This is a genomic window from Falsiroseomonas sp. (genome assembly GCF_030695085.1).
Classification (GTDB): Bacteria; Pseudomonadota; Alphaproteobacteria; order Acetobacterales; family Acetobacteraceae; genus Falsiroseomonas.
The window spans coordinates 1-56,209 of the sequence record NZ_JAUYTS010000039.1 but is presented as its reverse complement, the minus strand read 5'-3'; the positions used below and the strand labels follow the sequence as shown (position 1 = coordinate 56,209).

At 68.5% G+C, this 56,209-nt stretch carries 50 protein-coding genes and 1 tRNA gene (1 of these 51 cut by a window edge); 32 read left to right on the top strand and 19 right to left on the bottom strand.

Annotated elements, in window-relative coordinates:
• On the top strand, positions 1 to 84 hold the 3' portion of the coding sequence (locus tag Q8S40_RS04150) for an aspartate dehydrogenase (RefSeq protein ID WP_304808950.1). The gene continues 726 nt to the left of window position 1, outside the view; 84 of the gene's 810 nt are visible here — the last part of the coding sequence; its start codon lies off the left edge, out of view; it ends in the stop codon at positions 82 to 84.
• Positions 85 to 203: 119 nt separating this feature from the next.
• Here the strand turns inward: Q8S40_RS04150 and Q8S40_RS04145 are convergent, their stop codons facing one another.
• The 5 genes from Q8S40_RS04145 to Q8S40_RS04125 form a co-directional block, all read right to left on the bottom strand.
• Positions 204 to 884: a zinc metallopeptidase gene (locus tag Q8S40_RS04145; protein WP_305669393.1), complete on the bottom strand. Its 681-nt coding sequence runs from the start codon at positions 882 to 884 to the stop codon at positions 204 to 206.
• On the bottom strand, positions 884 to 1,669 hold the full coding sequence (locus tag Q8S40_RS04140) for an SDR family NAD(P)-dependent oxidoreductase (protein WP_305669392.1): 786 nt from the start codon (positions 1,667 to 1,669) through the stop codon (positions 884 to 886). The genes Q8S40_RS04145 and Q8S40_RS04140 overlap by 1 nt, the downstream gene beginning before the upstream one ends.
• A 31-nt stretch (positions 1,670 to 1,700) precedes the next feature.
• A tRNA-His gene (locus Q8S40_RS04135) sits at positions 1,701 to 1,773 on the bottom strand.
• Between the two features lie 62 nt (positions 1,774 to 1,835).
• The gene (locus tag Q8S40_RS04130; RefSeq protein WP_305669451.1) at positions 1,836 to 2,264 is read right to left on the bottom strand and encodes a cytidine deaminase; all 429 of its coding nucleotides are present in this window, start codon (positions 2,262 to 2,264) and stop codon (positions 1,836 to 1,838) included.
• A gap of 2 nt (positions 2,265 to 2,266) precedes the next feature.
• Positions 2,267 to 3,460 (bottom strand): aminotransferase, encoded by a 1,194-nt coding sequence (locus tag Q8S40_RS04125; RefSeq protein ID WP_305669391.1) that lies wholly within the window; start codon positions 3,458 to 3,460, stop codon positions 2,267 to 2,269.
• A 273-nt stretch (positions 3,461 to 3,733) separates the two neighbouring features.
• Here Q8S40_RS04125 and Q8S40_RS04120 point away from each other — a divergent pair, with 273 nt between their 5' ends.
• The 5 genes from Q8S40_RS04120 (at position 3,734) to Q8S40_RS04100 (ending at position 10,052) form a co-directional block, all read left to right on the top strand.
• Entirely contained in the window at positions 3,734 to 4,072 is a 339-nt protein-coding gene (locus Q8S40_RS04120) for a P-II family nitrogen regulator (RefSeq protein WP_305669390.1), read from the top strand.
• Positions 4,073 to 4,261: 189 nt separating this feature from the next.
• Positions 4,262 to 5,701, top strand: a complete 1,440-nt coding sequence (gene glnA / locus Q8S40_RS04115) for a type I glutamate--ammonia ligase (RefSeq protein WP_304808938.1) — start codon at positions 4,262 to 4,264, stop codon at positions 5,699 to 5,701.
• A 230-nt stretch (positions 5,702 to 5,931) separates the two neighbouring features.
• Entirely contained in the window at positions 5,932 to 8,340 is a 2,409-nt protein-coding gene (locus tag Q8S40_RS04110; protein WP_305669389.1) for an ATP-binding protein, read from the top strand.
• Between the two features lie 96 nt (positions 8,341 to 8,436).
• Positions 8,437 to 9,582, top strand: coding sequence for an Acg family FMN-binding oxidoreductase (locus Q8S40_RS04105; RefSeq protein WP_305669388.1), 1,146 nt, complete (start codon positions 8,437 to 8,439; stop codon positions 9,580 to 9,582).
• Entirely contained in the window at positions 9,579 to 10,052 is a 474-nt protein-coding gene (locus Q8S40_RS04100) for a MarR family winged helix-turn-helix transcriptional regulator (protein WP_305669387.1), read from the top strand. The genes Q8S40_RS04105 and Q8S40_RS04100 overlap by 4 nt, the downstream gene beginning before the upstream one ends.
• Here Q8S40_RS04100 and Q8S40_RS04095 read toward each other — a convergent pair.
• Positions 10,043 to 11,476, bottom strand: coding sequence for an amidohydrolase family protein (locus Q8S40_RS04095; RefSeq protein WP_304808930.1), 1,434 nt, complete (start codon positions 11,474 to 11,476; stop codon positions 10,043 to 10,045). The genes Q8S40_RS04100 and Q8S40_RS04095 overlap by 10 nt on opposite strands.
• Positions 11,477 to 11,598: 122 nt before the next feature.
• Between Q8S40_RS04095 and Q8S40_RS04090 the strand changes: the two genes are divergently transcribed.
• From Q8S40_RS04090 to Q8S40_RS04075, 4 genes are all read left to right on the top strand, one after another.
• A complete protein-coding gene (locus Q8S40_RS04090; protein WP_305669386.1) occupies positions 11,599 to 12,222 on the top strand; it encodes a glutathione S-transferase family protein in 624 nt (207 codons plus the stop codon).
• A 25-nt stretch (positions 12,223 to 12,247) separates the two neighbouring features.
• Positions 12,248 to 12,820: a histidine phosphatase family protein gene (locus Q8S40_RS04085; protein WP_305669450.1), complete on the top strand. Its 573-nt coding sequence runs from the start codon at positions 12,248 to 12,250 to the stop codon at positions 12,818 to 12,820.
• Between the two features lie 38 nt (positions 12,821 to 12,858).
• Positions 12,859 to 13,716, top strand: coding sequence for an amidohydrolase (locus Q8S40_RS04080; protein ID WP_305669385.1), 858 nt, complete (start codon positions 12,859 to 12,861; stop codon positions 13,714 to 13,716).
• 173 nt (positions 13,717 to 13,889) lie between these two features.
• Complete coding sequence (locus Q8S40_RS04075; protein WP_305669384.1) at positions 13,890 to 15,026, top strand: sensor histidine kinase; 1,137 nt, start codon at positions 13,890 to 13,892, stop codon at positions 15,024 to 15,026.
• A gap of 22 nt (positions 15,027 to 15,048) precedes the next feature.
• On the opposite strand, the gene Q8S40_RS04070 is transcribed toward Q8S40_RS04075, so the two are convergent.
• Complete coding sequence (locus Q8S40_RS04070; RefSeq protein WP_305669383.1) at positions 15,049 to 15,642, bottom strand: TetR/AcrR family transcriptional regulator; 594 nt, start codon at positions 15,640 to 15,642, stop codon at positions 15,049 to 15,051.
• Positions 15,643 to 15,752: 110 nt separating this feature from the next.
• On the opposite strand from Q8S40_RS04070, the gene Q8S40_RS04065 reads away from it, so the two are divergent.
• Together Q8S40_RS04065 and Q8S40_RS04060 are read left to right on the top strand one after the other, a co-directional pair.
• A complete protein-coding gene (locus Q8S40_RS04065) occupies positions 15,753 to 16,898 on the top strand; it encodes an efflux RND transporter periplasmic adaptor subunit (protein ID WP_305669382.1) in 1,146 nt (381 codons plus the stop codon).
• A 5-nt stretch (positions 16,899 to 16,903) separates the two neighbouring features.
• Positions 16,904 to 20,014, top strand: coding sequence for an efflux RND transporter permease subunit (locus tag Q8S40_RS04060; RefSeq protein ID WP_305669381.1), 3,111 nt, complete (start codon positions 16,904 to 16,906; stop codon positions 20,012 to 20,014).
• Positions 20,015 to 20,026: 12 nt separating this feature from the next.
• Here Q8S40_RS04060 and Q8S40_RS04055 read toward each other — a convergent pair whose 3' ends face one another.
• From Q8S40_RS04055 to Q8S40_RS04045, 3 genes are all read right to left on the bottom strand, one after another.
• Positions 20,027 to 21,508 carry a methyl-accepting chemotaxis protein gene (locus Q8S40_RS04055; protein ID WP_305669380.1) on the bottom strand — a complete coding sequence of 494 codons (1,482 nt, stop codon included), beginning with the start codon at positions 21,506 to 21,508 and terminating at the stop codon, positions 20,027 to 20,029.
• Positions 21,509 to 21,617: 109 nt separating this feature from the next.
• The gene (locus Q8S40_RS04050) at positions 21,618 to 23,561 is read right to left on the bottom strand and encodes a hydantoinase B/oxoprolinase family protein (protein WP_305669379.1); all 1,944 of its coding nucleotides are present in this window, start codon (positions 23,559 to 23,561) and stop codon (positions 21,618 to 21,620) included.
• Entirely contained in the window at positions 23,561 to 24,778 is a 1,218-nt protein-coding gene (locus tag Q8S40_RS04045; RefSeq protein WP_305669378.1) for a hydantoinase/oxoprolinase family protein, read from the bottom strand. Before Q8S40_RS04045 ends, Q8S40_RS04050 begins: the two co-directional genes overlap by 1 nt.
• Positions 24,779 to 24,835: 57 nt before the next feature.
• Between Q8S40_RS04045 and Q8S40_RS04040 the strand changes: the two genes are divergently transcribed.
• Positions 24,836 to 25,645, top strand: a complete 810-nt coding sequence (locus Q8S40_RS04040) for a Bug family tripartite tricarboxylate transporter substrate binding protein (protein ID WP_371136798.1) — start codon at positions 24,836 to 24,838, stop codon at positions 25,643 to 25,645.
• Positions 25,646 to 25,648: 3 nt separating this feature from the next.
• Here the strand turns inward: Q8S40_RS04040 and Q8S40_RS04035 are convergent, their stop codons facing one another.
• Positions 25,649 to 26,542: a LysR family transcriptional regulator gene (locus Q8S40_RS04035; RefSeq protein WP_305669377.1), complete on the bottom strand. Its 894-nt coding sequence runs from the start codon at positions 26,540 to 26,542 to the stop codon at positions 25,649 to 25,651.
• 40 nt (positions 26,543 to 26,582) lie between these two features.
• Positions 26,583 to 27,827, bottom strand: a complete 1,245-nt coding sequence (locus tag Q8S40_RS04030; protein WP_305669376.1) for a TIGR03862 family flavoprotein — start codon at positions 27,825 to 27,827, stop codon at positions 26,583 to 26,585.
• Positions 27,828 to 27,889: 62 nt separating this feature from the next.
• On the opposite strand from Q8S40_RS04030, the gene Q8S40_RS04025 reads away from it, so the two are divergent.
• Positions 27,890 to 28,918, top strand: a complete 1,029-nt coding sequence (locus tag Q8S40_RS04025; RefSeq protein WP_305669375.1) for an NAD(P)-dependent oxidoreductase — start codon at positions 27,890 to 27,892, stop codon at positions 28,916 to 28,918.
• A 72-nt stretch (positions 28,919 to 28,990) separates the two neighbouring features.
• The gene (locus Q8S40_RS04020; protein ID WP_305669374.1) at positions 28,991 to 31,363 is read left to right on the top strand and encodes a xanthine dehydrogenase family protein molybdopterin-binding subunit; all 2,373 of its coding nucleotides are present in this window, start codon (positions 28,991 to 28,993) and stop codon (positions 31,361 to 31,363) included.
• A gap of 9 nt (positions 31,364 to 31,372) precedes the next feature.
• Here the strand turns inward: Q8S40_RS04020 and Q8S40_RS04015 are convergent, their stop codons facing one another.
• Positions 31,373 to 32,413: a dipeptidase gene (locus Q8S40_RS04015; protein ID WP_305669373.1), complete on the bottom strand. Its 1,041-nt coding sequence runs from the start codon at positions 32,411 to 32,413 to the stop codon at positions 31,373 to 31,375.
• A 46-nt stretch (positions 32,414 to 32,459) separates the two neighbouring features.
• Complete coding sequence (locus Q8S40_RS04010) at positions 32,460 to 33,197, bottom strand: amino acid ABC transporter permease (protein WP_305669372.1); 738 nt, start codon at positions 33,195 to 33,197, stop codon at positions 32,460 to 32,462.
• A 296-nt stretch (positions 33,198 to 33,493) separates the two neighbouring features.
• Between Q8S40_RS04010 and Q8S40_RS04005 the strand changes: the two genes are divergently transcribed.
• On the top strand, positions 33,494 to 34,288 hold the full coding sequence (locus Q8S40_RS04005) for a transporter substrate-binding domain-containing protein (protein WP_305669371.1): 795 nt from the start codon (positions 33,494 to 33,496) through the stop codon (positions 34,286 to 34,288).
• Between the two features lie 8 nt (positions 34,289 to 34,296).
• Here the strand turns inward: Q8S40_RS04005 and Q8S40_RS04000 are convergent, their stop codons facing one another.
• From Q8S40_RS04000 to pdxA, 3 genes are all read right to left on the bottom strand, one after another.
• A complete protein-coding gene (locus Q8S40_RS04000) occupies positions 34,297 to 34,533 on the bottom strand; it encodes a hypothetical protein (RefSeq protein WP_305669370.1) in 237 nt (78 codons plus the stop codon).
• 171 nt (positions 34,534 to 34,704) lie between these two features.
• Positions 34,705 to 35,442 (bottom strand): pyridoxine 5'-phosphate synthase, encoded by a 738-nt coding sequence (locus tag Q8S40_RS03995; RefSeq protein ID WP_304808888.1) that lies wholly within the window; start codon positions 35,440 to 35,442, stop codon positions 34,705 to 34,707.
• Positions 35,439 to 36,398 carry a 4-hydroxythreonine-4-phosphate dehydrogenase PdxA gene (gene pdxA / locus Q8S40_RS03990; protein WP_371136797.1) on the bottom strand — a complete coding sequence of 320 codons (960 nt, stop codon included), beginning with the start codon at positions 36,396 to 36,398 and terminating at the stop codon, positions 35,439 to 35,441. The genes Q8S40_RS03995 and pdxA overlap by 4 nt, the downstream gene beginning before the upstream one ends.
• A 234-nt stretch (positions 36,399 to 36,632) precedes the next feature.
• On the opposite strand from pdxA, the gene Q8S40_RS03985 reads away from it, so the two are divergent.
• Both Q8S40_RS03985 and Q8S40_RS03980 read left to right on the top strand, forming a co-directional pair.
• Complete coding sequence (locus tag Q8S40_RS03985) at positions 36,633 to 37,391, top strand: sulfite exporter TauE/SafE family protein (RefSeq protein ID WP_305669368.1); 759 nt, start codon at positions 36,633 to 36,635, stop codon at positions 37,389 to 37,391.
• Positions 37,392 to 37,466: 75 nt separating this feature from the next.
• Positions 37,467 to 39,602 carry a calcium-binding protein gene (locus Q8S40_RS03980; protein WP_305669367.1) on the top strand — a complete coding sequence of 712 codons (2,136 nt, stop codon included), beginning with the start codon at positions 37,467 to 37,469 and terminating at the stop codon, positions 39,600 to 39,602.
• Here the strand turns inward: Q8S40_RS03980 and Q8S40_RS03975 are convergent, their stop codons facing one another.
• On the bottom strand, positions 39,603 to 40,277 hold the full coding sequence (locus tag Q8S40_RS03975; protein WP_305669366.1) for a DUF2189 domain-containing protein: 675 nt from the start codon (positions 40,275 to 40,277) through the stop codon (positions 39,603 to 39,605).
• 268 nt (positions 40,278 to 40,545) lie between these two features.
• On the opposite strand from Q8S40_RS03975, the gene ccoN reads away from it, so the two are divergent.
• Genes ccoN through Q8S40_RS03930 form a run of 9 tightly spaced genes read left to right on the top strand, consistent with a single transcriptional unit; the run spans position 40,546 to position 48,553 of the window.
• A complete protein-coding gene (gene ccoN, locus Q8S40_RS03970) occupies positions 40,546 to 42,051 on the top strand; it encodes a cytochrome-c oxidase, cbb3-type subunit I (protein WP_305669365.1) in 1,506 nt (501 codons plus the stop codon).
• A 12-nt stretch (positions 42,052 to 42,063) separates the two neighbouring features.
• A complete protein-coding gene (ccoO, locus tag Q8S40_RS03965; RefSeq protein ID WP_305669364.1) occupies positions 42,064 to 42,792 on the top strand; it encodes a cytochrome-c oxidase, cbb3-type subunit II in 729 nt (242 codons plus the stop codon).
• 13 nt (positions 42,793 to 42,805) lie between these two features.
• Entirely contained in the window at positions 42,806 to 42,973 is a 168-nt protein-coding gene (locus Q8S40_RS03960; RefSeq protein WP_304808875.1) for a cbb3-type cytochrome c oxidase subunit 3, read from the top strand.
• Between the two features lie 13 nt (positions 42,974 to 42,986).
• Complete coding sequence (ccoP, locus tag Q8S40_RS03955; protein ID WP_305669363.1) at positions 42,987 to 43,859, top strand: cytochrome-c oxidase, cbb3-type subunit III; 873 nt, start codon at positions 42,987 to 42,989, stop codon at positions 43,857 to 43,859.
• A gap of 24 nt (positions 43,860 to 43,883) precedes the next feature.
• Positions 43,884 to 45,386, top strand: a complete 1,503-nt coding sequence (gene ccoG, locus Q8S40_RS03950) for a cytochrome c oxidase accessory protein CcoG (protein ID WP_304808871.1) — start codon at positions 43,884 to 43,886, stop codon at positions 45,384 to 45,386.
• Positions 45,383 to 45,859 (top strand): FixH family protein, encoded by a 477-nt coding sequence (locus Q8S40_RS03945; protein WP_305669362.1) that lies wholly within the window; start codon positions 45,383 to 45,385, stop codon positions 45,857 to 45,859. Before ccoG ends, Q8S40_RS03945 begins: the two co-directional genes overlap by 4 nt.
• Positions 45,856 to 48,219: a heavy metal translocating P-type ATPase gene (locus Q8S40_RS03940; protein ID WP_305669361.1), complete on the top strand. Its 2,364-nt coding sequence runs from the start codon at positions 45,856 to 45,858 to the stop codon at positions 48,217 to 48,219. Before Q8S40_RS03945 ends, Q8S40_RS03940 begins: the two co-directional genes overlap by 4 nt.
• Positions 48,219 to 48,380: a cbb3-type cytochrome oxidase assembly protein CcoS gene (gene ccoS, locus Q8S40_RS03935; protein ID WP_304808865.1), complete on the top strand. Its 162-nt coding sequence runs from the start codon at positions 48,219 to 48,221 to the stop codon at positions 48,378 to 48,380. Before Q8S40_RS03940 ends, ccoS begins: the two co-directional genes overlap by 1 nt.
• Complete coding sequence (locus Q8S40_RS03930) at positions 48,377 to 48,553, top strand: hypothetical protein (protein ID WP_304808863.1); 177 nt, start codon at positions 48,377 to 48,379, stop codon at positions 48,551 to 48,553. The genes ccoS and Q8S40_RS03930 overlap by 4 nt, the downstream gene beginning before the upstream one ends.
• A gap of 7 nt (positions 48,554 to 48,560) precedes the next feature.
• Here the strand turns inward: Q8S40_RS03930 and Q8S40_RS03925 are convergent, their stop codons facing one another.
• Positions 48,561 to 49,016, bottom strand: a complete 456-nt coding sequence (locus tag Q8S40_RS03925) for an Lrp/AsnC family transcriptional regulator (protein ID WP_305669360.1) — start codon at positions 49,014 to 49,016, stop codon at positions 48,561 to 48,563.
• Between the two features lie 111 nt (positions 49,017 to 49,127).
• Here Q8S40_RS03925 and Q8S40_RS03920 point away from each other — a divergent pair, with 111 nt between their 5' ends.
• The 5 genes from Q8S40_RS03920 to Q8S40_RS03900 form a co-directional block, all read left to right on the top strand.
• On the top strand, positions 49,128 to 52,535 hold the full coding sequence (locus tag Q8S40_RS03920) for an indolepyruvate ferredoxin oxidoreductase family protein (RefSeq protein ID WP_305669359.1): 3,408 nt from the start codon (positions 49,128 to 49,130) through the stop codon (positions 52,533 to 52,535).
• A 21-nt stretch (positions 52,536 to 52,556) separates the two neighbouring features.
• Positions 52,557 to 53,711: an acyl-CoA dehydrogenase family protein gene (locus tag Q8S40_RS03915; RefSeq protein WP_305669358.1), complete on the top strand. Its 1,155-nt coding sequence runs from the start codon at positions 52,557 to 52,559 to the stop codon at positions 53,709 to 53,711.
• Between the two features lie 56 nt (positions 53,712 to 53,767).
• The gene (locus Q8S40_RS03910) at positions 53,768 to 54,100 is read left to right on the top strand and encodes a hypothetical protein (RefSeq protein ID WP_305669357.1); all 333 of its coding nucleotides are present in this window, start codon (positions 53,768 to 53,770) and stop codon (positions 54,098 to 54,100) included.
• Positions 54,101 to 54,188: 88 nt separating this feature from the next.
• On the top strand, positions 54,189 to 55,589 hold the full coding sequence (locus Q8S40_RS03905) for a M20/M25/M40 family metallo-hydrolase (protein ID WP_305669356.1): 1,401 nt from the start codon (positions 54,189 to 54,191) through the stop codon (positions 55,587 to 55,589).
• Positions 55,590 to 55,710: 121 nt separating this feature from the next.
• Positions 55,711 to 56,209, top strand: a 499-nt coding sequence (locus tag Q8S40_RS03900; protein ID WP_371136796.1) for an EF-hand domain-containing protein, incomplete at its 3' end; no start/stop codon positions are given.

The window sequence follows — 56,209 nt, the reverse complement described above, 5'->3', positions numbered from 1 at the left end:
AACCCCCGCACCGGCAAGATCACCCCGCTGTCGATCCTGGCCTGCCTGCGCGGGCTGACCAGCACGCTGAAGGTCGGCAGCTGAGGGGGCATCCCGACCTGCGGCTATCCCTGCTGGCCGAGGCGCCGAACGGCGCTCGCCGCCTCATGCGGCGGACCAAGGCCGCGGAGCGGCCGCCCGGCGCTTGAGGGCACCAAGAGACCTCACAACCGGAACCAGCGCGCCGCATTGATCAGCGTGATCAGCCCCGCCGCCACATAGGTCAGCGCCGCGGCGCGCAGCACGCGGCGGGCCTGGGGCAGGTCGGCCGGCGCCAGGTAGCCGCCCTGCTGCAGCACCGGCAGCGCCTTGCCGAAGCTGGCATCCAGCTCCACCGGAAGCGTCACCGCATGCACCGCCAGCCGCCCGGCAAACAGCACCACTACCAGGGCCAGCTGCACCGCGATCAGCGACGGGGACCGCACCGCAACGAAAACCAGAGGCATCGAAATCAGCATCACCTGGCCGATCCGGTCGAGCGGCGCGATGGCCTGGATCAGCGCCATGCGCCGGCGGAAGCCGGGCTCGCCGCGAGCGTGCTGCACGGCATGCGAGACCTCATGCGCCGCCACCGCCACGGCGGCGATGGAGCGGCCGGCGAAATGCGGCGGCGTCAGGCGGATGATGCCCGCGCCGGGGTCGTAATGGTCGCCGACCTTGGATTCCTCCACCTGCACATGGCGCAGATCGGCCTCATCCAGCAGGTGGCGCGCCAGCTCCCCGCCGGTGCCGGGCAGGTCCGTCCGCTCCGCCTGCGCCACATGCAGCACATGCTGCACCCAGAGCTGCGGCCCGAAGATCAGCGCCAGCAGCAGGATGCCGCCGAGGATGATGAGGACGGCCATCAGACGACGGGGCTGCGCCCGCCATCGACGTTAATGGCGGTGCCGGTGACGTAGCCGCCCTGGTCAGAGGCGAGGAAAGTGGCCATCGCGGCGAATTCATCGGCGCGCCCGATGCGACCCATCGGCACCGCCTTGCCCTGTTCCGTCTTCCAGTCTTCCCAGGAGATGCCGCGCGGGTCGGCTGCGTGGCGGCGCACCCACTGGTCGCTCTCGATGATGCCGACCAGCATGCCGTTCACCAGGATGCCGTGCGGCGCGCCCTCACCGGCCAGGATCTTGGTCAGCGCCATGCCCGCGGCGCGGGAGACGGCGGTGGGAGCGCCGCCGGCGGCGGGCGCCTTGGCGCCGATGTTCAGCACATTGATGATGCGGCCCCAGCCGCGTGCCTGCATGCCGGGCCAGACCGCGCGGGTCAGCCGGATGGCGGCGAACAGCTTCAGATCCAGGTCGGCCTGCCACAGCGCGTCATCCACCTCCATGAAGGGGCCGCGCTGGCTGGTGCCGGCGTTGTTCACCAGGATGTCGACCGGACCGAGTTCCTCGGCCGCCTGCGCGGCGGCGCGGGCGCAGCCTTCGGCGGTGCCGACATCAGCCGAAATGGCGGCGATGCGGGCACCCTGGAATTTGCCGAGGATCCGCGCCTTGGCGGCGTCCAGTGCCTCCACCCCGCGGGCGACCAGCGCCACGGCGGCGCCAGATTCGACATAGCTTTCGGCTATGGCGAGGCCGAGTCCCTTTGACCCCCCGGTGATCAGGGCGGTGTGGCCATCGAGGCGGATCTGCATGTGGTTGTTTTCCTGGACGTGTGGGCGAATGGGCGATCGACGGGGCTCGAACCCGCGACATCCAAGACCACAACCTGGCGCTCTACCAACTGAGCTACGACCGCCACACGCCACTTTCCGGGCAACACCCCGGGGGGCGGGTGATAGGGCGAGGCGGGCGGTCGCGTCAACCGGGGGGATGCGCGCTGGCGGGGGCGGATGCGAGATCGGCCGGACCGAAGGCGTCTGGCAGCAGGGCGGCCAGCCTGGTCTCTCGCACCGAACCATCCGCCGTGCGCATCACCACGCGCAGCGCGCCATCCGGTGAAAATTCGGACAGCACCTGCCGGCAGATGCCGCAGGGGGAGAGCGCAATGCCGGCGGGGCCGGCGATTGCGATGGCCCGAAAGCGCCGGCGGCCGGCAGCGATCGCGGCGCCCACCGCCACGCGTTCGGCGCAGATGGTGGCACCGTAGCTGGCATTCTCGAGGTTGCAGCCGGGCTGGATGGTGCCGTCGTCGCACAGCAGGGCGGCGCCCACCCGGAATCTGGAATAGGGCGCGTACGCCTGGTCGCGGGCCGCCTCCGCCGCGTCCAGCAAGGCGGCCGGGTCCATCTTCACCCGGCGGCCACGCGGGCTTCGCCGCTGCGCGTCGCGAGCCAAACCTCCATCCGCGCCAGCGCTTCGTCCAGTACCGCATCACCCTTGCAGAAGGCGAAGCGCGCATAGTGGCTCGGCGCGTCCGAGGAGGCATAGAAGGCCGTGACCGGAATGGCGGTGACCTTCGCCTCCACCGTCAGGGTGCGGCAGAAGGCCACGTCGTCTCCGTTGAAGCCCAGCGGCCGGAAATCCGTGGTGATGAAATAGCTGCCCTGGGTCGGCAGCACGCCGAAGCCGAGTCGCGCCAACCCCGCCGCCAGCCGGTCTCGCTTCGCCTGCAGGCTGGTGGACAGGCCCTCGAAGTAGGAATCGGGCTTCGACAGACCGACCGCGATGCCGCGCTGCAGGTTGGGCGGGGTGGTGAAGGTCAGGTTCTGGTGCGCCTTGGTGACATTGCCGGCCAGGCTGCGGTCGCAGGTGACATATCCGATCTTCCAGCCTGTCAGGCTGAAGGTCTTTCCGGCTGAGCCGATTCGCATGCAGCGCTCGCGCATGCGAGGCAGGGTAATCAGCGGGACATGCTTCCAGCCATCGAAGGTCAGGTGCTCATAGACTTCGTCGCAAATGGCGTAGCAATCGTGCCGCTCGATCAGGTCGGCGATGAAGGCGAGCTCGGCATGGGTGAAGACCTTGCCGGTCGGGTTCATCGGGGTGTTGAGCAGCACCGCCTTGGTCTTTGGCCCGAAGGCCGCGGCGAGTTCTGCCCGGGGCAAGTCCCATTTCGGCGGCGTCAGGCGCACCAGTTTCGGCACGGCACCCAGCAGTTTCACCACTGGCAGGTAGGTGTCGTACAGCGGCTCGATCAGCACGCATTCATCGCCGGGGTTCAGCACCGCCATCAGGCAGGCGGTGATGGCCTCGGTGGCGCCGGAGGTGACGATGACCTCGGCGTTGGGGTCCACCTCCAGCCCGTAGAAGCGGCGGTTATGGACGGCGACGGCCTGGCGCAGGTCCGGATGGCCGGACATCGGCGGATATTGGTTGCGGCCATCCTTCAAGGCAGCGGCTGCGGCCTCAATGACGTCTTCCGGGCCGTCATAGTCCGGAAAACCCTGGCCAAGGTTGATGGCGCCATGTTCGGTGGCGAGCGCCGACATCACCGTGAAGATGGTGGTCCCGGTGGCGGAGAGCAGGTCGTTCTGGGGCTTCACGGGCGGGTCTCTCGGGAGGGCTTGCAGCGCGGCGATGATGATGGGGGGCGTTGGCCGAAGGCGCAACATGGCGCGAAGCGCCTGCCTGTTTTATGTGCGATATGCCTGTGATATGATCGTTTCTGATGCTGGCCCTGCCAGATTCCACGGCCTGCGCCGTTGCCCGGATGGCACGCGCCATGCAACACGGTGGGGAACCGGGCAGTGGCCTGGCCGGGAGGAATTCAGCGCTTGCGTCGGGCCATCCGGCCGGCATGCGGAGCGACGGAGCCGATGAAGAAGATCGAGGCGATCATCAAGCCCTTCAAACTCGATGAGGTGAAGGACGCGTTGCACGAGATTGGCCTGCAAGGGCTGACCGTGGTCGAGGCGAAGGGGTTCGGGCGCCAGAAGGGCCATACCGAGCTGTATCGCGGCGCCGAATACGTCGTGGACTTCCTGCCGAAGGTGAAGATCGAGGTGGTTTGCCCCGATGAGTTGATGGAACGCGCGATCGAGGCGATCACCGCTGCGGCCCGCACCGGGCGCATCGGCGATGGCAAGATCTTTGTCAGCGACGTTCAGGAAGTCATCCGCATCCGCACCGGTGAACGGGGCGAAGACGCGGTTTGAGATCTGATCCGCCAGGCCGAAGGGCCAGGGCGGGCGAAGACGGGCCGGACCGGCGATCACGCCGGGGAAGGCTGGCCGGATGGCCGCGGCGCCCCCTCGGGGGTGGCGGCACCATCCGGGCGCGTGGCGGGGGCCGGTCCCCGTCGCGCGGCAATGGGACCGGGACGAACAAAGACAGGACCGCACACGATGGCGAAGAAGCCGGCAGCCGGGGGCAGCAACGCCGCCGTCTCCAAGGTCATGGAAATGATCAAGGAGCACAGCGTCGAATACGTCGATTTCCGTTTCACCGACCCGCGCGGCAAGTGGCAGCACACCGCGCAGCACGTCTCCACCATCGATGAGGACGTGTTCGCCGACGGCATCATGTTCGACGGCTCCTCGATCGCCGGCTGGAAGGCGATCAACGAGTCCGACATGATCCTGATGCCGGACCCCTCGACGGCGGTGATGGATCCCTTCGCGGCCAAGCCGCAGATGATCCTGTTCTGCGACATCGTGGAGCCCTCGACCGGCCAGATGTATTCGCGCGACCCGCGCAGCACGGCCAAGCGCGCCGAGGCCTATCTGAAGTCGACCGGCATCGGCGACACGGCCTTTTTCGGCCCGGAGGCCGAGTTCTTCGTGTTCGACAGCGTGAAGTTCGGCACGGGCGGCAACTACGGCATCTATCAGCTCGATTCCATCGAGGGTCCGGGCGCCAGCCTGAAGGACTACCCGGAGGGCAACATGGGCCACCGCCCGGTGGTCAAGGGCGGCTACTTCCCGGTGGCGCCGGTGGACAGCGAGGGCGACCTGCGCGCCGAGATGCTGTCGACCATGGGCGAGATGGGCCTGGCGATCGAGAAGCACCACCACGAGGTGGCGCAGTCCCAGCATGAGCTGGGCACCAAGTTCGGCCCGCTGGTGCAGCAGGCCGACCACATGCAGATCTACAAGTACTGCGTGCACAATGTGGCCCACAGCTACGGCAAGACCGCGACCTTCATGCCGAAGCCGATCTACGGCGACAATGGCAGCGGCATGCATGTGCACCAGTCGATCTGGAAGGCCGGCAAGCCGGTGTTCGCGGGCAACGGCTATGCCGACCTGTCCGAGATGGCGCTGTACTACATCGGCGGCATCATCAAGCACGCCAAGGCGCTGAACGCCTTCACCAACCCCACTACGAACTCTTACAAGCGCCTGATCCCGGGCTTCGAGGCTCCCGTGCTGCTGGCCTATTCGGCCCGTAACCGCTCCGCCTCCTGCCGCATTCCCTACGCGACAAACCCGAAGGCCAAGCGCGTCGAGGTTCGCTTCCCGGATCCGGGTGCGAACCCCTACCTCGCCTTCGCCGCCATGCTCATGGCCGGCCTCGATGGCATCAAGAACAAGATCCATCCGGGCGATGCCATGGACAAGGACCTGTACGACCTGCCGCCGGAGGAACTGAAGGGCATCCCGACCGTCTGCGGGTCCCTGCGCGAGGCGCTCGGTTCGCTCGCCGCCGACCACGAGTTCCTGCTGGCCGGCGACGTGTTCACCAAGGACCAGATCGAGAGCTATATCGAGCTGAAGTGGGGCGAGGTGTACAAGTTCGAGCACACGCCGCACCCGGTCGAGTTCGAGATGTACTACTCGGTCTGAGTTATCTGGCTGACCGGCGGCGTCCGTAGGGCGCTGGCCTGGAAAGCCCGGTCACGACACGGCTCGAAATGTTTCGGGGGGTCGGATTGCTGCTATTCTGCAGCTTTCCGGCCCCTTTTTTGTTGCGACGGCGTGCGGCTGCGTCTCGGCGATCACGCTTCGGGTAATTTGCCTGACTTTCCTCCACCACGGTTCACCTGAGTGCGTGGGAGTGCTGAATTGACGTTCGGATGGATGTATCGAAGGTCGAGGCACAACTCTTGGTAGAAAATTCTCGTGTCTCCACGATCATTCTGGACCAGGCCTTGGCGCGTCTCGGCCGTTTCGCGCGCGTCTGCATCGGTGTCGAGAATGCAGAAGTCGTGTTGGGCACGCCGCCGGCAGATGAAGCCGTGCCGACGGCTGGCTTCCACTATCCGAGGCCCCTCCATGGCCGTGACGGCCATCTGCTCGGCACGTTGTGGCTGCACGACTCCAGGCCGCGGGGCGGTTTGTCCGACGCCGAAAACGCCATGCTGGATGACCTCGCGTCCGCTGCTGTTGACGCTTTGGAGCATCAACAGGAGATCGCGGCGCTCGCATTGCGGGAGCGCCTGCTGCGACTGGTGGTCGATGCACCCAGCTTTGCGCTGGCGGTTGAGCGGGCCATGGCGGAGTTGCGCGCGGCAACGGATTCGATGCTGTGCCTGTTCTTTCGGCTGGGCCCGGACGGCCGGCACATGCAGCTTGTGGCCGGCCAAGCCAGCACGCCGGAACTGACCGCGGCCTATCTCGACCACCTGCGCCGGATGGATGTGCGGGTGGACAACTCCCTGGTCGGCCAGGTGGCTGCCACGGGTGAGCAGCGGGTCGTGCCGTACATCGACGCATCGATTCAGCGGCAATACCCCGCCATCAGCCTTTCCGTGGAACAGCGCATCGTCTCCAACATTGTCACGCCCCTCTCACTGGGGGGGGAGCGCTACGCCTTCAGCGTGGGTTTCGGCCCGGGCTTGCACGGGCTGCCGGTGTTGGCGGAGATGCTGATGGGGCTGGGCAGCGCCTTGCGGCCGCTGCTGCGCCGCCTGCTGGACGCGGAACAGATTGCGCTGAATGAACAGCGCTTCCGACTGGTCGCCGGCGCGACTGCGGAAATCGTCTGGGACTGGAACCTCGCCTCCGGCCAGATCTGGTGGAGCGAGGAAATGACGCGCCAGTTCGGCCATCCGGTGCCGGACCCACTGCCCGGGCTGGGCTGGTGGTCCGGCCTTGTGGTCGCGGAAGAACGGGAGGCGGTGACGGCAGCCCGCAAGGCGGCGGTCGCAGGTACCGACCAGTGGAAAGCGGAGTATCGCTTCAGCAAGGCAGATGGCAGCGTGGCGCTGGTCTCCGACCGCGGCTTCCTGGTGCGCGATGCGGACGGCATTGCGCTGCGGATGGTTGGCAGCATGGTGGATGTCACCCGCCAGCGCGCCCTGGAGGAGCAACTCCGCCAGGCGCAACGCCTGGATGCGCTCGGCAATCTGACCGGTGGCGTGGCGCATGATTTTAACAATCTGCTGGCGGTCATCATCGGAAATGCCGAGTTGATGACCGAGGAACTTGCCCTCGATGCCTGCGCGCGCAGCCATCTCGAGGTGATCCTGGCAGCGGCGGAGCGGGGTGCTGAGCTGACAGGTCGGCTGCTCACCTTCGCCCGGCTGCATCCGCTCGCGCCCAAGGTGGTCGATGTGAATCACCTCCTCCGTAACATGGAGGATCTGTTGCGCCGCCTGCTGGGGGCGCCGGTGGAGGTAATCCTGACCCTCAGCCGTGGTGAGGCGCCGGCGGTGATCGACGGGCCGCAGCTTGAGAATGCGGTGCTGAATCTCTGCATCAATGCGCGGGATGCGATGCCGCTGGGTGGAAGGCTTGGCATCACCACGGCCTGCATCGGTCCCGCGGCGCTGGCGGCGGCCGATCTGGACGTGCCGCCGGCCGACTACGTTGCCGTCACGGTCACCGATACCGGCGCGGGCATGCCAGCCGAGGTCGCTTCCCGCGCTTTCGAGCCATTCTTCACCACCAAGGCCTTTGGCAAGGGCAGCGGTCTTGGCCTCAGCATGGTGTTTGGTTTCGTCAGCCAGTCCCATGGCCATGTCCGGATTACCACCGCGCCCGGGAAGGGTACCGCCGTGACCCTCTACCTGCCGCGGTCCGATCGGGCGGCGGAAGCCGCGGGGCCGGACGCACCGACCGTCCTGGCCGCCGGCAAGGGGCGGGTGCTGCTGGTGGAGGACGATCCTTCCCTCCGGCAGACCGCGACGGTGCAACTGCAGAGGCTGGGGTATGAGGTACTGACCGCTGCGAATGGCGAGGTCGCGCTGGATATGGTGCGGCGGGAGGCCTCGCTGGACCTACTTTTCACCGACGTCGTCATGCCCGGCCGCCTGAATGGCCACCAGCTTGCTCGGGAGGCTACGGCGTTGCGGCCCGAGCTGCGGGTGTTGTTCACATCCGGCTACCAGGCGAATGCGGCACCGGAGTCGGGCGATCTGGAAGGCGGTTTTCCGCTGCTGCCGAAGCCCTATCGCCTGGCGGACTTGGCCAAGGCCATTCGCCAGCTACTCGATCCGATGCCAAGCGAGGCGGCGGCCGCGCCGGATACCCCTCGACACTAGGGAATAGCGCTGCGCCGATGAGCGGGGCCTCGGATTTCCTTGCATAAAGTTCGACGACGAACTAAATAGTTTGAAATCAAACATATGAGGGTTCGCATGTCCGTCACCCGCCGCCGCACCCTTCGTGCCATCGCCACCACCCAATTCATGCTGCTGCCGCTTGGCACCCTCGGTCAGGAGCTTCGCAGCGATCCGGCTGTGCCCTGGGCAGCGGCGCCGATGGCTGCCACGCATCCCGATCCACGCATCCGCGCCCTGTCCTGGGCCGTATTGGCGCCCAATCCACACAACAGGCAGCCCTGGATTGCGGAGTTACCGGCGGCGGCGCCCGATACGGTTGTGCTGCGTTGCGATCTCGACCGTCGCCTGCCGGTGACTGACCGGTTTGACCGGCAGATCACCATCGGCCTCGGCGCCTTCGTTGAGCTGTTCCGCATGGCCGCCGCAGCCCAGGGCTTCGGCCTGGAAATGACGCCGTTCCCGGAGGGCGAGCCACAGCCGCGGCTCGATGGGAGGCCGGTGGCGCGGCTTCGTTTGGTGCCCGGCGGGTTCGCGGACCCGCTTTTTGCCCAGGCGAGTACGCGACGATCCGTGAAGCGGCCCTTTGCCATGGACCGTCCGGTACCCGAGGCCGCACTCGCCGCGCTGGCCGCGGCGGTAATGCCGCCCTCGCAATTCGGCGGCACGGTGGACCAGGCCCGAGTCGCCGCGCTGCGCGACCTGGCGTGGCGCGCCTGGCAAATTGAGGCGACAACACCGGCGGCGCATCAGGAAAGCGTCGCGCTGATGCGCCTGGGGCGAGACGCCGTCGCGGCGCAGCCGGATGGGATCAGCCTCTACGGACCGGGGTTGGAGGAGGCCGTGGCCGCCGGGCAGCTCACCCAGGCCGCGATGTTGCCCGGCCGGCCGGGCTACGACATGATGGTGCAACGCTATCGCGCCATGCTGGCGGCCACCCCAGCCTTCCTCTGGACCACGACGCCGGGCAATGGCCGGACTGAGCAGTTGCAGGCGGGACGGGACTGGCTGCGCCTCAACCTGGCGGCCACCGCGGCTGGCCTGTGCCTTCACCCTGTCAGCCAGGCCCTGCAGGAGTACCCGGAGATGGATGGCCCTTACCGCCAGGCGCAAGCGGAACTCGGTGCAGGTGGCGTCGTCCAGATGCTGGCGCGCCTGGGCTACGGTCCCGCCGTGCTGCCAACTCCGCGCTGGCCGGCGGCCAGCCGTATCCGCGCTGCATGAGTCCACCAAACGACCCACCGATCTTCGCTCTGTTGAACGAGATCGGCATCATCGAGCATCTGGCCCGTAACCGGGCGGAGCGCGCGCTACCGGATGGGCTGCGCCTGTCCCACTTCATCGTGCTGAACCATCTTGTCAGGCTCGGCGATGGCCGCAGCCTGGCGCGCATCGCCCGCGCCGTGCAGGTCGAGCGCCCTGCGATGACCAACACCATCCAGAAGCTGGAGGCGCGTGGGTTGGTTCGTGGCGTGCCGGACCCGCGGGATGGGCGCGGGAAGCTGGTGTTCCTGACTGAGGCTGGTCGCGCGATGCGCGAGCAAGGCGTCGTCGCCATGGCAGAGGCGATCAGGCCGGTGCCGCACGGCTTGGCAGCGGAAGAGATTGCCGGATTGCTGGCGCCGCTGCGCCGCCTGCGCGCTGCGCTGGACCGCGCCAGGGACGCAGATCCCGACCCGGAGCCTCAGCGGTAGCGCGTGGCGCCCCAAAAGCCGGGCGGCGTCGCGGTCATATGCTGCAAACCGGTACGCGCCAGGGCAAGGCCGATTTCCCGTGTCGCTGCCTCCATTACCGCATCCTCCGCCACGTGCCGGACCACGCGGCCCTGCATCAACACGCGACCGCTGACCAGTACCGTGTCCACATCCGACCCCACGGCGAAGCAGACCAGCCGGTAAAGCGGCATGTCGCCGGGCCAAAGATGCGGCTTGTGCAGATCGACCACCGTGATGTCGGCCCGCTTCCCGGCCTCCAGGCTGCCGATCTCGTCCTCCATCCCGAGCCCGCGGGCCGCGTCGCAGGTGATCATTTCCAGCGCCTTGCCTGGCGGTAGCACCTTCGCGTCCCGGAAATGGCGGCGGTGATAGTGCATCGCCTGGGTCATGTGGCGGAACATGTCGAAGCTGCGGTCGGGCGCGGTGCCGTCCGAACAGATGGCGACGGTGGCGCCTGCATCCATCAGCTCGATCGCCGGGCAGCGGCCGATGATGGACATGTTGGCCGACGGGTTGTGCGCAACCTTGGTGCCGGTTTCGGCGATGATGCGGATTTCGTCCTCCGCCAGGTCGATGCAGTGCGAGAGCAGCGCATCGGGGCCGAGGATGCCCTGCTCCATCGCGTCGCGCACCGTGCCGCCCTTGTGGCCATCCTGGGTAAAGCCCACGCCGCGGGCGCGGGACAGCGCGCGTACCTGCTTGGCGACCTCCGGGTAGATCGCTGCGGTTTCCGCTGTCACGCCATGGCGGCCCGGATAGCCCACAGGGGCGCAGAGCATGATCCGGGTCAGCCCATCGCCGGCGCCATGCAGCCGGTCGATCAGCGTGGCACAGACCTCCAACTGGTCCTGAAGCCCGATCTCGCGCTCCCGATGCGTGCCGCCCTGCCAGTCGTAGAACCGGTTCGGGTAAGGTGGCGGAGAAACGCCGGGGCAGAGCACGCTGCGGATGCCGATGCGGCGATAGCCTTCCGCATGCGCCTCGGCATGCGCGGCATCATCGGTGCGGGAGCCATAGGCGCCGAAGATGGACAGCCCGGTGGTGACGCCGGCCTTCAGCCGCTCCAGCGCCGCGAGGGCGCCATCTGCACCCCAGAATTCCGGCGTGGCGCCGCGCGGGTAGATGGCTTCCACCGATTCCGTCCAGCGCCCGCCATCGCCGCCGCCCAACGTCTTCACCAGCGTGTGGCCAGCATGGGCATGTGCATCGATCAGGCCCGGAAGCACCGCCTTGCCGGTGGCGTCGATCTCCGGCGTGCCGGGATGGGCGGCGCGCAGCGCGGCGGTGTCGCCGATCGCGGCGATGCGCTCGCCCTCCACAAGAACCGCGCCGCCTTCCAGCACCTGGCGAGCGGGGTTCATGGTGACCACCAGGCCGTTCGTGATCAACAGCTTGTCTGCCATCGGGCGTTCTCCTTCGAGGCTTCCGGCCGGGGCAGGGTTCCACGCCAGCGGCGCGGGGCCAAGGGGGTGACGCCTGCGGCGCCGCGGCTTAGCATCCGCCGCAATCCTCCGGAGACCCTTCCATGAAGTTGTATTACTCGCCCGGCGCCTGTTCCCTCGGTATCCACGTGATTCTCGAGGAGATCGGGAAGCCCTATGAGCTGTCGCTGGTGGCGCTGAAGGATGGCGCGCAGCACAAGCCGGATTTCGTGGCGGTGAATCCGAAGTCGAAGGTGCCGGCGCTGGACCGCGGCGACGGACGTGTCCTGACGGAGTTTCCGGTCATTGCCTGGTGGCTTGGCAAATCAAACCCCGAAGCGGGTCTGATGCCCACGGATTTCGAGGCCGAGACGCGCTGCCTGGAGATGCTCGATTACGTCTGCGGCACCGTCCACCCGCAGGGTTTCACCCGCCAGTTTCGCCCCGCCAACTTCACAGCGCGGGAGGAAGACCAGCCCAAGGTGGTGGAGCAAGGCAAGGCGATGGCCGGCAAATATTTCGAGACGCTGGAAAAGAACTGGAGTGGCGGCACCTATGTGCTCGCTTCTGGCTATTCCGTCGCCGACGCCGCGCTGTTGTTTGTGGAATACTGGGCAACCAGGCGTTCCGGTATGACACTGCCGTCGCACCTGGCCAAGCACCTGGATGCGATGCTGGCACGGCCTGCCGTGCAGCGCGCTTTGCAGCAGGAAGGGCTGCCGGCTTAGTCGCCGGCAGGAACGTCCCGCCATGATGCTGCACCCTACTCCGTTCTGGTTTCTGCGCCACGGCGAGACCGACTGGAATGCCCAGGGCCTGTCCCAGGGCCGCACCGACATTCCGCTGAACCATGTCGGCCGCGCGCAGGCCGAACGCGCCGCCCGTACCCTGGCGCCGGTGCCGATCGCCAGCATCGTCGCCTCCCCCCTGCTGCGCGCACGGCACACGGCAGAGGTCGTGGCCGCCACGCTCGGCCTGCCCGTGGCACTAGATGCCGACCTGGCGGAGGTGGATTTCGGCAAGCAGGAAGGCCTGCCAATGGGCGACTGGTACGATGACTGGATCGCCGGGGACTACGCACCAGAGGGCGGCGAAACCTTCGTGACGCTGCGCGAACGGGCCGTCCGCGGCGTGAATCGCGCGCTGGCGTTGCCCGGCCCGGTGCTGGTGGTGGCCCATGGCGCATTGTTCCGCGCCTTGCGTCAGGCGGCGGGGATGGAGGCCAATGTTCGCACGCCGAACGCCCTGCCGCTGTGGATGGAGCCGCCGGCGCCTGGCGCCACCGCTTGGCGCATCACGCCCGCGCTGCTGGCGCCGGAGGTCTGACCTGCCTGATGGCGGCCCCTGCGCGCATCGCTGGTCCCGTGGCGCTGCCGCGCCGGCCGCGCACTGCGCCGCCGCCGGGTGCGGTCGATGCGCACGCGCATCTGTTCGGGCCGGAAACTCGGTTCCCCTATGCGGAGGGGCGCGGCTACACACCGCCGGACGCGCCGCTCGAGGCCTATCTGGCGCTGCTGGACCAACTTGGCCTCGCGCGTGGGGTGCTTGTGCAGGGCAACGCGCATGGCTTCGACAACGCCGTGCTGCTGGATGCGCTGGAACGCGCACCTGGGCGGCTGCGGGCCGTCGCGATCACCGATACGCGGATCGCGCCGGCCACGCTGCGCGACTGGCACCGCCTCGGCATGCGTGGCTTGCGCTTCCATGAGCACATGGCCCCGCCCGGCTATGTCCGCGGCGTGGGGCTGGAGGCGCTGCCGCATTTTCGCGCAGTGATGCGGGATCTGGGATGGGTGGTGCAGGTCTTCTGCGACCACCGCCGGCTGCCGGCCATCGCCGCGGACCTCGCTGCCATCTCGGCCGAGATGCCGGTGGTGGTCGACCACATGCTGGCGGTGCCAGCGGCGCTTGGCGTCGCCGATCCCGGCTTCCAGGCGCTGCTGCGACTGGTGGGCGAAGGGCAGGCGCATGTGAAGCTTTCCGGCACGTACCGGCTTTCCACCCGCTTTCCGGATTACCCGGATGCGCGGCCCTTCCATGACGCGCTGTTGGCCGCCAATCCCGAGCGGCTGCTATGGGGCACGGATTGGCCCCATACCTCGATCCCGGCGGAGATCATGCCGGATGACGGGGCCCTGCTGGATCTGTTCCATGCCTGGACCCCGCGGGCCGAGGATCGTGCCCGGATCCTGGTGGAGACACCGACCCGGCTGTTCTGGTAGCGCAGGTTCAACAACCGGGCGTCCGTTGCGCGGCCGCGGCTTGCACCGCGGCATGCCGACGTGGGAAGTAGATCCGCGGCAGCGCAGCATCGGGTTGCGAACCGGGATCGATTCATGCACGCAATGGATTGTCGATGATGCCGGCCGGGTCCCGGACCGAGACTGGCGGTGAGTTGCACAGTCGGCTGCGCCAGCAGCAGCTTCTTTCGGCCTTTGGCCGCGAGGCGCTGCGTCGTTCCGAGCTCGACGACCTTCTGCAGGAAGCGGCACGGATCGCGGCCAATGGCCTGGGAACCAACCTCTCGAAAGTGCTGCAACATATTCCCGACGAAGGCGCCTTGAAGATTGTCGCCGGTGTCGGCTGGCGCCCCGGCGTCATCGGCGTGGTGCGGTTCGGCACCGATCTTGAATCGCCCGCAGGCTTCGCGCTCCGGACCGGGGCGCCGGTCATCTCCAATCACCTGGGCGATGAGGGACGCTTCCGCACGCCGAAGCTGATGGTGGAGCATGGCGTCCGCCGCGCCGTGAACGTGCTGATTCGCGGCGAGGCCGGCGCACCGCCCTTCGGTGTGCTGGAAGTGGACAGCCGCGATCCGAGGGAGGACTTCTCCGAAAGCGATGTCGATTTCCTCCAGGCGCTGGCCAATGTTGTGGGTCTCGCGATCGACCGGGACCGCGACCGGCGCGACCGGGAGCTGCTGACGCGGGAGGCGCATCATCGGGTCAAGAACAGCCTCCAGATCGCCCAGACCCTGCTGCGTCTGCAACTGCGCGAGGTGGAGGACCCGGAAGCGCGGCTTCAGCTTGAACAGGCCGCGCGGCGCATCATGACCATCGGTGCGGTACATGAGCGGCTTTTCTCTGGCCCGGCCATCGGCCAGGTCGCGGTAGGGACCTATCTGCACGGGCTGGTGGAGGATCTTCGCAACTCTCTCGGCGTGGGTGAGGGCAGCCGGCCGCTGGAACTTGAGCTGAGCGCGACTGCCGAGATGGCGGTCTGGGACGGGGACCGGGTGACGACGCTTGGTCTTGTGGTGACGGAACTGGTGACGAACGCCTTCAAATATGGTCGCGACCGGGTGCTGATCCGTCTCGAGATTGCGGCCCTGGACGGGGCCGGCACGCTGGTGGTGGAAGATGGCGGGGACGGGCCGCCGGCTGGCTACGACCAGGTCCGCGGCCGCGGGCTCGGCATGCGAATCATGGCGACCTTGCTGCGCGGCGGCGAACTTGTGCCGCAATGGCCGGCGGGCGGGCGGTTCCGCTTCGTCGCCACGCTGCCGCCGGCCGCCTCGGGCGCCTCCGCCTGACTCTCCTCCGAGCCGGTCTGGTTCACGAGTCTTGCAGGAAGCGCCGAGTGGCATCCGCCACCATCTCCGACAGATCGAGCGGAATCTCCATCGCGCTGACCTTGTCGTCGATCAGCAGGAAAGACAGTCCATGCACGAAGGTCCAGAGCCGAAGGCCGCGGGTGCGGATCGGCGGGTCGTTCGGGGAGCCGCCTTCGCGATGCGCCAGCTGGCTCAGCAGCACGCCGAAGGTCTCCTTCCCCTTCTGCAGTAACTCTGGGCTGCGGCCGTGGGTCCGGGTCTGGCTGAACATCAGCTTGAAGACGCCGCGTTCCGCGGTCGCGAAGTCAATATAGGCGTGCCCGATCGCTGAGACGGCGGCCTCGCTGCCCAAGGGATGCGCGGCACCGGCCTGGAGCATGGCCTGGCGCTGACGTTCCAACCCCTCCAGCGCCACGGCATCCAGCAGCGCGTCCTTGTCATGGAAGTAGCGGTAGGGCGCGGCCGTCGAGACGCCCGCAGCGCGGGAGGCATCGGACATCGTCAGGCGCTCCGCGCCGTTCTGTTCCACCAACAGCCTCGCGGCCTCGATGAGCGCCGCGCGCAGGTCGCCGTGGTGATAGCGCGCCTTCTTCATGCAGGGCCCTCGTGATCCCCGCCAGGTGAAAAGGCAAGACCCACATTTGCCATTGGCATTGCAGACCCTACCGATGTTATTGGTTCTAACATCGTCGTTGGAGTTTCCCAATGCCTGGCCCCAGGACCAGCCTACTGCGCCTCGGCGGAGACCTCCGGCGCATCGCCGCGACCGCCGCCATCATCGGGCTTTCGGCCGCCTCCGTGCTTGGCGGGGCGCAGCTTCTGGCGCAGCGTGCCGCCGCGGTTCCGGCGCCGCCGGGGGCGCCCATCACGCCGGTGTCGGTGGTGCAGGTGGCCGAACAGCCCGGCTATGCGGTGACGCGCCGCTTCATTGGCCAGGTCGAGGCGCCGGGCCGGATCGATCTGGGCTTCGAACTGGCAGGCCGCATCGTCGCCATCCTGGCGCAGGAAGGGGATGAGGTGCGAAGCGGCGCGCTCCTGGCCCGGCTCGACAGCGCGGCGCTGGAGGCACAGCGGGGCGTATTGGTGGCGGAACGGGCCGCGCTCGCCGCGGATGTGGAACTCGCCCGGCTGACGCGCGCGCGTGACGACCAGCTCGCGCGCGGCGGCTTCCGGTCCGAATCCGCGCGGGATGATTCGCGCCTCGCTGTGGTGCGGCTGGCGGCGCGCATGGCGGCGCTCGATGCCCAGATTGCGGGGGTCGACATCCAGATCGCAAAATCGGCCATTGCCGCGCCCTTCGATGCGGTGGTTGGCGGCCGGCTGGTGGACCCTGGCCAGAACATTGGCGCCGGTGCGCCGGTTCTCACGCTGTTCGAACAGGCGTCCCCGCAGATCCGGGTTGGCCTGCCGATCGGCCTCGCCGGCCGGCTTGCGCCGGGTGATGCCGTCGCGGTGGAAATCGAGGGGCAGCGCTTGGCCGGGCGGGTGCTGCGCCTGCGCTCGGATCTTGACCCGGTCACCCGCACACGCGGCGTTGTCGTGGCCTTGCCCGAGGATGCACGGCTCGCCTTCGGCCAGACCGGCAGCCTGCTGCTGGAGGAGGTGGTCGCAGAGCCCGGTTTCTGGGCGCCGGTCGCGGCACTGCGCGAAGGCGGGCGCGGCACTTGGACGGTGCTGGCCATTGCACGCGGGCCGGTGGGCGAAACCGTGGCGCCCATTGCAGTCGAGGTCATCCATCTGGCTGGCGACCTGGTCTTCCTGCGCGGCGCGCTTGGAGAGAGCGCCCGTATCGTCGCACGCGCACCGTCCCGGGTTGTCCCCGGCCAGACGGTCGCGGTGCTGGTGGAGTAGGGCGCATGGACACCGTGTTCTTTCGCCAGCCCCGCCTTGTCGTGCTGGCACTGTTCGTCCTCATCGTCTCGGGGCTGTCTGCCTTCCTGACCATTGGGCGGCAGGAAGACCCGACGATCACGAACATCTTCGCCTCCATCACCACCGTCTTCCCCGGCGCCGATCCGGGCCGGGTGGAGGCGCTGGTCACTGCCAAGATCGAGACGCGGCTTCGGACGATCCCGGAAATTGCCGAACTGTCCTCCACCTCCTCGACCAGCGTGTCCGTGGTGCTGGTCGACCTGGCGGATACGGTGCCTGCCGCCCGTATCGAGCAGGTGTGGTCCGAGATCCGCGATGCGCTGGCCGATGTGCGGCGTGATTTCCCCCAGGGGGTGCAGGAGCCCAAATTCAACAGCGATGGCACCGGCGGCTATGCCGCGATCTTCGCCGTCACCGCGCCCGCCGGCCATTCCCTGGCGCGCGCGGCGCGGGAGGCGGAGGCGCTGGCCGATGCGCTGCGGACCGTGCCTGGTACCAAGCTGGTCGACCTGCATGGCGCGCCCGAGGAAGAGGTCCTGGTCCACTTGGACCCCGCCCAGGCCGTCGCACTTGGCCTGACGGCGGATGCGGTCGCAGCCGCCATTCGTGCGGCGGACGCCAAGGTGCAGGCGGGGCGCCTGCGCGGCGCCTCCAGCGACCTGCTGCTGGGCATTGCCGGGGAGATTACGACGCTCGACCGCCTGCGCCGCATCGTGGTGCGGGAGGATGCGGCTGGGCGCGCCGTGCTGCTCGGCGATATCGCTAGCGTCACGCGCGGCGCGCGCAGCCCTGCGGCGGAGGCCGCGATCCATGGTGGCCAGCCGGCAATCCTGGTTTCTGCCAAACTTGAGGAAGGCCTTCAGGTGGATCGCTGGATGGCCCGGATGCGCGCGACGGCGGAGGGCTACGCCGCGACAATGCCGACCGGCCTCGCCGTGGAAACAGTGTTCGACCAGAGCCGCTACACCGTGGAGCGGCTGCGCGAGATCGCTATCAACATGGCGATGGGCGTGGCGCTGGTGGTGCTGGTGCTGTTCCTGACGCTAGGCTGGCGCTCCGCGCTGATCGTCGCGCTGGCGCTGCCCATCGTGACCCTGGTCTCGGTCGCCACGTTGAAGGCACTCGGCGTGCCGATCCACCAGATGTCGGTCACGGGGCTGATCGTTGCGCTCGGACTGCTGGTGGATGCGGCGATCGTCATGGTCGACGACATCGGCGCGCGGCTGCGGCACGGCGCTGCGCGGCTGGCCGCCGTTTCGGGCGCCGTGCGGCGGCTGGCGATGCCGCTGCTGGCTTCCACCGTCACCACCATACTGTCCTTCCTGCCGTTGATCCTGCTGCCAGGACCGGCCGGAGATTTCGTCGGGTCCATCGCCATCGCGGTGGTCGTGATGCTGGTCTGGTCGTTTGTCGTGGCCCTGACGATCACCCCGGCGATGGCCGGCTGGTGGCTGCGTGCAGCCCATGGGGCGCCGCGGCGCGACCGGCCGCTGGTGCGGCTGTTCCGGGGCAGCGTCCGGCTCGCGCTTGCCAACCCTATCCGCGGCATTGCGGTGTGCCTGGTGCTGCCGGTGCTGGGTTTCCTGGCGCTGCCGACGCTGACGGCGCAGTTCTTCCCAGGCGTGGATCGTGACCAGTTCACCATCGACGTCGAATTGCCCGAGGGTAGCGCCCTGGCCCACACGGCGCGGACGGTCTACGGCATTGATGCGCTGCTGCGCGCGGAGCCGGAGATCGCCTCCGTCACCTGGGTGCTCGGCCGCTCCGCGCCGGCCTTCTACTATAACATCGTCGGCAACCGGGATCAGGCGCCGGGCTTCGCGCAAGCGCTGATCACGACCGCATCCCCCGCCGCGACGGACCGGTTGATCCGCGCGTTGCAGTCCAGCCTGCCGCCAGCCTTCCCCGAGGCACAGCTTCTGCTGCGCGGCCTGGTACAGGGGCCGCCCGTAGATGCTCCGGTAGAGCTTCGCCTGGTCGGCCGCGATATCGCGAGCTTGCGGGAGGCGGGGGATGCGCTTCGCGCACGCCTGGCGGTCCTGCCTCAGGTGACCGTCGCACGCACCACCATCGGTGGCGGCGCACCGAAGCTGATGCTCGACGTCGACGAGGCGCGCGCCCGGCTGCTTGGTCTGGACCTCGCGCAGATGGCGCGGCAGCTGGAGGCGGGGCTGGAGGGCGTGGTCGGCGGATCACTGCTGGAGGGGACGGAGGAATTGCCGGTGCGCGTGCGGTTCGGCGCAGGCCTCCGCGGCGACCCGAACGCGATCGCGGATATGCCGGTTCTGCCGCCCACCGCGGCGGCGCTTTCGGCCCAGGGGCAGTTCCCGGGCGTGGCGCTGTCGGCGCTCGGGACGCTGCGGCTGACGCCGGCGGAAAGTGCGGTGACGCGGCGCAATGGTGAGCGGGTGAACACCGTGCAGGCCTTCCTGATGCCGGGCGTGCTGCCGCAGGAAGCGCTGGGCGCGGTGCTGCGGAGCCTGGATGCCGAGGGCTTCCAGCTGCCCGAAGGCGTGCGGATGGAAACCGGCGGCGATGCCGATGCGCGAGCCTCCACCATCCAGGCGCTGATCGCGCCGGCTGGGCTGATCGTGGTGTTGTCGATCGCGGTGGTCGTGCTGACTTTCAATTCCTTCCGCCTGACGCTGATTGCCTTCCTGGCTGCAGGCCTATCCGCCGGGTTGTCGCTGCTGGCGCTCGCGGTGTTCAACTATCCCTTCGGCATCAATGCGATCATCGGCCTGATCGGATCCATCGGCGTGTCCATCAACGCCGCGCTGATCATCATCTCCGCACTTCAGGAGGATGAGGCGGCGGCGCAGGGCGATCAGGCGGCTATGGCTGACGTGGTGGTGAGCGCAAGCCGCCATATCCTGTCCACGGCGATCACCACATTCGGAGGGTTCCTGCCGCTGATCCTTGGGGGTGGCGGTTTCTGGCCGCCCTTCGCCATGGCCATCGCGGGTGGCGTGCTGCTTTCGCCGTTGCTCGCCTTCTGGTTCACGCCCGCCATGTTCAGGCTGACGCAGTCGGGGCTGGCGCGGCGGGGATCCGTCTTGCCACGGTGCGGTGCGGAGGCGCTGCAGGCTGCGTGATGCGGCCCGCGTCTATCGAACCAGCACCTCCGCCGCCTGTCGTGTCGTCGCCACGGCCTCCGCCGCGCGCAGCACCGCGGCCGAGATGCCGGCGACGCTGGCGGAGACGGTGGTCACGGCCGCAGATGCGCCATGCATGTTGCCGGACATGCTGCGCGTCACCACGGATTGTTCCTCCACCGCCGCCGCGGTCTGTGTCACGCTTTCCCGCACCGTGGTGACGGCATCGCGGATCGTGCCCAGCGCGCCGGCAACCGCGGCCGAAGTCGCCTGGATTCCGTCGATCTCGCCGGATATCTGCTGCGTAGCCGCAGCCGCCTGTACCGCAAGGTTCTTGACCTCGCTTGCCACCACGGCGAAGCCCTTTCCGGCTTCACCGGCGCGGGCTGCTTCGATCGTCGCATTCAGTGCCAGCAGGTTGATCTGGCTGGCAACGTTGCGGATCAGGCCGACGATGCTGGTCATCGCTTGCGCTGCATTGGCCAGTGCCTCCGTGCTCTGTGCCACGCTGACCGTCTGTTCGAAGGCGGCATCCGTCGCGGTGCGCGAATTGGCCATGGAGCGCGCGATCTCTCCGATCGAGGCTGCCAGTTCCTCCGAGGCGGCGGCGACAAGTTGCACGTTGCCTGCTGTCTCATCGGCGGCGGCGGATGCGGCGCGCGCCTCCTCCGTGGACTGGCCGATGGCTTGGTCGATGGCGCCGAAGTTGCGATCGATCAGGGCCTTCAAATCCGTCAGCAGCTTCACCTGCGCGGTGATGTCGGTGGCGAATTTCACCACCTTGGCCACCTTGCCGGTTCCGTCCAGGATGGGGTTGTAGGTCGCCTCGATCCAGATCTCGCGGCCACCCTTGCCGATACGCCGGTATTGCGCCGCCTGATACTGGCCTCCGCGCAAGCCATCCCAGAGCGCCCGATAGCTGGGCTGGTCCGTTTCGGCCGCATCGACGAACATGCTGTGGTGCTTGCCGGTCACCTCATCCAGCGTATAGCCGAGGGTGTTCAGGAAATTCGCATTGGCGCTCAGTATGGTGCCATCGATGTCGAATTCAATCACCGCCTGGGAACGGTCGATGGCGGCAAGCTGGGCCGCGTAGTCGAGGTTAAGCAACCGCGCCTTGGCATCCGCCCATTCCACGACGAACCCGGTTCGGCGCGTGCCGTTCCATAGCGGCGTCACCCGCAGGTCGAAGGCACGCGGGCCGATGCGGATGGTGGCGGCATGCGGTGCCTTCAGCGCGGCGAGCATCTGGCGTTGGTGCGCTGGCGTCTTGTGGAAGATGTCGATGTTGCTGCCGATCAGCCGGTCCATGCTGAAGCGCGGTAGTTCCCTCCGGAGATCGGCCTCCGCCTCGCGCATCAAGGCCGTGGCGCTGGCATTCATGTAGGTGATGTTCAACTCGGCATCGGCCAGCATCACGTTCGTGCGGAGTGCATCGAGCGCCCCACGATCTGCCTCGCCGGCGCCAGACTTCCAGGTCTTGTAGCCAAGCATGAGATCCAGTCTCCGGTATCGTGGGCCTGGCACACCTTTACGTCATTTTGATTACCCAAATATTTGCAACGACTTTTGACCGGGTGGGTGCGGGCGAAGCCGGTCCGCTTCAGCCCAGCAGGCGGGCGATGACCGCCGCGGGCGGTGTATCCGGGCTGGCGCGCAGCGCGGCAAAGACAGATTTCTTCGCCCGCGCCCGCCAACTTACCGGCAGCTTCGCCAGGCTTTCATGCAGGGCGAGATAGGCCTGTTCCGTCCAGACCCGCTCATGCGCCAGCCGTGCAGGCCCGAAGTCGAAGCGCTGGTTGCCCCTGGCTGGCTGCGTCGCGCGAAGGCCGGCTGTGGCCTGCGCATCCACTTGCGCATCGCGGATGACCACGCCGTAGTCGCGCGCCGCTGCCGCCACCGTCAGTCGCCCGGATCGCACATCGACGAGTACGGCCTCGGCCGCGCGGGTGCGCGGGTCACCGCGTCCGCCACCACCTGGAGAGACGATACGCACAACAGCGCCAGGCGGCAGGTTGAACAGATCCGTATTGCCCAGGTTGCGCTCCTCCGGCGTGCCGGGGTTCAGCGCGAAGGTGCTGGCGGCGCCGGGGCGGCCGCCGAGCGTGCCCCATGGCTGGAATACGGACCGGTCGCGGTTGCGCGCGGTCACCACCGCATCGGGCGCATCCGTCGTGAATTCCAGCACGGTCGCCAGGCCGCCGCGATGCGCTCCGGCGCCGCCGCTATCCGGCATCAGCCCGTAGCGCAGCACGCGCACTGGCGCCTCGGATTCGGTGATCTCGATCGGGCTGTTCTTCAGATAGGCCGCATCGGCGCCGGAGCCATCCGTGCCGTCGCGATGCGGCATGCCGCCGCCGCCGCCGACGATCGGCGCCACCGCCACGATGGAGCGCCGCCCCGTGCGCCGGTTCTCGCCGGAGATGTTGATGATCGAGGAAGACCCGGCCGGCGCCGCTGGCAGCCTTTCGGGCACCGCCTGCACGAAGGCGCCGAAGACCAGGCTGCGCAGCCGTGCGCAGGTCAGGCTGCGCATGCCGACGGCTGCGGGATGCTGCGGGTTCACCACGCTGCCCTCTGGCAGAATGCAGGTGAAGGGCCGCGTCGTGCCGAAATTCAGCATGATCTTTGGGCTCAACGCGGAGAGCACATAGTACACGCCGACCATTACCAGCGAATGTCGTGCATGGCCCCCGGTCGGCACGTTCATCGACGACAAGGTTTGCGGATCGGTGCCGGTGAAATCCAGCACGGCGGAATCGCCCATGATGCGCAGCGTCAGCTTCAGCCGCAGCGGGTCGCCATCCGGCCCATCCTCGTCGCAGTAATCGGCGAAGGCGTAGTCTCCATCAAGCAGACCCGTCAGCACGGCGCGTGCCTGCGCCTCGCCGTAGTCGAGCAGGTCCGCCATGCCATCGACCAGGGTCTCCACGCCGAAGCGGCGCACCAGGTCCAGTATGCGGCGCTCCCCGGTATTCACCGCGGCAATCAGCGCCTTCAGGTCGCCCCAGTTCTGGTCCGGCACGCGCACATTTGCGAGGATGACGCGCAGCAGCTTCTCGTCCAGCACGCCTTCCTGATACAGCTTAGAGGGCGGCACGCGGATACCTTCCTGATGCACCTCCGTCAGTGTGCGCGACAGGCTGGCCGGCACGGCGCCGCCGACATCGACGTTGTGGATATGGCCGCCGGCGAAGGCGATGATGCGGCCTTTGTGGAACACCGGCTTCCACATGTTGGTGTCTGGTGAATGGGTGGCGAGGTAGCCCGAATAGGGGTCATTGGTCATCGCGATATCGCCCGGTGCGTAGCCACCAGGCACCAGGCCGATTGCGGCCTCATAATCCACGCCGGGATACCAGGTGGCACCGAGATCCAGCGGCACGGCGCAGGTCTTGCCGTGGGCGTCGAGGAACTGGACGGTGAAATCCTCCGTTTCCTTGACGAAGGTGGAATGCGCGGTACGGTACAGCGTGGTTGCCATGCTTTCGGCGGCGGCGCGGCAATGGTTGCGCAGCACCTGCAGGGTGATGGGGTCGGTGCGCATCAGATCGTCTCCATCACGAGGTTGCCCTGCGCATCGGTGCGCACCCGCCATCCGGCGGGCACCAGCACGGTGCAATCAGACTGAGTGACCACGGCCGGGCCGGTGAGCCGCGCGCCGGCGCCCAGCGCCTCCCGCCGGTACAGGCCGGCATCGTGCCAGGCGCCGGCGAGACGCAGCGAGATCGTGGTGTCAGGCACGGCCGCGGCCTCGACCACAGGGTCGTCACGGACCGGCAAGGGCGGCGCGCGCCGTAGCGCGGCGGCGCCCAGCCCGACCACTTCCACCGGTGCCTCCGGATCGCAATGGCCGAAGGCGTCCTTGTGCGCGGCGTGGAACAGTGCGGCGAGATCGGCGGCGGTGCCATCCCCCCGCCAATTGGCGGGCAGCGGTACCGGCACCTCGAAGGACTGGCCCTGGTAGCGCAGGTCCGCGCCAAGGCTGATGTCGGAAGCACCATCGCCGCCCATCTCGTCCAGTGTCGCCTTGGCCTCCTTGGCCAGTGCGTCGACGGTCTCGTGCAGCAGCGGCAGAGCCGGTTCGGCCAGGGGCAGCAACAGGCTGCGCATGGTGTCGCGGCGCAGGTCGGCCGCCAATGCGCCAAGCGCACACAGCGTGCCTGGCACGGCCGGCACCAGCACGCGGCGGATGCCCGCAGCCTCCGCCAAAAGTGCGCCGAGCATGGGCCCCGCACCGCCGAAAGGCATCAGGGTGAGCTCGCTGGCATGCGCGCCGGCACGCGCCAGCAGCTTGTCGATCTCCACCAGCATGCCGCTGATGGCCACCCGCAGTACACCCTCCGCCACCGCCGGCACATCGAGCCCGAGGCGTTCCGCGATCGGCCGGGCTGCGGCCTCGGCCAGCGCGCGATCCGGTGCAATGGCGCCGAAGCCGAGCGGGCCCTGGCCGAGAATGCCGCAGACCAGCGCCGCATCCGTCACGGTGAAATGCTCGCCGCCGCGTCCGAAGCAGGCCGGGCCGGGGGTCGATCCGGCGCTTTCCGGACCGACCTGCAGCACGCCCTGCGCATCGACCCGCGCGATGGAACCGCCGCCCTGGCCGGAGGAGATCACCGCGACCGTCGGTATGGCCAATGGAAACTCACCGATTGCCTGGCCACTGCCGAAGGAGGGCGCGCCATCCACCAGCAGCGCCACATCCGCGCTGGTGCCCCCGATATCCAGCGTCAGCACCAGCCTTTCCCCGGCCGCGCGCGCCACGACGCCGGCGGCGCGACCGATGGCAGCGCGCGCATCCTGGCGCAGAAGCTGACCGAGGTGCTTGGCCAGCCGGTGCTGATCGAGAACCGGCCAGGCGCCGGCGGCACCACCGGGGCCGACTATGTCGCGAAGGCGACGCCGGATGGCTACACGGTTGTCATGGCCTCGGTCTCCAACCTGGTGCTGGCGCAGGGTCTCTACAGCCGGCTGCCCTATGACCCGGTGAAGGATTTCGTGCCGGTGGCACCTGCGGTGATGGCGCCGATCGGCATCGCCGTGCAGGCCAGCCTGGGCGTCACCACGCTGCAGGAATTCATCGCGCTGCTGAAGGCCAACCCGGATCGCTACCAGTATGGCAGCGCCGGCAATGGCGCGTCCGGCCATATCTCTGCCGTGGCGTTCCTGCAGCAGACCGGCACGCAGGCGCTGCATGTGCCCTATCGTGGCAGCGGCCCGGTGTTCAACGACCTGCTGGCGGGCGTGGTGCATTTCACCGCCGATGTCCCCGGCCTGATCAAGCCGCACCACGATGCCGGCAGCATCCGCGCTCTGGTGATGGCGACGCAGGAACGCTCCTCCCTGTTGCCGGACGTGCCGACCAGCGCGGAAGCCGGGCTGCCGGGCTACCGGGCCTATTCCTGGTTCGGCCTGTTCGCGCCCGCCAATACGCCGATGCTGATCGTCGAGCGTCTGGCGGCGGCGGTCGAGACCTCGCTGACCGACCCGACGGTTGCGCGGCGGCTGGAGACCGATCTCGGCCTGCCGCCGATGCCCGGCTACACGCCGGCCCGCTTCGCCGAATTCCTGCAGGAGGAAATCCGCTACTGGCTGCCCATCGTGCGCGCCAGCGGCGCACGGTTGGACTGAATGTCAGCCGGGCGGCTCCTCCGCCCGGCACAGCGCCCGCATGATCTCGGCCAGCCGGTCCACCATCTCCGGATTGCCGAGCATGCGGCTGCGCAGCAGCACCACCTCGCGCTCCACCCGGGGCAGGAAGGGCCGGGCCACCACGCCGGGCGGCAGCACAAGGCGGGCGAAGCCATCGACGATGGCAAAACCGATTCCTTCCCGCACCATGGCCACCGCACTCACCGTGTTGCCGATCTCCACTGCGATGCGGCGCTCGACACCTTCCGTGCCGAAGGCAAGATCCAGGCTGCGGCCGAAATCCTGCCAGCCGCCGAAGCCGATCTCGGGCACCCCGGCGAGTTGCGCCGGACCCAGCGCGGGTTGTGCGGCCAGGGGGTGATCCGCTGGCAGCAGCACGATGCAGGGCACGCGGCCGATCGGCGCATGGTCCAGCCCCGGCACCTCGACGGAGGTCAGCGCCAGGCCGACATCGAGCCGGCGCGCCAGCAGCGCCTCACCCAACTCCCGCACCGGCATGAGATTCACCGAGATGCGCGCCAGCGGCCATTCCCGCCGAAGCTGCGCCACGGCCTTCGGGACCAGCGACACGCCGAGCGAGGAGGTGGTGCCGAGCCGCAGCAGGCCGCCCTGCCGGCCGCCGAGGTCGCGTGTCAGGCTGCGGAAGCTGTGCAGTTCATGGAACAGCCGCTCGGCCTCCGGCCACAGCGCCGTGGCCTCCGCCGTGGGTGTCAGCCGTCCGGCATGGCGGCGGAACAGGGCGAAGCCGATGCGGTCTTCGCAATGCCGCAGCGCCTGGGACAATGCGGGCTGCGAGACGCCCAGCGCCTTGGCTGCGAGGCTCAGCGAATGGCTGCGCATGATCTCGCAGAAAACTTCGATGTCGCGGGCATTCATGGCGGGGCTTCCACTGTGTGGCCGGGCTGGCGCCAATTGGTCAGGCGCCCTGCTCCGCCAGCCATTCGCAGGCCCCCTCCGCGGCGGCGAGGCCGGTGCTGAAGCAGCCCTGCAGCAGGTAGCCGCCGGTCGGTGCCTCCCAATCCAGCATTTCGCCGCAGGCGAAGACTCCGGGGTGCGCCTTCAGCATGAAGCGCGCATCCAGCTCCGACCAGGCGAGGCCGCCGGCCGAGGAAATGGCCCGGTCGAGCCCGGCGGTTCCGGTCAGGCGTAGCGGCAGGTGCTTCACAAGTTGCGCCGGCGCTGCGGCACCTGCCCTCAGGGCCTCCTGCACCAGTCCGATGGCCGCGGGCGGCATCGCCAGGGCCTTCCGCAGCCCGTTCGACAGCGATTCGGCACGCGGGCGCGCCGCCAGGCGATTCGTGACCTCGCTCTCCGTCAGGTCGGGGCGCAGGTCGAGCGTGATGTCCGCATATCCGCTTTGGGCGATCGCCTCCCGCAGTGCAGCCGAAAGGGCGTAAGGCGCGCCGCCTTCGAGACCTTTTGCCGTCACCAGCGCCTCGCCCCGCACAATGGCGCCGCCGAACTCGATGGCGATGCGCTTCAACGGCGCGCCCTGATGGCGGTCGCGGAAATGCGCGGACCAATCCACCGTGAAGCCCATATTCGACGGCGCCCAGGGCGCCACCGCGAGGCCCGGCAGATGCGCCGGCCAGGCGCCATCGGAGCCGAGCCGTGGCCAGGAGGCGCCGCCCATGGCCAGCACCGTCGCAACCGGCCGGGCGGCGCCGGGTGTTCCGGCCGAAGCTGGCGCGAAGCGGAGGGTGCCGTCCGGTGCCCACCCTTCCCACCGGCTGCGCAGCACCAGGCGCACGCCCAGCGCCGCGAGGCGCGCCAGCCAGGCGCGCAGCAGTGGCGAGGCCTTGAGGCCCTCGGGAAAGATGCGGCCGCTGCTGCCGCGGAAGGTTTTGATGCCCAGGTCCTCGCACCAGGCGATCAGCGCAGCGGGCGGAAACGCACGGATGGCTTGCAGCAGGGGCGGGGCGGCGGGGCGGTATCGGTTGAGGAAACGCTCCAACTCCTCCACATGCGTCAGATTCAGGCCACCACGCCCGGCCATCAGGAATTTCCGGCCGACCGAGGGCATGTGGTCATGCACCGTCACCGCGAGCCCGGAGCTTGCGAGCCGCTCGGCCGCCATCAGCCCGGCTGGCCCGGCGCCGATGACGATGGCCTGCCCGGTGAGGGTGGCGGGGGCAGGAGTGGCGCGGCTGGCTTCGATCATGGGCGGCTTTCTGCGGCGGGACGCCCGGGATATCCAGGGGCTGGCCGCAAAGGAGTCGCCCCATGTCCGCCGTTCTTGTCACCGGAGGGGCCGGCTTCGTCGGCCTGAACCTCGTGGAAGCGCTGCTGGGGCGTGGCGAGCATGTGATCGTCTTCGGTCAGGAAGCGACGCTGCCCGCCCCGGCGGGGGCGGTCTTCGCCGGCCTGCCGGGACGGCTGGAGGTGGTGACGGGCGATGTGCGCGATGCCTCGGCCCTGGCTGCGGTCTTTGCCAACCACCGCATCGATCGCGTCTTTCCCTTCGCCGCCATCACCGCCGGCCCGGTGCGGGAAGCGGCTTCGCCCGGCCTGGTGCTGGATGTGAATCTGCACGGCGTCATCTCCACCCTGGCGGCGGCGCGGGATGCCGGCACGGTGCGGCGCGTGGTGCTGCCGGCCTCCGCCGCCGTCTATGGCGACTCGGCCTATGACCGCGATTGGCTGGACGAGGTGACCACGCCCTGCATGCCGATCAGCCTGTATGGCGTGACGAAATACGCCGTGGAACGGGCCGGGCTGCGGCTGGCCGGGCTGTGGGGGCTGGATGCGGTGGCGGCACGGATTGGCGCGACCTATGGGCCATGGGAGCGTGATACCGGGCTGCGCGACACGCTGAGCCCGCATCTGGCAATCTTTCAGGCTGCCCTTCGGGGCGGGGCCGCCATCCTGCCGCCGTTGCCCTTGCCGCGCTATGACTGGGTCTATGTGAAGGATCTCGTGGCGGGGCTGCTCGCGCTGCTGGACTGCACGGACCCGCCCGGCCGCGTCTTCAACCTGGCCTCGGCGCAGGATTGGTCACCGCATGCGGCGGCCTGCTGCGACATTCTGGCCGCGGAGATGCCCGGCTTCGCCTGGCGCCACGCGGCCGAGGGGGAGGCGCCAAACATTCCCTTCAACGAAACCCGGCCTCGCGGATTGATGGCGATCGACCGCGCCCGCCGGCTCGGCTGGGCGCCCAGATTTGCGCCGGAGGCCGCCTATGCCGATTATGCAGCCTGGCTGCGGCAGATGGACGGAAGATTCATCGCCGCGGCCGCACCGCCGCAAGGCTGATCCGGAGCCTACCGCCCCTTCCAAGGGTGGGACCTCCCCCCACTTCCCCAGCGAACCTGCCGTGAGGACCCGATGCCCGATACCAACATGCTGGACGCGACGCGGCTGAAGTTCGGGATCGGGCAGTCCGTGCCCCGCGCCGAGGACCCGATCCTGCTCACCGGGCGCGGCCAGTACACCGATGATATCGCCCTGCCGGGCCAGATCTGGTGCGCGATGGTGCGAAGCCCCTACGCCCATGGCGTGATCCGCGGCATCGGGACGGAGGCCGCGCGCGCCATGCCGGGGGTTCTGGGCGTCTGGACCGGGGCGGACCTCGTGGCAGCAGGCTACGGGCCGATGAAATGCGGCATGCCGTTGAAGAACCGCGACGGATCCGCGATCCGCACCACCCATCGTCACGCCCTGGCCACCGACAAGGTGCGCTTCGTCGGCGACCCGGTGGCTTTCGTCGTCGCCGAGACCCGGGCGGAGGCCAAGGACGCCGCCGACATGGTGGAACTCGACATCGACATGCTGCCGGCCGTCACCCAGGCCTCCATCGCCGCGGAGGCCGACGCGCCGCTGCTTTATGACGATATCCCCGGCAATCTGGTGCTGGATTTCCAGCAGGGCGATGCCGCCAAGGTGGCCGAGGCCTTCGCGGGCGCGGCGCATGTCACCCGCCTGGCCATCCGCAACAACCGCATCGTGGTCTGCGCCATGGAGCCGCGCAGCGCGATCGGGTCGTTCGAGGATGGGCGCTACGTGCTGCGCGTCGGTTGCCAGGGCGTTTTTGGGCTGCGGGCGCAGATGGCGAATGACGTGCTGAAGGTGCCTGTGCAGCAGGTACGCGTGCTGACCGGCCATGTCGGCGGCAGCTTCGGCATGAAGGCCAATGCCTATCCCGAATACATCTGCCTGCTGCATGCCGCGAAGGAACTCGGCCGGCCGGTAAAGTGGACGGATGAGCGGACCAGCAGCTTCCTCTCCGACCAGCACGGCCGCGACCATGAGGTGGAGGCCGAGCTGGCGCTGGATGCCGAAGGCCGCTTCCTGGCCGTGCGGCTGACCTCCTTCGCCAATATGGGCGCCTACCTGTCCACCGTCTCGCCGCTGATGGGCACCGCGAATTTCTGGAAGAACGTGCAGTCCAACTACCGCACGCCGCTGATCGAGGTGGTCACGCGCAGCCTGCTGACCAATACCAGCCCCGTCTCGGCCTATCGCGGCGCCGGCCGGCCAGAAGGCAATTACTTCATGGAGCGCCTGATCGAGGCCGCCGCGAAGGAGATGGGGCTAAGCGCCATCGAGCTGCGCCGCCGCAACCATATCCGCCCGGATGAGATGCCCTACGCCGCCGCCAGCGGCAGCACCTATGATGGCGGCGATTTCACCGCCCTTCTGGACCGGACACTCGAGGCCGCCGACCTGCCCGGCTTCGCGTCCCGCAAGGCAGCGAGCGCGGCGAAGGGTCTGCTGCGGGGCCTTGGCATCGGCAATTTCCTCGAATGCACGGCGCCGCCGACCAAGGAACAGGGCGGCATCCGCTTCGAGAAGGATGGCACCGTCACCATCATCACCGGCACGCTGGATTACGGCCAGGGGCATTGGAGCGCCTTCGCGCAGGTGCTGCACCAGTCCATCGGTGTTCCCTTCCATCAGATCCGCCTGCTCCAGGGCGATTCGGATGAGCTGATGGCGGGCGGCGGCACCGGCGGGTCGAAGTCGCTTATGGCCTCGGGCGCGGCGATCGTCGAAGCCTCGGAGCTGGTGGTCGAGAAGGGCCGCGTGGCGGCGGCCTGGGCGCTGGAAGCCGCGGTCTCGGATATCGAGTTCGAGGCGCATCCAGAATCCGGCGAAGGCCGTTTCCTGATCGCCGGCACCGACCGCGGCATCGGCATCATGGATCTGGCGGCGCGACTTCGGCAGGCACCTTCGGTGCCGGAGGGTGTTCCGGCGACGCTCGACGTGACGCATGTCTTCGACCAGGCGCCGCAGGCCTATCCCAATGGCTGCCACGTGGCAGAGGTCGAGATCGACCCCGAGACCGGGATCGTCAGCATCGATCGCTACCTGTCGGTGAATGATTTCGGCGTCATCGTGAATCCGATGCTGGTTGCCGGCCAGGCGCATGGCGGCATTGCCCAGGGCATCGGCCAGGCACTGCTGGAAAGCGTGGCCTTCGGCGAGGATGGCCAAATGCAGACCGGCAGCTACCTGGACTACGCGCTGCCGCGTGCGGGGGACCTGCCGTCCATCGACTTCATCAGCCACCCCGTTCCGGCAAAGACGAATCCGCTCGGCGCCAAGGGCTGCGGCGAGGCGGGTTGTGCCGGGTCGCTGCCGGCGGTGATGAATGCCCTCGTGGATGCGCTATCCACCTTCGGTATCCGCCACATCGACATGCCGGCGACGCCTGAGCGCGTATGGCAGGTTATCCAGGCGGCGCAACGGGCCGCCTGAGCCCGCCAGTCAGCGCGCGGCCCGGAGGGTCGCGCGCCAGACGCGCAGGAAATTGCCCGACCACAGCAGCGCGAGTTCGCGTGCCCCATAGCCGCGGCGCAGCAACTCGGCACTGACAGCGCCGCTCATCGACGCGTCCTGCCAACCCTGCACGCCGCCGCCGCCGTCAAAGTCGGAGGACAGCCCGACATGGTCGATGCCGATGCGGCGCACCGCGTAATCCACGTGGTCCACGTAGTCGGACACGCTGGCGCGGGCGGTGCCGTCCGCATCGGGAGCCTTCAGGAAGCTGGGCACGGCGGTGATCTGCAACAGACCACCGACATCCCGCAGCGCGTCCATCTGCGCGTCATCCAGGTTCCGCGGATGGTCGCGCAGGGCGCGGCAGCAGGCATGGGTGGCGACCACGGGCGTGCGCGACAATTCGGCCGCCTGAAGCATGGCGCTGCGCGCGACATGGGAGACGTCGACGATCAGCCCGACCCGGTTCATCTCCGCGATCGCGGCCCGGCCCAGCGCCGAAAGACCACCATGACGGGTCGGTGCGTCGCCCAGGTCGGCGCGTGGCCGGGCCGCATCCGACAGGGCGTTGTGGCCGTCATGGGTGACGGTCAGGTAGATGGCGCCGAGCTTGCGCCATAGCGCCAGGCGCGACAGATCCTCCCCCATCGCATAGCCATTCTCGACGCCGAGCAGGATGGCCAGCGCCCCATCCGCCGCGCAGGCTTCCAACTCGTCCGGCGTGGTGCACAGGCGCCGTCGCATCGGCGTCTCGCCCGCGGTGGCGGCGATGGCCCGCAGCATGGCCTCGGCCCGCGCGCCGGCGGCATCGTGACCCTCCGCGGTCAGCGGTCCCTGCGGCACATAGGCGATGAAGACCACGCCCTTCAGGCCACCCGCCTGCATCTTCGGATAGTCGACCCGCCGTGCCGTTGGCGTGGCCGGGTCGGGCGTGGCCGGCCAGGGCACATCGACATGCGTGTCGAGGGTCAGCGTTGCGGCGTGGATTTCGGCGGCGGCCGCATCGGTCGGCAGGGAGGGATTTGTCATGCCCCGACGCTGGCCGCGCGGCCGCGGCGCGTCAACCATCCCCGTTTCAGCCATCCCGGCGTCGCGTCTGATCCGCGCCCAGCCGCCGCTCCAGCCAGCGGGCACCCGCCGAGATCAGCAGGATCAGCACCAGGTATTCCAGGATCAGGATGCTGTAGATCTCAAGCGGCCGGAACACCGAGACCACAAGCTCATTGGCGCGGCGCGTCAGGTCCTGGTAGCCGATGACGCTCGCCAGGCTGCTCATTTTCACCACATAGACGAACTGGTTGGCGACCGGCGGCAGGATGCGGCGGATTGCCTGCGGCAGGACGACCAGGCGCATGACCTGCCAGCGCGACAGGCCCAGCGCGGCGGCACCCTCCCGCTGGCCCTGCTCGATGCTCTGGATGCCGCCGCGCAGGATTTCCGCCTCGAAGGCCGAGTCGCACAGCGCGATGGCGATCAGCGCCGCAGTGAAAACATCCAGCCGGATGCCGAGCACCACCGGCAGGCCGTAGAAGACCCACAGGATCAGCACCAGGATCGGCACCGCGCGAAACAGCTCGACCCAGACCCGGTTGACCAGGCGCAGCGGACGTAGCCGCGAGAAGCCCAGCAGGGCGACACCTGTTCCAATCAGGACGGACAGGATGATGGCCGCGAGCGACAGGGAAACCGTCGCCCAAAGCCCCTCCACCATGAAGCCGAGATTGGCCCGGCCGCGGGCATCGGTGGGGTCCACCACATGCCAGCCCCAGTTGCTGCCACAGCCGGCCAGCGCCAGCATTGACAGAAGCAGCATGGGACGCGCGCGACGCGAAACGGGGAGGGTCAGCATGGGGCTGTCTCCCACGGTTTCCGGAGCGAGACGAGATGCGCCCAGCGCGGCAGGCGGGAAATACCAGATCCCATGGGTTGTGACCTGCGCCCGCCGCAGGCGGGCGAGCGCCCGAATGGGCGCAGCGCCAGGTGGCGCGTAGCCAAACGAAGCGCCGGCGCGTGAGGACGGATCGGTCACGATCCGCAGGATTTGGGATAAGACGTTGCAAATCGCGAAGGCGGTCCAACCTCCGCGCAGCCCAGATGGAGTCTCCCTACATGTTGCGTCGCCACATACCGGCTGCCGCCGCCGCCGCCTCCCTGCTGTTGCCTGCCCAGGCCCTGGCGCAACAGGCCGGAGGCGGGCGCCTGCAGGCGATCCAGTCCGCCGGACGCATCCGCATCGGCACGACCGGTGACTTCAACCCGATGAGCTTCCGCGATCCCGCCAGCCGCAGCTATCGCGGCCATCAGATCGAGGCGGCGGAGCAACTGGCGCGGGACATGGGGGTGCGGGCCGAATTCGTCGCGACCGATTGGCGCACGCTGATCAATGGCCTGCAGGCGGACCAGTATGATGTGGTCTTCACCGGCACTTCGATGTCCGTCGCGCGCGCGATGGCGGCCAGCTTCACCATCCCCTGGGGCCGTACTGGCTTCATCCCGCTGACCACACGTCGCAATGCCGCCCGCTTCGCCAACTGGGATGCGCTGAACCAGCGGGGCGTGACCGTCGGCACCAATCTCGGCACCACGATGGAGCAGTTTGTGCAGCAGGCCCTGCCGGCCGCAACGCTGCGCCGGGTGGAAAGCCCGGCGCGGGACTGGCAGGAACTTCTGGGCGGCCGTGTCGATGCCAGCATGTCCACGGTAATCGAGGCCGCCTTCCTCACCCGCGAATATCCGGATCTGGTGTCCCTGTTCAGCGACCAGCCGCGCAACCCGATCCCCATGGCGTTCATGGCGCCCTTGCAGGACCCGGTGTTCCTGAACTTCCTCAACGCCTGGGTCACCATCCGCCAGGCCAGCGGCTTCTTCGCCGAGATCGGCGAGAAATGGGGCGTCAGCGCCTGACTCAGGCGTCAGCCGAGGAGGTGAACCAACATCATGCCGGAGCCGAGCAGCGCCGTAGGGGCTGACAGGGCCAGCAGCGGCAGGGCGGCGAGGGGCCGCTCCGGGGTCACGATATCCTCGGCGCAGCGTGGCGGCACCGCGATGGCGGCCGGGTAGGTCAGCACCCGGCGGCTGCGTGCCGCGCCGAGCGGCAGGGGAATGACAGTGGCCGAGCGCGCAAGTGGCGTGGCCGGATGATCCGGCACCCCCGCCCGCAACGACCAGAGTGGGATCGTCTGTCTTGCCTTTGCCGCTGCCGCCATCGCCGCCTCGCATCCTGCAAGCGCGGCTCCCGGTCGTTTCGCCGGAAGTCCCGCGTTCAGCGACCTACGCAACCGCTGTGCCATGCAGAATGCAAGCGGCACGGAACCGGAGCCTCAGCCCTTCGGGTGACGTGCCGCGTCGATGAGGTTCCGCATCCGCCGCACGGCCGAAGGCAGGCCTTCGAAGACGCTCTGCCCGACCAGGAAATGCCCGATCGAGACTTCCGAAACCTCGGGCAAGGCCGCGATGCCGCCGATCGTATCGAAATCCAGGCCGTGGCCCGCATGGCACAGCAGCCCCGCCGCCTCGGCATCCCGCGCTCCTTGCGCCAGGCGCGCCAGATGCGCGGGGCGCTCGGCCGGCGTGGCATCGGCGTAGGTGCCGGTGTGCAGTTCGACGCAGTTCGCGCCGAGCCTGGCGGCCGCCTCGATCTGGGCACGATCGGCTTCGACGAAGATGGAGGTGCGGATGCCGGCACCGGTCAGGCGCCGGACCGACTCGGCGAAGGCTGGACCACTGCGCAGCACATCCAGCCCGCCCTCGGTGGTCAGTTCCTGGCGCTTCTCCGGCACCAGGCACACGGCTTCGGGCATGACCCTCAGGGCGATGCCGACCATCTCCTCGGTAGCGGCCATCTCCAGGTTCAGCTTTGTCGGTACTTCGGCCTTCATGCGTTCCACATCCTGGTCGCGGATATGCCGCCGGTCCTCGCGCAGATGGATGGTGATGCCTTCAGCACCCGCGTCCAGGCACAGCTTGGCCGCGGCCACCGGGTCCGGGAAGCGCCCGCCGCGGGCGTTACGCAGCGTCGCCACATGATCCACATTGATCGAGAGCAGCAAATGCATCATGGGCGCACGTTCCTTGATCGGCTTAGGGCAATATCCGCCGCCAGGTGCAGCGCGGCGATGAGGCTGCCCGGATCGGCCTGACCCGAGCCTGCGATATCCAGCGCGGTGCCATGATCCGGGCTGGTGCGGACGATCCGCAGGCCGAGCGTCACATTCACCCCGCCATCCATGTCGAGCGTCTTGACCGGGATCAGCGCCTGGTCGTGATACATGCACAGCGCGCAATCATAGCTGGCACGCGCCCGCGGAGTGAACAGCGTGTCGGCGGGCAGCGGGCCACGCGCCTCGATTCCCGCCTGCCGCAGGGCGGCGATGGCAGGTGCGACGATCTCGATATCCTCCCGGCCCATTGTCCCAGCCTCCCCGGCATGCGGGTTCAGCCCTGCCACCACGATGCGCGGCCGCGCGATACCGAAATCCTGCCGGAGTGCCTCCGCCACGATGCGGCCATGCTCGATGATGAGTTCGGTGGTCAAGCTGCGGATGGCCTCGGCCAGTGCGGCATGGACCGTCACCGGCACCACCCGCAGCCCGGGGCAGGCCAGCAGCATGACGGGCGGAACCCCGCGACCTGCCAGTTCGCCCAGGAATTCCGTATGTCCGGGATGCCGGAAGCCCGCGCTGGTGAGGACGGATTTCTGGATCGGATTGGTCACCACCCCGGCGGCACGGCCCTCCAGGCACAGGCGCACCGCTGTCTCGATCGCGGCGATGACCGCCCCGGCATTGGCGGGGTCCGGCCGGCCGGGCTGCGGTGCCGCGGGCAGGGGGAGCGGCAGCACGGGCAGGCCGGCCTGAAAGGCCTCCGCCGCCTGTTCCGGCGACTCGATCACCACAACCGGCGCGTCCCGCAGACTGCGCGGGTCGCCGATGAAGAAGAAGGAGGGCCCCGACTCGCGCAGGCGGTGCCAGGCCTTTGCAGATATCTCCGCGCCGATGCCGGCCGGTTCGCCCATGGTCAGGCAAAGGGGAAGGTGGGTCATGCCTGCGGCGTAGACGCTAACCGGCCGCAGGAATAGCGGGGCAGGCGGGAGGCCGGGACGGCCGCGGTCCATCGGGCCGGATCACATTGTGGGGCGGGCATTGCCTCCCCTATGTGGCACCGGAACAGTGTCCGTCCAGGCGGCAGGGCTGGATGCCCGGTTGACCTGGCGCAAGAACCATCGGGCGGCGGCAGGATAGAAGGGGTGATGCTCGCGAACTGCCTCCATGACCTGACCGCGCTGGGCGCGGGCGCCCTGGCATCCGTCGCACTGGCCATGTTGATGGCCGGGCTGGCGGGCGGCGTGACGCATTGTGTCGGCATGTGTGCGCCCTTCGTCCTGGCGCAGGCCGGCAGCATGGCCGGGCGGGTCGGGCCGGGCTTTGTCGCCCGGCTCGCTGGGGCTGCACTCATTCCCTATCATCTGGGCCGGATTGTCGGCTACGCGACGCTCGGCGCCGTGGCCGGGGCCAGTGCCGGGGTGGTGAGCCAGGTGACCGGGTTGCGGCAGGTGCTGGCGGCGCTGCTGCTGCTGGCGGCCTTCCTGATGGCCCGGCAGGCGCTGAGCCGCCTGATCCCTGCGCGTTATCACTGGTGGCCATGGCGCCGCGCGGCGCAGGGGGGCCTGGCGCCGAGCTACCCCGCCTTCCTGCTGCGGCCCATCGGCAGGCTGCTGGCCAACCCTGGAGGCTGGAACGGGCTTGGCCTGGGCCTGATGCTGTCGGCGCTGCCGTGCGGATTGCTCTACGCCGCACTTGCCGCCGCCGCGGCGACGGGCAGCGCGCTGGCGGGTGCCCTGGCCATGCTCGCCTTCTCGCTGGGCACGGTTCCCGCGCTGGTCGGGGTGGCGCTGCTTGGCCGGCTGTTCCTGCGGCGATCCGGGCCCATCACCCAGTTGGCTGGCGGCCTTCTGTTCCTGGTGAATGCCGTGCTGCTGGGGACCATGGCGGTACGCCTGGTGGCCTGACGAAATCAGCGTTTCGTTGACGCGATTTCAACCCCGGCCACGCTTTCTGTCCTGGCACCAGGATGGGGCCACTCCATGTCCGCGTCGTTCGTCGGCACGGTACCCGACACGATCCACGAGAATGCGGCCCGCGGGGACTGGGTTGCCTACCTGACCTTCGGGCCGGAGATCACCTCCGCGGCGCTGATCGGCCGAGATGCGGGGCTGTTCGTCTCCACTTTCCGGACCGGCAGCCGGTTGATGACCATAACGCCCCTGCAAGCCTTCGATGCCGAGGAATGGGGCGATGGGTGGGAGTTCACCTTCGGCCTTAATGTCAGGACCGCGGCCGGCTGGGGTTCGCTCGGTGTCACCTTCACCGTGCGGCTCCTGGATGTCGATGACACGCCGCCGCAGGATCTGGTTTTTGCCTCAGGCGGCGTGGTCCTGGCCAATGATGTGGGCGCGCCGATCGGCATCCTGTCCGCGACCGACCCCGATACGGAGGGGCCGCTGGAGTACAGCGTCGCCTGGCCGGATTCGGCCTGGTTCGAAGTCGTGGGCCGGGAGCTGAGGCTGCGGCCTGGCGTGGACCTGATCGGGCTCGGCGGTACGGTGCGAGAGGTGATGATCGAGGTCTCGGACGGCCGGAACATCGCCAGCTTCAGCCTTCCGGTTACGGTGCTGGAGCCTGGGCCACCTTCCCCCTTCGCCGTGCAGGACGGAACCATTCTGGCCGACACGCTGTACGGTACCGCCGCCGCCGATGCGCTGTTCGGCCATACGGGGAATGATGTCCTGTTCGGCCTCGATGGGGCGGATAGCCTGCATGGCGGCGCCGGCAACGACACGATCTTTGGCGGTGATGGCGCCGATACGATCCGAGGCGGGCCCGGCGACGACATGATCTACGGTGGCGACGGCGCGGACAGCCTGTTCGGCGATGATGGCGATGACTGGCTCTACGGCGGAGAGGGCATCGATCGTCTGGTCGGTGGCGAGGGCGCCGACACGCTCGATGGTGGCGGGGAAGGTGGCAATCGCCTGATCGGCGGTCCGGGTAACGACGTCTATCTGCTGCGGAGCCCGACCGACACATGGCTCGAACTGCCCGATGGCGGCATCGACGAGATGGTGGTGGGCTGGACGATGACCCTCCCCGAGCACTTCGAAAGACTGCGGTTGCGGCCGGGGGCTGGCGATATCTCGGCCTTTGGCGGGCCGGGTGATGACAGCCTCTATGGCAATGAGGGGCGCAACACGCTCTCGGGCGGTGCCGGCAATGACTGGCTCGATGGGGGTGGGGGCGCGGATCTGCTGCTGGGCGATGCCGGTAATGACACCCTCCGGGGTGGTGACGGTGACGATCTGCTGTCGGGCGGCATCGGCAATGACTGGTTGATGGGCCAGGCCGGGGCGGATCTGCTCGCCGGCGGTGCTGGCGACGACACCCTGGAAGGCGGCGCCGGCAACGACACGCTGCTGGGCGGCGACGGCCGCGACCTGCTGCTGGGTGGCGATGGCGATGACAGGCTGGATGGAGGTGCGGGCAACGACACGCTCGATGGCGGCGATGGGGTGGATTACCTGCAGGGCGGAGACGGTGATGACCTGCTGCGCGCCGGCCGGGGCGCGGGCAGCGTGCTGCGCGGCGGGGCCGGCGCCGACACGCTGGACGGTACCGCGTCGGACCGGCTGGCCGGGTGGTTCTTCGGCGGTCCGGGCGATGACCTCTATCTCATCGACAACCGCAACGACCAGGTCATCGAGGAGGCGGGCGGTGGCATCGATACCGTCTGGGCGATCCTGCCCGGCGGCGGCTACGCCTTGCCGCCAAATGTCGAGTATCTGGTCCTGATGGGTGCGGCACTATCCGGGTTCGGCAACGAGCTGAACAACAGGATCACCGGCAATATCCATCCCAACCTCCTACTTGGCGGTGCCGGCGACGATACGCTGCGTGGCGGGCTGGGCGACGACACGCTGGGTGGGGGCGAGGGGCGCGATTGGTTCCAGATGGACGCCGACGGCAGTATCGACACCGTGCTGGACTACACACCAGGGCAGGATCGGCTGCTGTTGCCGGCCAGCACCTATGCCACTTCCGCTGCTGCGGCAGGCGCCATGTTCAGCGTCTCCGGCGGCACCTTCCTGCCGCTCGGCAGTGGCGGGGTCGTGCTGATGGGGCTGGCCCCCTGGCAGGTCAGGGCCAGCGACATCGAGCTATTCTGATCAGCGCAGCAGATCCCGATAGGCATGCCAGGTCGCGTGACCGATCAGTGGCAGCACGAGAGCAAGTCCCAGGAAAAAGGGCACCAGTGCCATCGCGGTGAATACCACGATCAGCCCCGCCCAGAGCGCCATGGCCTGCCAGTTCAGCATCGTGGCCCGGATCGAGGTCAGGATGGCCTCGATGACCGAGATGTCGCGGTCCACCATCATCGGGATGGAGATGACGGAAATCGCGAAGGCGACCACGGCCAGTGCAAACCCCAGCCCGGTTCCGATCACCAGGAAGGGCAGCAGCATGTCGGACCGCAGCATCGCCACAGGCAGCGTCTCGATGGCGGGCGAGAAGCCAAGGCCGAAAAACACGGCAAACAGCAGCCCGGCCGTCCGAATCCAGAACAGGTGCAGCAGCAACAGCACCACACCCATCAACGCCAGTTGCGGCCCGTTGCGGCGGAAGCCCTGCAGGCAAAGCAGGAAGCTCACGGGCTCGCCACGCTCACGCCGCCGGCTGGCTTCATAAAGGCCGGCACCCAGAAGCGGAGCGACCAGGAAAAAGCCGGCGGTGGCGGGCAGAACCGCCCAGGCGACTCCGGCTTTGAGCAGGATGGCGCTCAGCAACCAGCCGGCCACGACCAGGGCGCCGCCATAGAAGAAGCCGACCTGGGGCATTGCCATCAGGTCCTGCCATCCGGCAGCGATCCAGGCCCAGGGTCGGTCCGGCGGCACCTCCCGGATTGAGGGCGAGGGCTGAATGGCCATCGGTTCGGCGGCGTCCTGCATGCGGATTGCCCTGGATTCCTGGCGTTGATCCCGGCCGGAGATTACGGCCGCGGCCCTGTCGGACAATTGATCCGCATCAAGGACGGCGACATCAATCGGAGGTCATCTGCGCCCGCCACACCGCCCCGTTTGCGACCCCGGTGTGAGGAGGGAGAGTTTTGCCATGGCTGCAGCAGGCTACGCCGCCAACCTAGCCGCCCCGGCTGCGGTTTCGCGGCCCGAGGCCTATGTCGAGGCACCGATCAGGGCTTTTGCGATCGCGACCATGTTTTGGGGCGTGGTCGGCTTCCTGATGGGCGTCATCATCGCATCGCAGCTGGCCTGGCCACTGCTCAACCTCGATCTCGAATGGACGACTTTCGGCCGGCTCCGGCCGGTTCACACCTCCGCCGTGATCTTTGCCTTCGGTGGCAATGCGCTGATCTGCACCAGCCTTTACGTGGTGCAGCGAACCTGCCGCGCCCGCCTGTTCGGCGGCGAGCCGATGGCCTGGTTCCTGTTCTGGGGTTACCAATTCTTCATCGTCGCGGCCGCCATCGGCTACGTCTTCGGGGTGACCCAGGGCAAGGAGTATGCCGAGCCGGAGTGGTTCGTTGACCTCTGGCTGACCGTGGTCTGGGTGCACTACCTAGTCGCTTTCGGCGGCACGATCGTGAAGCGGGAAGAGCCCCACATCTATGTGGCCAACTGGTTCTACCTGGCCTTCATCATCACCGTCGCCATGCTGCATATCGTCAACAACTTGGCGCTGCCGATCACCTTCGGCCATGGCAAGAGCTACGGCCTGGCGGCTGGCGTGCAGGATGCGATGATCCAGTGGTGGTACGGCCACAATGCCGTGGGCTTCTTCCTGACCGCGGGCTTCCTGGGGATGATGTACTACTTCATCCCGAAGCAGGCGGATCGGCCGGTCTATTCCTACCGCCTGTCCATCGTGCATTTCTGGTCGCTGATCTTCCTCTACATCTGGGCCGGCCCGCACCACCTGCACTACACCGCGCTGCCGGACTGGGCGCAGACGCTCGGCATGGTGTTCTCCGTCATGCTCTGGATGCCGTCAAGGGGCGGCATGATCAACGGGCTGATGACGCTGTCCGGCGCATGGGACAAGCTTCGCACCGATCCCGGCCTGCGTTTCTCGGTTACCGCGGTCGGCTTCTACGGCATGTCCACCTTCGAAGGGCCGGTGATGTCGATCAAGGCGGTGAACGCCCTGTCGCACTACACCGACTGGACCATCGGCCATGTGCATTCCGGTGCCATGGGCTGGGTCGGCTTTATCACCTTCGGCGCGCTTTACTGGCTGTTCCCGAAGCTCTGGAACAAGAAGGCGCTGTATAGCCAGAAGCTGGTGTCCTGGCACTTCTGGATCGCGACGCTGGGCATTGTTCTCTACATCACTGCAATGTGGGTCTCCGGCATCCTGCAGGGCCTGATGTGGCGCGCCTATGACGAGCTTGGCTTCCTGCAATACGCCTTCATCGAGAGCGTGGCGGCCATGCACCCCTACTACGTCATCCGCATGCTGGGCGGCGTGATGTACCTGGCCGGCGCATTGATCATGGTCTTCAACCTTTGGAAGACGGTGACGAGCGACGAGTTGGCCGAGGAGGCCCCGTCACCAGCGCAGGCCGCTCGCGCCGCACCCGTTCCCGCACCTGCCGAATAAGGACGCCCTGTCATGCGTTGGTTCAGTCACGCGATCATCGAGAAGAACCTGCTCCTGATGGGCGTGCTGACGCTCATCACGGTCTCGATCGGCGGCCTTGCGCAGATAGTGCCGCTGTTCACGGTGGAAAGTACGATCGAGCGGGTCGAGGGGGTGCGCCCCTACACGCCGCTCGAACTTGCGGGACGCAACATCTATGTGCGCGAGGGCTGTTACCTCTGCCACAGCCAGATGATACGCCCGTTCCGCGACGAGTTGGAGCGCTACGGGCACTACTCCCTGGCGGCGGAAAGCATGTACGACCGCCCATTCCAGTGGGGTTCCAAGCGCACCGGGCCGGACCTGGCCCGCGTCGGCGGGCGCTATTCGGATGACTGGCACGCGGCGCATCTGCGCGATCCGCGCGCGGTGGTGCCGGAGAGCATCATGCCGCCCTACGCCTTCCTCGACCGGCCGCTGAACATCGGCGACGTCGCCCATCATCTGCGGGCGCAGGCCGCGCTGGGCGTGCCCTATACGGCGGAGATGATCGCCAATGCGCGGGCCGACCTGATCGCACAGGCGAGGCCTGACATGGACGGCACCGACTTCAGCGCTCGTTATCCGCGCGCCCGCCAGGGCGTGTTCGACGGCAACGCCGCCGTGGTGACGGAGATGGATGCGCTGGTTGCCTATCTGCAGATGCTCGGCACGCTCGTTCGCTTCAGCGACGTGACGCCCGAGCAAGTCCGCCAGCAGTAGAGGAGCCACGGTCATGGATCTCGTTGCCCTGCAGCCCCTGTTCTCCACCCTCTGGGTGGTCTGGTTCTTCGTTCTCTTCATCGGAATCCTGCTGCGCACCCTGGCGCCTTCGCGGAAGCGCGAGCTTGAGCAGGACGGGAACATTCCCTTCCGTGAAGACGTCTCCGATCGCCGGCACTGAGGAGTCCCGTCGCATGCCTACCAAGATCGAGAAGGACAGCGTCACCGGCACGGAGACCACCGGCCATGAGTGGGACGGTGTGCGAGAGCTGAACACGCCGCTGCCGAAGTGGTGGCTCTATACCTTCTATGCCTGCATCGCATTTGCGGCGGTCTATGTTGTTGTCTACCCGGCCTTCCCGTTCCAGGGCGCTACCGGACTGACTGGCTGGATCGCTCGCGAAGCGGTGGTGGGCGATGTCCGCAACGCGCAGGCGCGAATGGAGCCGATGATGGCGCGTATCCGTGAGGCGACGCCGCAGCAGATCGCCGAGGATCCTGAATTGCGCGGCTTTGCCATTGCCGGCGGCCGTATTGCCTTCGCCAACAACTGCGCCGGCTGCCACGGCGCGGCAGGCCAGGGTGCCCCGGGCGGATTTCCGTCACTCGCCGATGACGACTGGATCTGGGGCGGCAATCATGAAGCGATCTGGACCACGATCGCACATGGTGTCCGGGCCGGGGAAAGCGATGAGGAACGCGTCAGCATGATGCCGCGCTTCCTGGCCGATGGCGTGCTGACGCTGCCGCAGGTACGCGACACGGCGGAGTTCGTGCTGTCCCTAACCGGCGCGTCAACAAATGCCGCCGCAGCCGAGCGCGGGGCAGAGCTGTATGCCGAGAACTGCGCCGCCTGCCATGGCGAGCGAGGCGAAGGGAATCGCGATGTCGGTGCCCCGCGCCTTTCTGATCGCATCTGGCTGTATGGGGGCGACAAGGCCTCGATCGTGCACAGCATTGCCTACAGCCGTGCCGGCGTAATGCCCGCCTGGGGTCCGCGCCTTGATCCTGCGATCGTCAACATGCTGACCGTCTACGTCCACGCGTTGGGCGGCGGCGAGAACTAGAGGGAGAAGCCCGAGGGCCGCACCATGAGCACCATCCAGCCAAAAGACCGTCTGCGTCCCACGGGTACCCCATCGCCCACCGCGCAGCCGCTCTATGCCGATCACCAGAAGGTCTACCCGAAGGCGGTGGCGGGACCGGTGCGGCGGGTGAAGTGGGTGGTGCTCGCGCTGTGCCTCGCGGCCTACTACATCGTGCCTTGGCTCCGCTGGGACCGCGGCCCTGGTGCCGCGGACCAGGCGGTGCTGGTCGATATCGCCAATGGCCGCCTGTTCTTCTTCTTCATCGAGATCTGGCCGCAGGAAGTTTATTTCCTCACCGGCCTGCTGGTGCTCGCCGCGATCGGGCTGTTCGTTGCGACCAGCCTGTTCGGCCGGGTCTGGTGCGGGTTCGCCTGTCCTCAGACGGTCTGGACCGACCTGTTCATGTGGGTCGAGCGTCTGATCCAGGGGGACCGGAACGAGCGCATGCGCCTGGATAAGGCGCCCTGGTCGCTGGCGAAGTTCCGCAAGAAGCTGCTGACGCACGCGGCCTGGCTGTTCATCGCGGCCGCCACCGGTGGCGCCTGGATCATGTATTTCAACGACGCGCCGACCGTGACGTGGGAAGTGCTGACCGGCCGCGCCTCGCTGGAGGTGTATTTCTTCTTCGCCCTTTTCTCCGGCACGACCTATCTGCTGGCCGGTTGGGCACGTGAACAGGTCTGCACCTATATGTGCCCCTGGCCGCGCTTCCAGGCCGCGATGCTGGATGAGAATTCGCTGGTCGTGACCTATCGCGACTGGCGTGGCGAACCGCGCGGGAAGTCGAAGGAGGAGGGCGTCGGCGACTGCGTCGACTGCCGCGCCTGCGTCAATGTCTGCCCCACCGGCATCGACATCCGCGATGGCCAGCAGTTGGAATGCATCGGCTGCGGCCTCTGCATCGATGCGTGCGACGACATCATGACTCGGCTGGAGCGGCCCAAGGGCCTGGTCGCCTTCGAGACGCTGGCGAATCTCGCGGCCTCGACCGCGGCGGCCAAGCCCATCCCGCCGGGTCCGCCGCGTCGGGCCGGCGGCATGGCGGCACGAAGCGTGCCGCGCTTCATCCGGCCCCGCACCATCCTCTATGCCGCGCTGCTGGGCGCTGTTGCGGCGGTGATGCTCGGCGCCTTCCTGCTGCGGGAGACCGTGACCCTTTCCGTGCTGCGGGACCGCGCGCCGCTGTTCGTCACGCTGTCCGACGGCTCCATCCGCAACGCCTATACCCTGAAGATCGCCAATAAGGGGCGCGAGGTCACGACCCTGGTGCTCGAGATCGTGGCGCCGCAGGATTTGCGGATGCAGGTGCAGGAAGGCCAGCCGATGGGTGGCAACCGCTTCGCGGTGACCACGCGGCCGGATGGCATCACGCAATGGCGCGTCCTGGTGACCCGGCCCGAAGGGTCTCAGCCCCGCGAGACGATGGACGTCACCTTCCGGCTGCATGACGCGGAGGGCCGCGTCGCCGCTGCCGCCCACAGTGTCTTCCTGGGACCAAAGCCATGAATGACTCAATGCAGTTCGACCCGCGCCGCAGCCGCTGGATCCCCTGGGTCTTCGTCGGCGGCATGCTGCTGGTTGTCGTTGTGAATGGCGGGCTGGTCTATGCCGCGCTGTCGTCCTTCACGGGCCTGACCACTGGCAGAGCCTTCGACCGTGGCCGCACCTATAATCAGGTGATCCAGGAAGCGGCGCGGCAGGAAGCGCTGGGCTGGCAGGCGCGGGTGACGTTTCAGGCCGGGGTGGTCTCCGTCTCCGTCGTGGATCGTGATGGCCGACCTGTCTCCGGCGGGATGGAGGGATATCTGCAGCGGCCGCTGGATGGCACGCAGGTGCCGCTCGCCTTCCGGCAGACCGGCGCGGGCAGGTTCGAATCCCCGGCCGTCCCGCCTCAGCTCGGCCAATGGGAGGCCCGGCTTCTGCTGCGCGGTGCGGGCGGCGACGTCTTCGAGATTCGCCAGCGACTGATCGTGTCATGACCATCGCGCCGGCGCAGAAGGACCGTTTCCTGCCCGAGCAGATCAATCTGTCCCGAGGTGCCTGCGCCCATTGCGGCACGGCGCTGGCCCCGGGGCAGGGCGCCTTCTGCTGTGCCGGCTGCAGCGGCGCCCATGCGCTGGTGCGCGGGTTGGGTCTGGATGCTTTCTATCGCCGGCAGGAAACCGCGGCCGGCACCCTGCGGCCGCCCGAGGCGCCGCCCAGCTTCGACGCCGCCACGCTTGCGACGGCGGAGGCGGATGGCACGCATCGGCTGGAGTTGATGGTCAGCGGGCTGACCTGCGGCGCCTGCGTCTGGCTGGTCGAGCAGGCGCTGGCGGCGGAACCTGATGTGCTACGCGCCCGCGCCAGCCTTTCGGCCCGCAGACTGACCATCGGCTGGCGGGGCGGGGCGGATCGCGCGCGTGAACTGGCGGCGCTGGTGGCCAGGCTCGGCTTTCGCGTCGCGCCATGGTCCCCCGCCTGCCTGCGCGCCACGGAAGATGCCGAGGGCCAGGCGCTGCTGCGCGCACTGGGCATCGCAGCCTTCGGCTCCATGAATGTGATGCTGGTTTCCGTCGCCGTCTGGGCTGGCGGGGACATGGGTGAGCAGACGCGCGCGCTGATGCATTGGCTCGCGGCACTGATCGGCCTGCCGACGGTACTGGTCGGCGGCATGCCCTTCTACAAATCCGCCTGGCAGGCCTTGCGAGCGGGGCGGGCGAATATGGACCTCGCGGTCTCGCTCGGCGTCATCGCCACCACGGTGATGAGCCTGAGCGAGGTTTTCCGCAACGGCCCCTATACCTGGTTCGACAGCGCAACCCTGCTGCTGGCCCTGCTGCTGGCCGGCCGCGTGCTGGACCGCGGCATGCGGCGCCGGGCGCGCCAGGCGGTGGCGGAATTGCTGGCCCTGCAGGACGGCTCGGTTGCGCTGATCTGCGCCGATGGCACGACTCGCGCCGTGCCGGCCGAGAGCATCCGGGCAGGCGATATGGTGCTGATCGCCTCCGGCGACCGGCTGCGGTTGGATGGCGTGGCGGCGCAGGATGTGGTGCTGGACCTCGGCGCGACCACCGGCGAATCGGTGCCCCGCGAAGTTGCGGCCGGGCAGGCGTTGGCGGCCGGGTCGGTGAACATGGGGCCGGGCTTCCAGATGCGGGTGACCGCGGCGGTGCGCGACGGCTCCCTGGCCGCGCTGGGCCGCCTGCTGGAGCGCGCGGAACAGGGGCGCGGGCGCTTCGTCTCCATCGCCGACCGCGCGGCGCGTGTCTATGTCCCCGTTGTGCATGTCATCGCAGCGGCGACCTTTCTTGGCTGGTGGTTCGGCGTCGGCGTCACGTGGCAGGAGGCGCTGGTTCCCGCGGTGGCTGCGCTGATCGTGACCTGCCCCTGTGGCTTGGCGATCGCGGTGCCCGCCGTGCAGGTTGCCGCAGTGGGCGCGCTGTTCCGCCGCGGGGTCCTGGTGGCATCCCCCACCGCGCTGGAGCGGCTGGCGAGTGCAGACCACGCCGTACTCGACAAGACCGGCACGCTCTCGGAAGGGCATCCGGAGTTGTTGCCGGATGAAGCGGTGCCGCCCGATGCACTGCGGCTCGCGGCTTCGCTGGCGCGGGCCAGCCGGCACCCGCTCTCCCAGGCGTTGGTCCGTGCCTGCCCAGATGCGCCCGCGCTGGATTCGGTCATCGAAGTCCCGGGTTTCGGCCTGCAGCGCGGCGATTTGCTGCTCGGCAACGCCGCTTTCTGCGGCGTGACGGAGACATCCGATTCCGGCATGAGCCTGTATCTCCGCCAGCCGGGTGAAGCCCCGCTTATCTTCCGTTTCAGCGATCGCCTGCGTGCGGATGCGGCGGAGGTGGTCGCGGCGCTGCAGGCCCTTGGGCTGGAGACGGAACTGCTGTCCGGCGACGCCATTTCTGCCGTCGAGGAAGCGGCTCTCGCCACGGGCATCGGCCCCTGGCAGGCGCGGGCGACGCCGGCCGACAAGGCGGCGCGGATCAGTACACTCCGGGCCGCGGGGGCCAGGCCGCTGATGATCGGCGACGGCATCAACGATGCGGCCGCACTCGCCATGGCGCATGTCTCGGCAAGCCCGGCCAACGGTACCGACATCGCCCAGGCTGCCTCCGACATCGTGCTGCGTGGCAATGGACTGGCGGCGATGCCCTACGCCATCACGGTGGCGCGGCGGGCGCAGAAGCTGGCGCTGCAGAACATCAGCTTCAGCCTGGCCTATAATGTGGTCGCGGTTCCGGCCGCGGTGCTGGGCTTCGTCACGCCGCTGATCGCGGCGCTGGTGATGGCCAGCAGTTCCATTATCGTCATCCTGAACGCGCTGCGTGCCGGGAAGGAGACTGCCTGATGAATGCCCTGATCCTGCTGGTGCCTATGGCGCTGTTGCTGGGGTTGCTCGGCCTGGCGCTGTTTCTCTGGACCCTGCGGTCCCGCCAATACGAGGACCTCGACGGCGCCGCCTCCCGCATCCTGTTCGACGACCTGCCAAAGAAGGATTTGCCGAAATGATCTATTTCATGGCCCTGTCGGCCATTATCGCCCTGGTCGGGCTCGTTGCGGCGGCTGCGGCGCAGGAGACCAGCCTGCTGGTGTTCGGGCTGGCGCTGTTCGTCTTCGGGGTGCTGTTCGCCCTGCTTCAGGTGAAGCACCATTTCGACGCCCAGGATGCCGGGCGGCACTGAGTGCCGTTCATACCGGTACCGGTGACAGTTCCTGCTTCAGGCGGCGCAGCGCAAAGCTGCTCCGCGTGTGGCGGATGCCGGGCAGGCGGTACAGGCGGTCCCGTAGCAGGCGCTCATAGCCCAGCGTGCCGCCGACCGCGGCCTTGATCATGTAGTCGTACTCGCCCGTCACCAGGTGGCATTCCAGTACCTCGGGGATGGCCTGTACCGCGTCCTCGAAGCGGCGCAGGCTTTCCTCATCGTGGCGCTCCATCATCACCTCGATGAACACCGTGTCGGGCAGGCCAAGTGCGGCCTGGTTCAGAATCGCGGCGTAGCCTTCGATGATCCCGGCCTGTTCCAGCCGGCGGACCCGTGTCCAGCAGGGGGAGGCTGAGAGCCCCACCTCCTCGGCCAGTTCCGCATTGGTCAGCCGGGCCCTGCGGGCCAAGGCTCGCAAAATTCGTCTGTCGATTGCGTCCATCGCGGCAGTTTCTGCCGTTCCTTCGGTGCCGCACAACAGAATTCGAAAAAGCTCCCTTGTGCAACCGGGCCATCCTTTCCAAGGTCTGGAACCTGCTGGGGGAGAGTTCACATGGGCAGCCTGAAACGCCCTGAAGCCAGCCTCGAGGATCGTTGGAACCTGGCGGGTGAGCCGGTGGTGCTGACGGGCATCCAGGCGCTTGTCCGCCTGCCGCTGCTGCGGCGGCAGATGGACCAGGCGCTCGGCTGGAATACCGCCGGCTACATCAGCGGCTATCGCGGCTCACCACTCGGTGGCTATGACCTGGAGCTGGCCCGGCAGGCGGTCCGGCTGAAGGAATCGCACATCGTCTTCCAGCCCGGCCTGAACGAGGATCTGGCGGCGACGGCCATCTGGGGGACGCAGCAACTCGGACTTTCGCCCGGCGCCCGCTACGATGGCGTATTCGGGATCTGGTACGGCAAGGGCCCTGGGCTCGACCGCAGCGGAGACGCGCTGCGCCATGCGAATTCGGCCGGAACAGCCCCGCTGGGTGGCGTGCTGGCGCTGTCTGGCGATGATCCTTCCGCGAAATCCTCCACCGTGACCTCGGGCTGCGAGTTCAGTTTCCAGGACCTCGAGATCCCGCTGCTCGACCCTGGCGAGGTGGCGGAGGTGCTGGAGTTCGGGCTGAAGGGCATCGCGCTGTCCCGCTTCGCCGGCACCTGGACTGGGCTGAAATGCGTGGCCGAGACCATGGATGCCAGCCAGACCCTTCGCATCGACATGGCGCGGTACACAACGCGATTGCCCGAGGATGTGGTGCTGCCGCCGGATGGCCTGTCCATCCGCCTGCCGGATACCGCCTTGGCCCAGGAACGACGCCTGCGGCAGTACAAGCTGCCCGCCGTACTGGCCTTCGCGCGCGCCAACGGCTTCGATCGCATCGTGATGGACAGCCCCCAGGCGCGGCTCGGCATCGCGGTGCGCGGCAAGGCCTTCGCGACCCTGCGACAGGTGCTGGCCGAATGCGGCATCACGCCGGAGATGGCCCGCCGGCACGGGCTCCGGGTCTGGAAGGTGGGCCTGGCCTGGCCGCTGGATGCGCTGGGGGCGCGCAGCTTCGCCCAGGGGCTCGAGGAAATCCTGGTGATCGAAGATCGCCGCGCCTTCCTCGAGACCCAGTTGCGCGATGCGCTGTACGGCACGGCGCAGCCGCCCCGCATCCTCGGCAAACGCGATGCCGCCGGCGCGCCGCTGCTTCCGGATGTGGCGGAGCTGGACGCCGCGCAGATCCTGCGCGCCCTCGCGCCGCTGCTGCCGGAGGCGTTGCGGACGGAGGCACTGTCCGCCAGGCTGCGGGAATTGCAGGAGCTGGACAGCCTGGCGGCGGAACCGCTGGCCGCGCGCGACCCGTTCTTCTGCCCCGGCTGCCCGCACAACACCTCCACCCGGATTCCGGAGGGGTCTCGCGCACTGGCCGGCATCGGCTGCCACTGGCTGGTGACCAAGATGCCGGAGCGGGATAGCCTGCCCTTCACGCAGATGGGCGGGGAGGGGGCGGGCTGGCTGGGCCAGATGGCCTTCACCGATACGCCGCACATCTTCGCCAATATCGGCGACGGCACCTGGGCCCACTCTGGCAGCCTGGCGCTGCGCGCGGCGGTGGCGGCGCGGGCGAACATCACCTTCAAGGTGCTGGTGAACTCGGCCGTCGCAATGACCGGTGGGCAGCATGTGGAAGGCGAGTTCACCGTGCCGCGCATCGCCGCCCAGCTCCGTGCCGAGGGTGTGGAGCGGATCGAGATTGTGGCGGATGACCCGGACCGCCATCGCGGCGACCCGATGCTGCCCGGGGGCGTGGGCTTCCACCATCGCAGCGCGCTGGACCAGGTGCAGCGCAGTCTGCGCGAGCATCCGGGTGTCACCGGCCTGATCTATGACCAGGAATGTGCCACCGAACGGCGCCGCAAGCGCAAGCGCGGAACAGCCGCGCGGGCGGAGCGGCGGGCCATGATCAATCCGCGCATCTGCGAGGATTGCGGCGAATGCTCGCGCGTCTCGAACTGCATCGCGGTGGAGCCGCTGGCCACGCCCTGGGGCCGCAAGCGCCGCATCGACCAATCCGCCTGCAACCAGGACCTGTCCTGCGTCGAGGCCTTCTGCCCATCCTTCGTCACGTTGGTCGGCGCGGATCCGGCGCAGCCCAAGGCAGTGGCAATGCCGGGCACCGCGCTTCCCGATCCCACCCTTCCGGCATTGGTGGACGGCACCGCCTGGAACATCCTGGCGGCCGGCGTCGGCGGGCAGGGGGTGACGGCGCTCGGCGCCATCCTGGCGATGGCGGCGCATCTGGATGGCCGCCCCTCGCGCTCGGTCGATACGCTGGGATTCGCGCAGAAGGGTGGCGGCGTCTTCGTGCAGTTGCGGGTCGGCGCCGTCGGCGCGGATGAGGCGAGCATTCCCGCGCCGCGCATCGGCGCCGGCCAGGCGGATCTGCTGCTGGCCTCGGACATGGTGGTGGCGCATGGGCGCAGCGCGCGGCCGATGCTGGGGCCGGGGCGGACCGCGGCGGTGGTGAATGCCGAAATGTCACCTACCGCGCTCTTCGTGCGGGATACCTCGACGCACTATGCGCCGGAGGCGATGCTGGCCAATCTCGCCGCCGTCTGTCGCGACCTCGTCGCGCTGCCTGCGGCCTCCGAGGTTGTGGCCGAACTCGGCGACGCGATCTTCCTCAACATCTGGCTGATGGGGCTGGCCTTTCAGCGCGGCCTGCTGCCGATCAGTGCGGAGGCGCTGCGCCAGGCGATCACGCTGAATGGCGCGCAGGTGGAGCGCAACCTGGCCGCCTTCGCGCTCGGCCGGCAGGCGGCCCTGGTGGACCGGCCCACACAGCCGCCGCAGCCCGAGAGCCTGGATGCGCTGGTCACCCGCTGCGTGGGCGACCTCACCGACTACCAGAATGCCCGCTACGCCCAGCGCTACGCGGATTTCGTCGCGATGGTGCGGAAGGCCGAGCAGGCGGCACTGCCCGGCGCGCAGCGCCTGGCCACGGCCGTCGCGGTACAGTTGCACCGGCTGATGGCGTTCAAGGATGAATACGAGGTCGCGCGCCTGCACAGCCTGCCGGAATGGCGCGACAGCCTGGCCGCCAGCTTCGCCGGCACCCCACGCATTGAGTTGAACCTGGCGCCGCCGTTGCTTTCGCGTGTGGACCCCGCGACGAAGTTGCCGCGCAAGCGCCGCTTCGGGCCGTGGATGCTGCGCGCCATGGGGCTGCTGCGGCATGGCAAGGCGCTGCGCTTCACGCCCCTCGATCCCTTCGGCCGCACCGAAGAGCGCCGCATGGAGCGCGCCTTGATCGAGGAGTTCCGCGGGACGATCGCGGCGCTGCTGCCGCGCCTCGACGTCGGCAACCACGTGGCGATCTGCGAATGGGCGGAAGCGACCGCGGGCATCAAGGGGTTTGGCCCGATCAAGGCGCGAAACCTGGCGACGGTGCGCCAGCGCTGGCAGGACATCGCAGCGCGGCTGTAGCCGCGGCGGGAGGATAGGGTGATGTCCCACGATGCGGCCGGGTTCGAACTGCCCGAAGCCACGCGCGCACTCCGCGAAACCGCACTGGCCTTTGCGCGCGAACGCTTGGCGCCGCAGGCGTTGGACTGGGATGCACGGCGGCATTTCCCGGTCGATGTCCTGCGCGAGGCCGCCGGCCTCGGCATGGCGGCGCTTTATGTACGGGAGGAAAGCGGCGGCGCCGGCCTGACGCGCCTTGATGCCGCCGTGGTGTTCGAGGCGCTGGCGACCGGCTGCCCGACGATCTCCGCCTTCCTGTCCATCCACAACATGGTCGCCTGGATGGTGGACCGCTATGGCACGCCCTCGCAGCGCGCGGCCTGGCTGCCACGGCTGATCCCGATGGAGGCGATCGCGAGCTACTGCCTGACCGAACCCGGTGCCGGCAGCGATGCGGCGTCGCTGGCAACGCGCGCGACGCGCGACAATACCGGCTATGTCCTGGACGGGGTGAAGCAGTTCATCAGCGGCGCTGGCGTGTCCGACCTGTATCTGACCATGGTCCGCACCGGCGGACCGGGGGCCGCGGGTGTTTCGGCCCTGCTGGTGCCCCGCGAGACGCCCGGCCTCGGCTTCGGCCCGAATGAGCGGAAGATGGGCTGGAACGCGCAGCCAACGCGCCAGGTGATCTTCGAGGCAGCACGGGTCCCGGCCGAGGCCTTGCTGGGGGCGGAGGGCGAGGGCTTCCGCATCGCGATGAGTGGCCTGGATGGCGGGCGGCTCAACATCGGCGCCTGCAGCCTGGGCGGCGCGCAGGCGGCGCTCGATGCCGCCATCGCCTATGTCCGGGACCGCCGGGCCTTCGGCAGCGCGGTGGTGGATTTCCAGGCCACCCGGTTCCGCCTGGCGGATATGGCGACGGAACTCGAGGCCGCGCGAACCTTGCTCTGGCGGGCCTGCGCCAAGCTCGACTCCGGCGCGCCGGACGCTACCGCCTTCTGCGCCATGGCCAAGCGCTTCGCGACCGACACCGGATCCCGCGTGGCCGATGACGCGCTGCAGCTTCTCGGCGGCTATGGCTACCTGGCGGATTACGGGGTCGAGAAGATCGTGCGCGACCTGCGCGTCCACCGGATTCTGGAAGGGACGAACGAGATCATGCGCGTGATCATCGCGCGACAGTTGCTCGGACGATGAAGACGTGGCGCAGATTGGGGGCGACGGCGCGGCCCGCGAGGAGATACAGTTTCGCCATGCGATGCGCCGCCCCGATCCTTTTCCTCGCCTGCCTGCCCGCCATGGTTCAGGCGCAGACGCTGCAAAGCCTGGTCGTGGCGGCGGACGTGGCCGTGGCGATACCCCCGCGCGGTGCGGCCGCCGTCCCGCCACCGCCTCGGCCCGTCGCGCCGCCGCCGGCAATCCCGGTGGCCGTGGCCGAACCCAGCCTTGCCGCCGGTGGCGCGGCGGGTGCGGGGCTGGCCGCCGGGCCCTTGCCTTTGCTGCTGCCGCTCGCGGCCGCCTTGGCCTTGGGTGGTGGGCTACCCGGTTCAGGTGGCTCCGGCAGCGCACCGGCCACGACCCGCTAGGGCGAGGCCCCGCCAAGGGCCGCGGTTGGACAGGCCTGGACGGCTGCGCCATCTTCACCCGAATTGGTGACTGGGGACTTTAGGCCATATGAGCACGCGTGAGGGCGCCGTCGGGCGCGCCATGGCATTCTTCGACGATGGCGGGTTTGAGCAATTGCTCTCCGACCTCGTCGCGATCCCCTCGACTTCGCAGGAGGAAGCCGGTGCGCCGGCGCTGGCCACCTATCTGGACCATGCAATGCGGCCCTGGCTGGAACGGCTGGGCTTCGATGTCACCATCTCGCCCAATCCGCTGCCGGGCTTCGGCCCCATTCTCAGCGCCAGCCGCATCGAGGACCCGGCGCGGCCTACCGTGCTGCTCTACGGCCACGGCGATACGGTGCGGGGCCTGGAGGATCAGTGGCGCCAGGGTCTCTCGCCCTGGAAGCTGACGCGCGAGGATGGTCGCTGGTACGGCCGCGGCACCGCGGACAACAAGGGCCAGCACGCGCTGAACCTGGCGGCGCTGGAGGCGGTGCTGACGGAACGGGGCGGCAAGCTCGGCGCCAATGTGAAGCTGGTGATTGAAACGGCGGAGGAGCGCGGATCACGCGGCCTGCGTGAATTCATCGCCCTGCATGCCGAGGAACTGGCGGCCGATGCGCTGATCGCCTCCGACGGTCCGCGGGTGGAGCCGGAGATGCCGACGATTGCCACGGGCACGCGTGGCACCTTCCATTTCGACCTGGTGGTCAAGCTGCGCGAGGGCGGCGTGCATTCCGGCCACTGGGGCGGGTTGACCACGGACCCCGCCATTCTGCTGGCGCATGCGCTGTCCACCATCATGGACCGCTACGGCAAGATCCTGGTGCGGGACTGGCTGCCACGCCAGGGCGTGCCGCCCCGTGTGAAGGCCGTGCTGGAAGGTTGCCCCGTGGGCGGCGGTGACGGCGCCGCGACGATCGACCCGCAATGGGGCGAGCCGGGCCTGACCTCCGCCGAGAAGATCTATGGCTGGAACAGCTTCATCGTCCTGGCGATGGTGTCGGGCCGGCCGGAAAATCCGGTGAACGCCGTGGCGCCGGATGCGCGGGCCCATTGCCAGATCCGCTACACGGTGGATGCCGAGCCGGATCGCTTCGTTGCCGCGCTGCGGGCGCACCTCGACACGCACCGGCTGCAGGATGTGCGGATCGAGAACGCCTTCATCCGCATGCCTGCCAGCCGCACCGCGCCGGATCATCCCTGGGTCGGCTGGGCGCAGGCCTCCGTCGCGCGCACCCTGAACAAGCGGGTGCAGATCATCCCGAGCAGTTCGGGCGGCCTGCCGGGCGATGTCTTCGTCGATCACCTCGGCGTGCCGCTGGTGTGGATTCCGCACAGCTACAATGGTTGCAAGCAGCATGGGCCGGATGAGCACCTGTTGATCTCGGCGGCGCGGGAAGGGATCGCGAGCTTCGCCGGCCTCTGGTGGGATCTTGGCGAACCGGGGACACCGGCCCGCGACTGAAGCTTCCGCGACAGCGCGTTACGCTTCCTCACGCGATGCATCCCGCTTCGACACGCGCCTGTTGCAAGCGGGCCTCATCTTCGTCCTGCAGCCGGTGTTGGGCCGGCCAAAGGAGATGAAGATGAAGTCCATGAGGATCGCCCTGCTGGCTGGTGCCGCCCTGGCCGTGGCCGCCGTCTCGGTGCCGGCCTTCGCACAACCCGGCCAGGGGCCTGGCGCTGGCCCGGGCCATGGCAGCCGCGGCTTCGCGATGGGCGAGGCGTTTGCCCGTGCCGATGCCAACAATGATGGTCGCGTGACGCAGGAGGAAGGCTGGGCCTGGCTGACGGCGCGGTTCCAGGAGGTCGATGCCGACCGCGATGGCGGCGTGACCATGGAGGAAATGCGCGCCTATGCCGAAGCCCGCATGGGTGAGCGCCGCGGCGGCGGGGAGCGTCGGGCCGGGCGTGGCATGCAGCGGCATGGCGAGGGCATGTTCCGTGCGTTGGACGCGAACAGCGACGGCAAGGTCACGCTGGAAGAGATCCGGCCCTTCGCCGAGGCGATGTTCCGCGCGCGGGACGTCAACGCCGATGGTGCGCTGACCCGCGAGGAGGTGCGCCCGCGCCATCGTGGCCCGC

Bases quoted from the DNA above. Each gene is read 5' to 3' on its own strand.
- Q8S40_RS04050 (WP_305669379.1), bottom strand. From the start codon at position 23,561: ATGCGCACCGACCCCATCACCCTGCAGGTGCTGCGCAACCATTGCCGC.
- Q8S40_RS03945 (WP_305669362.1), top strand. From the start codon at position 45,383: ATGAATGACTCAATGCAGTTCGACCCGCGCCGCAGCCGCTGGATCCCC.
- Q8S40_RS04055 (WP_305669380.1), bottom strand. From the start codon at position 21,508: ATGCTTGGCTACAAGACCTGGAAGTCTGGCGCCGGCGAGGCAGATCGT.
- Q8S40_RS04010 (WP_305669372.1), bottom strand. From the start codon at position 33,197: ATGCTGCTTCTGTCAATGCTGGCGCTGGCCGGCTGTGGCAGCAACTGG.
- Q8S40_RS04065 (WP_305669382.1), top strand. From the start codon at position 15,753: ATGCCTGGCCCCAGGACCAGCCTACTGCGCCTCGGCGGAGACCTCCGG.
- Q8S40_RS04105 (WP_305669388.1), top strand. From the start codon at position 8,437: ATGTCCGTCACCCGCCGCCGCACCCTTCGTGCCATCGCCACCACCCAA.
- Q8S40_RS03910 (WP_305669357.1), top strand. From the start codon at position 53,768: ATGCGATGCGCCGCCCCGATCCTTTTCCTCGCCTGCCTGCCCGCCATG.
- Q8S40_RS04090 (WP_305669386.1), top strand. From the start codon at position 11,599: ATGAAGTTGTATTACTCGCCCGGCGCCTGTTCCCTCGGTATCCACGTG.
- Q8S40_RS04095 (WP_304808930.1), bottom strand. From the start codon at position 11,476: ATGGCAGACAAGCTGTTGATCACGAACGGCCTGGTGGTCACCATGAAC.
- Q8S40_RS03915 (WP_305669358.1), top strand. From the start codon at position 52,557: ATGTCCCACGATGCGGCCGGGTTCGAACTGCCCGAAGCCACGCGCGCA.
- Q8S40_RS04025 (WP_305669375.1), top strand. From the start codon at position 27,890: ATGTCCGCCGTTCTTGTCACCGGAGGGGCCGGCTTCGTCGGCCTGAAC.
- glnA (WP_304808938.1), top strand. From the start codon at position 4,262: ATGGCGAAGAAGCCGGCAGCCGGGGGCAGCAACGCCGCCGTCTCCAAG.
- ccoN (WP_305669365.1), top strand. From the start codon at position 40,546: ATGGCTGCAGCAGGCTACGCCGCCAACCTAGCCGCCCCGGCTGCGGTT.
- Q8S40_RS04015 (WP_305669373.1), bottom strand. From the start codon at position 32,413: ATGACAAATCCCTCCCTGCCGACCGATGCGGCCGCCGCCGAAATCCAC.
- Q8S40_RS04035 (WP_305669377.1), bottom strand. From the start codon at position 26,542: ATGAATGCCCGCGACATCGAAGTTTTCTGCGAGATCATGCGCAGCCAT.
- Q8S40_RS04100 (WP_305669387.1), top strand. From the start codon at position 9,579: ATGAGTCCACCAAACGACCCACCGATCTTCGCTCTGTTGAACGAGATC.
- Q8S40_RS04110 (WP_305669389.1), top strand. From the start codon at position 5,932: ATGGATGTATCGAAGGTCGAGGCACAACTCTTGGTAGAAAATTCTCGT.
- Q8S40_RS04030 (WP_305669376.1), bottom strand. From the start codon at position 27,827: ATGATCGAAGCCAGCCGCGCCACTCCTGCCCCCGCCACCCTCACCGGG.
- Q8S40_RS03960 (WP_304808875.1), top strand. From the start codon at position 42,806: ATGGATCTCGTTGCCCTGCAGCCCCTGTTCTCCACCCTCTGGGTGGTC.
- pdxA (WP_371136797.1), bottom strand. From the start codon at position 36,398: ATGGGCGAACCGGCCGGCATCGGCGCGGAGATATCTGCAAAGGCCTGG.
- Q8S40_RS04140 (WP_305669392.1), bottom strand. From the start codon at position 1,669: ATGCAGATCCGCCTCGATGGCCACACCGCCCTGATCACCGGGGGGTCA.
- Q8S40_RS04020 (WP_305669374.1), top strand. From the start codon at position 28,991: ATGCCCGATACCAACATGCTGGACGCGACGCGGCTGAAGTTCGGGATC.
- Q8S40_RS04085 (WP_305669450.1), top strand. From the start codon at position 12,248: ATGCTGCACCCTACTCCGTTCTGGTTTCTGCGCCACGGCGAGACCGAC.
- Q8S40_RS04060 (WP_305669381.1), top strand. From the start codon at position 16,904: ATGGACACCGTGTTCTTTCGCCAGCCCCGCCTTGTCGTGCTGGCACTG.
- Q8S40_RS04130 (WP_305669451.1), bottom strand. From the start codon at position 2,264: ATGGACCCGGCCGCCTTGCTGGACGCGGCGGAGGCGGCCCGCGACCAG.
- Q8S40_RS03980 (WP_305669367.1), top strand. From the start codon at position 37,467: ATGTCCGCGTCGTTCGTCGGCACGGTACCCGACACGATCCACGAGAAT.
- Q8S40_RS03920 (WP_305669359.1), top strand. From the start codon at position 49,128: ATGGGCAGCCTGAAACGCCCTGAAGCCAGCCTCGAGGATCGTTGGAAC.
- Q8S40_RS03985 (WP_305669368.1), top strand. From the start codon at position 36,633: ATGCTCGCGAACTGCCTCCATGACCTGACCGCGCTGGGCGCGGGCGCC.
- Q8S40_RS03995 (WP_304808888.1), bottom strand. From the start codon at position 35,442: ATGATGCATTTGCTGCTCTCGATCAATGTGGATCATGTGGCGACGCTG.
- ccoO (WP_305669364.1), top strand. From the start codon at position 42,064: ATGCGTTGGTTCAGTCACGCGATCATCGAGAAGAACCTGCTCCTGATG.
- Q8S40_RS03940 (WP_305669361.1), top strand. From the start codon at position 45,856: ATGACCATCGCGCCGGCGCAGAAGGACCGTTTCCTGCCCGAGCAGATC.
- Q8S40_RS03975 (WP_305669366.1), bottom strand. From the start codon at position 40,277: ATGGCAATGCCCCAGGTCGGCTTCTTCTATGGCGGCGCCCTGGTCGTG.
- Q8S40_RS03925 (WP_305669360.1), bottom strand. From the start codon at position 49,016: ATGGACGCAATCGACAGACGAATTTTGCGAGCCTTGGCCCGCAGGGCC.
- Q8S40_RS03905 (WP_305669356.1), top strand. From the start codon at position 54,189: ATGAGCACGCGTGAGGGCGCCGTCGGGCGCGCCATGGCATTCTTCGAC.
- ccoS (WP_304808865.1), top strand. From the start codon at position 48,219: ATGAATGCCCTGATCCTGCTGGTGCCTATGGCGCTGTTGCTGGGGTTG.
- ccoP (WP_305669363.1), top strand. From the start codon at position 42,987: ATGCCTACCAAGATCGAGAAGGACAGCGTCACCGGCACGGAGACCACC.
- ccoG (WP_304808871.1), top strand. From the start codon at position 43,884: ATGAGCACCATCCAGCCAAAAGACCGTCTGCGTCCCACGGGTACCCCA.
- Q8S40_RS04120 (WP_305669390.1), top strand. From the start codon at position 3,734: ATGAAGAAGATCGAGGCGATCATCAAGCCCTTCAAACTCGATGAGGTG.
- Q8S40_RS04005 (WP_305669371.1), top strand. From the start codon at position 33,494: ATGTTGCGTCGCCACATACCGGCTGCCGCCGCCGCCGCCTCCCTGCTG.
- Q8S40_RS03930 (WP_304808863.1), top strand. From the start codon at position 48,377: ATGATCTATTTCATGGCCCTGTCGGCCATTATCGCCCTGGTCGGGCTC.
- Q8S40_RS04070 (WP_305669383.1), bottom strand. From the start codon at position 15,642: ATGAAGAAGGCGCGCTATCACCACGGCGACCTGCGCGCGGCGCTCATC.
- Q8S40_RS04145 (WP_305669393.1), bottom strand. From the start codon at position 884: ATGGCCGTCCTCATCATCCTCGGCGGCATCCTGCTGCTGGCGCTGATC.